This window comes from Deltaproteobacteria bacterium, assembly GCA_016180845.1.
Taxonomy (GTDB): Bacteria; UBA10199; UBA10199; order JACPAL01; family JACPAL01; genus JACPAK01.
In genome coordinates, this window is sequence record JACPAK010000003.1 from 57672 (window position 1) to 114550 (window position 56879).

General features: G+C 50.4%; 60 protein-coding genes and 1 pseudogene (2 of these 61 cut by a window edge). 15 read left to right on the forward strand and 46 right to left on the reverse strand.

Annotated elements, in window-relative coordinates:
- The 18 genes from sctR to HYT76_06110 all read right to left on the reverse strand — a co-directional run.
- Window positions 1–519 carry the 5' portion of a type III secretion system export apparatus subunit SctR gene (sctR, locus tag HYT76_06025; GenBank protein MBI2083109.1) on the reverse strand. 264 nt of this gene lie to the left of the window's left edge, so 519 of the gene's 783 nt are visible here — the first part of the coding sequence; it begins with the start codon at window positions 517–519; its stop codon lies off the left edge, out of view.
- Window positions 503–805: a flagellar biosynthetic protein FliO gene (gene fliO, locus HYT76_06030; protein ID MBI2083110.1), complete on the reverse strand. Its 303-nt coding sequence runs from the start codon at window positions 803–805 to the stop codon at window positions 503–505. The genes sctR and fliO overlap by 17 nt, the downstream gene beginning before the upstream one ends.
- A 3-nt stretch (window positions 806–808) precedes the next feature.
- On the reverse strand, window positions 809–1189 hold the full coding sequence (locus HYT76_06035) for a FliM/FliN family flagellar motor switch protein (protein MBI2083111.1): 381 nt from the start codon (window positions 1187–1189) through the stop codon (window positions 809–811).
- Entirely contained in the window at window positions 1189–2097 is a 909-nt protein-coding gene (locus HYT76_06040; protein MBI2083112.1) for a flagellar motor switch protein FliM, read from the reverse strand. The genes HYT76_06035 and HYT76_06040 overlap by 1 nt, the downstream gene beginning before the upstream one ends.
- A gap of 1 nt (window position 2098) precedes the next feature.
- Window positions 2099–3016 carry a flagellar hook-length control protein FliK gene (locus HYT76_06045; GenBank protein MBI2083113.1) on the reverse strand — a complete coding sequence of 306 codons (918 nt, stop codon included), beginning with the start codon at window positions 3014–3016 and terminating at the stop codon, window positions 2099–2101.
- A 5-nt stretch (window positions 3017–3021) separates the two neighbouring features.
- Window positions 3022–3600: a hypothetical protein gene (locus HYT76_06050; protein MBI2083114.1), complete on the reverse strand. Its 579-nt coding sequence runs from the start codon at window positions 3598–3600 to the stop codon at window positions 3022–3024.
- Window positions 3597–4919, reverse strand: coding sequence for a flagellar protein export ATPase FliI (fliI, locus tag HYT76_06055; protein MBI2083115.1), 1323 nt, complete (start codon window positions 4917–4919; stop codon window positions 3597–3599). Before fliI ends, HYT76_06050 begins: the two co-directional genes overlap by 4 nt.
- 1 nt (window position 4920) lies before the next feature.
- Window positions 4921–5568, reverse strand: coding sequence for a hypothetical protein (locus tag HYT76_06060; protein ID MBI2083116.1), 648 nt, complete (start codon window positions 5566–5568; stop codon window positions 4921–4923).
- Entirely contained in the window at window positions 5568–6566 is a 999-nt protein-coding gene (locus HYT76_06065) for a hypothetical protein (protein ID MBI2083117.1), read from the reverse strand. Before HYT76_06065 ends, HYT76_06060 begins: the two co-directional genes overlap by 1 nt.
- Before the next feature lie 12 nt (window positions 6567–6578).
- Window positions 6579–7037 (reverse strand): hypothetical protein, encoded by a 459-nt coding sequence (locus tag HYT76_06070; protein MBI2083118.1) that lies wholly within the window; start codon window positions 7035–7037, stop codon window positions 6579–6581.
- Window positions 7037–7834: a sigma-70 family RNA polymerase sigma factor gene (locus HYT76_06075; GenBank protein MBI2083119.1), complete on the reverse strand. Its 798-nt coding sequence runs from the start codon at window positions 7832–7834 to the stop codon at window positions 7037–7039. Before HYT76_06075 ends, HYT76_06070 begins: the two co-directional genes overlap by 1 nt.
- Window positions 7835–7996: 162 nt before the next feature.
- Window positions 7997–8281, reverse strand: coding sequence for a hypothetical protein (locus tag HYT76_06080; protein ID MBI2083120.1), 285 nt, complete (start codon window positions 8279–8281; stop codon window positions 7997–7999).
- Window position 8282: 1 nt separating this feature from the next.
- Window positions 8283–8681 carry a hypothetical protein gene (locus HYT76_06085; protein MBI2083121.1) on the reverse strand — a complete coding sequence of 133 codons (399 nt, stop codon included), beginning with the start codon at window positions 8679–8681 and terminating at the stop codon, window positions 8283–8285.
- Window positions 8682–8747: 66 nt separating this feature from the next.
- Complete coding sequence (locus tag HYT76_06090; GenBank protein ID MBI2083122.1) at window positions 8748–9698, reverse strand: hypothetical protein; 951 nt, start codon at window positions 9696–9698, stop codon at window positions 8748–8750.
- Window positions 9691–10092: a hypothetical protein gene (locus HYT76_06095; protein ID MBI2083123.1), complete on the reverse strand. Its 402-nt coding sequence runs from the start codon at window positions 10090–10092 to the stop codon at window positions 9691–9693. Before HYT76_06095 ends, HYT76_06090 begins: the two co-directional genes overlap by 8 nt.
- A gap of 36 nt (window positions 10093–10128) precedes the next feature.
- Window positions 10129–10671 carry a hypothetical protein gene (locus HYT76_06100; GenBank protein ID MBI2083124.1) on the reverse strand — a complete coding sequence of 181 codons (543 nt, stop codon included), beginning with the start codon at window positions 10669–10671 and terminating at the stop codon, window positions 10129–10131.
- Between the two features lie 85 nt (window positions 10672–10756).
- Complete coding sequence (locus HYT76_06105) at window positions 10757–11044, reverse strand: hypothetical protein (protein ID MBI2083125.1); 288 nt, start codon at window positions 11042–11044, stop codon at window positions 10757–10759.
- A 54-nt stretch (window positions 11045–11098) separates the two neighbouring features.
- The gene (locus HYT76_06110) at window positions 11099–13099 is read right to left on the reverse strand and encodes a PEGA domain-containing protein (protein ID MBI2083126.1); all 2001 of its coding nucleotides are present in this window, start codon (window positions 13097–13099) and stop codon (window positions 11099–11101) included.
- Window positions 13100–13184: 85 nt separating this feature from the next.
- Between HYT76_06110 and HYT76_06115 the strand changes: the two genes are divergently transcribed.
- The 4 genes from HYT76_06115 (at window position 13185) to HYT76_06130 (ending at window position 19169) form a co-directional block, all read left to right on the forward strand.
- The gene (locus tag HYT76_06115; protein ID MBI2083127.1) at window positions 13185–14237 is read left to right on the forward strand and encodes a hypothetical protein; all 1053 of its coding nucleotides are present in this window, start codon (window positions 13185–13187) and stop codon (window positions 14235–14237) included.
- Window positions 14237–15433: a tetratricopeptide repeat protein gene (locus HYT76_06120; GenBank protein MBI2083128.1), complete on the forward strand. Its 1197-nt coding sequence runs from the start codon at window positions 14237–14239 to the stop codon at window positions 15431–15433. The genes HYT76_06115 and HYT76_06120 overlap by 1 nt, the downstream gene beginning before the upstream one ends.
- Before the next feature lie 6 nt (window positions 15434–15439).
- A complete protein-coding gene (locus HYT76_06125; GenBank protein MBI2083129.1) occupies window positions 15440–16360 on the forward strand; it encodes an FHA domain-containing protein in 921 nt (306 codons plus the stop codon).
- Window positions 16361–16454: 94 nt separating this feature from the next.
- Window positions 16455–19169 carry a hypothetical protein gene (locus HYT76_06130; GenBank protein MBI2083130.1) on the forward strand — a complete coding sequence of 905 codons (2715 nt, stop codon included), beginning with the start codon at window positions 16455–16457 and terminating at the stop codon, window positions 19167–19169.
- Window positions 19170–19219: 50 nt separating this feature from the next.
- Here HYT76_06130 and HYT76_06135 read toward each other — a convergent pair whose 3' ends face one another.
- The 5 genes from HYT76_06135 to secA all read right to left on the reverse strand — a co-directional run bounded on the left by HYT76_06135 (window position 19220) and on the right by secA (window position 26058).
- Window positions 19220–19504, reverse strand: a complete 285-nt coding sequence (locus tag HYT76_06135) for a helix-turn-helix transcriptional regulator (protein MBI2083131.1) — start codon at window positions 19502–19504, stop codon at window positions 19220–19222.
- Between the two features lie 16 nt (window positions 19505–19520).
- Window positions 19521–19838 carry a type II toxin-antitoxin system RelE/ParE family toxin gene (locus tag HYT76_06140; protein MBI2083132.1) on the reverse strand — a complete coding sequence of 106 codons (318 nt, stop codon included), beginning with the start codon at window positions 19836–19838 and terminating at the stop codon, window positions 19521–19523.
- A 179-nt stretch (window positions 19839–20017) separates the two neighbouring features.
- The gene (gene sctV / locus HYT76_06145) at window positions 20018–22153 is read right to left on the reverse strand and encodes a type III secretion system export apparatus subunit SctV (GenBank protein ID MBI2083133.1); all 2136 of its coding nucleotides are present in this window, start codon (window positions 22151–22153) and stop codon (window positions 20018–20020) included.
- Window positions 22154–22160: 7 nt separating this feature from the next.
- Entirely contained in the window at window positions 22161–23360 is a 1200-nt protein-coding gene (gene argJ, locus HYT76_06150) for a bifunctional glutamate N-acetyltransferase/amino-acid acetyltransferase ArgJ (GenBank protein ID MBI2083134.1), read from the reverse strand.
- A complete protein-coding gene (gene secA / locus HYT76_06155; GenBank protein MBI2083135.1) occupies window positions 23350–26058 on the reverse strand; it encodes a preprotein translocase subunit SecA in 2709 nt (902 codons plus the stop codon). The genes argJ and secA overlap by 11 nt, the downstream gene beginning before the upstream one ends.
- Window positions 26059–26175: 117 nt before the next feature.
- Here secA and HYT76_06160 point away from each other — a divergent pair, with 117 nt between their 5' ends.
- Both HYT76_06160 and HYT76_06165 read left to right on the forward strand, forming a co-directional pair.
- The gene (locus tag HYT76_06160) at window positions 26176–26445 is read left to right on the forward strand and encodes a hypothetical protein (protein ID MBI2083136.1); all 270 of its coding nucleotides are present in this window, start codon (window positions 26176–26178) and stop codon (window positions 26443–26445) included.
- 3 nt (window positions 26446–26448) lie between these two features.
- Window positions 26449–27318, forward strand: a complete 870-nt coding sequence (locus tag HYT76_06165) for a DUF692 domain-containing protein (GenBank protein MBI2083137.1) — start codon at window positions 26449–26451, stop codon at window positions 27316–27318.
- A 695-nt stretch (window positions 27319–28013) separates the two neighbouring features.
- Here HYT76_06165 and HYT76_06170 read toward each other — a convergent pair.
- The 3 genes from HYT76_06170 to HYT76_06180 form a co-directional block, all read right to left on the reverse strand.
- Window positions 28014–28931 carry a M23 family metallopeptidase gene (locus HYT76_06170; protein ID MBI2083138.1) on the reverse strand — a complete coding sequence of 306 codons (918 nt, stop codon included), beginning with the start codon at window positions 28929–28931 and terminating at the stop codon, window positions 28014–28016.
- Window positions 28932–28994: 63 nt separating this feature from the next.
- A complete protein-coding gene (locus HYT76_06175) occupies window positions 28995–29759 on the reverse strand; it encodes a Stp1/IreP family PP2C-type Ser/Thr phosphatase (protein MBI2083139.1) in 765 nt (254 codons plus the stop codon).
- Window positions 29756–31174 (reverse strand): TldD/PmbA family protein, encoded by a 1419-nt coding sequence (locus tag HYT76_06180; protein ID MBI2083140.1) that lies wholly within the window; start codon window positions 31172–31174, stop codon window positions 29756–29758. Before HYT76_06180 ends, HYT76_06175 begins: the two co-directional genes overlap by 4 nt.
- A 107-nt stretch (window positions 31175–31281) precedes the next feature.
- On the opposite strand from HYT76_06180, the gene HYT76_06185 reads away from it, so the two are divergent.
- Both HYT76_06185 and HYT76_06190 read left to right on the forward strand, forming a co-directional pair.
- Complete coding sequence (locus tag HYT76_06185; GenBank protein ID MBI2083141.1) at window positions 31282–32595, forward strand: replication-associated recombination protein A; 1314 nt, start codon at window positions 31282–31284, stop codon at window positions 32593–32595.
- A complete protein-coding gene (locus tag HYT76_06190) occupies window positions 32592–33074 on the forward strand; it encodes an acyl-CoA thioesterase (GenBank protein MBI2083142.1) in 483 nt (160 codons plus the stop codon). The genes HYT76_06185 and HYT76_06190 overlap by 4 nt, the downstream gene beginning before the upstream one ends.
- Here the strand turns inward: HYT76_06190 and HYT76_06195 are convergent.
- From HYT76_06195 to HYT76_06270, 16 genes and pseudogenes are all read right to left on the reverse strand, one after another.
- Window positions 33040–33543, reverse strand: coding sequence for a hypothetical protein (locus tag HYT76_06195; protein MBI2083143.1), 504 nt, complete (start codon window positions 33541–33543; stop codon window positions 33040–33042). The genes HYT76_06190 and HYT76_06195 overlap by 35 nt on opposite strands.
- Complete coding sequence (locus tag HYT76_06200) at window positions 33534–34031, reverse strand: hypothetical protein (protein MBI2083144.1); 498 nt, start codon at window positions 34029–34031, stop codon at window positions 33534–33536. Before HYT76_06200 ends, HYT76_06195 begins: the two co-directional genes overlap by 10 nt.
- A gap of 72 nt (window positions 34032–34103) precedes the next feature.
- Window positions 34104–34601 carry a hypothetical protein gene (locus HYT76_06205; protein ID MBI2083145.1) on the reverse strand — a complete coding sequence of 166 codons (498 nt, stop codon included), beginning with the start codon at window positions 34599–34601 and terminating at the stop codon, window positions 34104–34106.
- Between the two features lie 70 nt (window positions 34602–34671).
- Window positions 34672–35262, reverse strand: a complete 591-nt coding sequence (locus tag HYT76_06210; GenBank protein MBI2083146.1) for a hypothetical protein — start codon at window positions 35260–35262, stop codon at window positions 34672–34674.
- 63 nt (window positions 35263–35325) lie between these two features.
- Entirely contained in the window at window positions 35326–37620 is a 2295-nt protein-coding gene (gene bamA, locus HYT76_06215; protein MBI2083147.1) for an outer membrane protein assembly factor BamA, read from the reverse strand.
- On the reverse strand, window positions 37617–38294 hold the full coding sequence (locus HYT76_06220) for an ABC transporter ATP-binding protein (GenBank protein ID MBI2083148.1): 678 nt from the start codon (window positions 38292–38294) through the stop codon (window positions 37617–37619). The genes bamA and HYT76_06220 overlap by 4 nt, the downstream gene beginning before the upstream one ends.
- Complete coding sequence (locus HYT76_06225; GenBank protein ID MBI2083149.1) at window positions 38291–39481, reverse strand: ABC transporter permease; 1191 nt, start codon at window positions 39479–39481, stop codon at window positions 38291–38293. The genes HYT76_06220 and HYT76_06225 overlap by 4 nt, the downstream gene beginning before the upstream one ends.
- The gene (locus HYT76_06230; GenBank protein ID MBI2083150.1) at window positions 39474–40679 is read right to left on the reverse strand and encodes an FtsX-like permease family protein; all 1206 of its coding nucleotides are present in this window, start codon (window positions 40677–40679) and stop codon (window positions 39474–39476) included. The genes HYT76_06225 and HYT76_06230 overlap by 8 nt, the downstream gene beginning before the upstream one ends.
- Window positions 40680–40688: 9 nt before the next feature.
- Window positions 40689–42050: a lysine--tRNA ligase gene (locus HYT76_06235; protein ID MBI2083151.1), complete on the reverse strand. Its 1362-nt coding sequence runs from the start codon at window positions 42048–42050 to the stop codon at window positions 40689–40691.
- A 59-nt stretch (window positions 42051–42109) separates the two neighbouring features.
- Window positions 42110–43141 (reverse strand): annotated as a pseudogene (gene prfB, locus HYT76_06240) (peptide chain release factor 2).
- An 80-nt stretch (window positions 43142–43221) separates the two neighbouring features.
- Entirely contained in the window at window positions 43222–44043 is an 822-nt protein-coding gene (locus HYT76_06245) for a hypothetical protein (GenBank protein ID MBI2083152.1), read from the reverse strand.
- 22 nt (window positions 44044–44065) lie between these two features.
- Complete coding sequence (gene lnt, locus HYT76_06250; protein MBI2083153.1) at window positions 44066–45607, reverse strand: apolipoprotein N-acyltransferase; 1542 nt, start codon at window positions 45605–45607, stop codon at window positions 44066–44068.
- A complete protein-coding gene (gene ybeY / locus HYT76_06255) occupies window positions 45607–46014 on the reverse strand; it encodes an rRNA maturation RNase YbeY (GenBank protein MBI2083154.1) in 408 nt (135 codons plus the stop codon). Before ybeY ends, lnt begins: the two co-directional genes overlap by 1 nt.
- The gene (locus tag HYT76_06260; GenBank protein MBI2083155.1) at window positions 45914–48061 is read right to left on the reverse strand and encodes an HDIG domain-containing protein; all 2148 of its coding nucleotides are present in this window, start codon (window positions 48059–48061) and stop codon (window positions 45914–45916) included. Before HYT76_06260 ends, ybeY begins: the two co-directional genes overlap by 101 nt.
- A complete protein-coding gene (locus HYT76_06265) occupies window positions 48024–49013 on the reverse strand; it encodes a PhoH family protein (protein MBI2083156.1) in 990 nt (329 codons plus the stop codon). Before HYT76_06265 ends, HYT76_06260 begins: the two co-directional genes overlap by 38 nt.
- A complete protein-coding gene (locus tag HYT76_06270; GenBank protein MBI2083157.1) occupies window positions 49010–49426 on the reverse strand; it encodes a YjbQ family protein in 417 nt (138 codons plus the stop codon). Before HYT76_06270 ends, HYT76_06265 begins: the two co-directional genes overlap by 4 nt.
- Before the next feature lie 86 nt (window positions 49427–49512).
- Between HYT76_06270 and HYT76_06275 the strand changes: the two genes are divergently transcribed.
- The 7 genes from HYT76_06275 to HYT76_06305 all read left to right on the forward strand — a co-directional run bounded on the left by HYT76_06275 (window position 49513) and on the right by HYT76_06305 (window position 54248).
- Window positions 49513–49821 (forward strand): (2Fe-2S) ferredoxin domain-containing protein, encoded by a 309-nt coding sequence (locus HYT76_06275; protein ID MBI2083158.1) that lies wholly within the window; start codon window positions 49513–49515, stop codon window positions 49819–49821.
- On the forward strand, window positions 49818–50390 hold the full coding sequence (locus HYT76_06280) for a ribonuclease H-like domain-containing protein (GenBank protein ID MBI2083159.1): 573 nt from the start codon (window positions 49818–49820) through the stop codon (window positions 50388–50390). Before HYT76_06275 ends, HYT76_06280 begins: the two co-directional genes overlap by 4 nt.
- Window positions 50391–50438: 48 nt before the next feature.
- Window positions 50439–51050, forward strand: coding sequence for an RlmE family RNA methyltransferase (locus tag HYT76_06285; GenBank protein ID MBI2083160.1), 612 nt, complete (start codon window positions 50439–50441; stop codon window positions 51048–51050).
- 209 nt (window positions 51051–51259) lie between these two features.
- Entirely contained in the window at window positions 51260–51859 is a 600-nt protein-coding gene (locus tag HYT76_06290; GenBank protein ID MBI2083161.1) for a hypothetical protein, read from the forward strand.
- Complete coding sequence (locus tag HYT76_06295; protein ID MBI2083162.1) at window positions 51856–52524, forward strand: hypothetical protein; 669 nt, start codon at window positions 51856–51858, stop codon at window positions 52522–52524. The genes HYT76_06290 and HYT76_06295 overlap by 4 nt, the downstream gene beginning before the upstream one ends.
- On the forward strand, window positions 52521–53510 hold the full coding sequence (locus HYT76_06300; protein ID MBI2083163.1) for a phosphotransferase: 990 nt from the start codon (window positions 52521–52523) through the stop codon (window positions 53508–53510). Before HYT76_06295 ends, HYT76_06300 begins: the two co-directional genes overlap by 4 nt.
- 12 nt (window positions 53511–53522) lie before the next feature.
- Window positions 53523–54248, forward strand: a complete 726-nt coding sequence (locus HYT76_06305) for a nucleotidyltransferase family protein (GenBank protein ID MBI2083164.1) — start codon at window positions 53523–53525, stop codon at window positions 54246–54248.
- Here the strand turns inward: HYT76_06305 and HYT76_06310 are convergent.
- From HYT76_06310 to HYT76_06325, 4 genes are all read right to left on the reverse strand, one after another.
- A complete protein-coding gene (locus tag HYT76_06310; protein ID MBI2083165.1) occupies window positions 54211–55374 on the reverse strand; it encodes an anhydro-N-acetylmuramic acid kinase in 1164 nt (387 codons plus the stop codon). The genes HYT76_06305 and HYT76_06310 overlap by 38 nt on opposite strands.
- A gap of 41 nt (window positions 55375–55415) precedes the next feature.
- Window positions 55416–55763, reverse strand: coding sequence for a hypothetical protein (locus HYT76_06315; GenBank protein ID MBI2083166.1), 348 nt, complete (start codon window positions 55761–55763; stop codon window positions 55416–55418).
- Window positions 55764–55885: 122 nt separating this feature from the next.
- The gene (locus tag HYT76_06320) at window positions 55886–56812 is read right to left on the reverse strand and encodes a hypothetical protein (GenBank protein MBI2083167.1); all 927 of its coding nucleotides are present in this window, start codon (window positions 56810–56812) and stop codon (window positions 55886–55888) included.
- Window positions 56800–56879, reverse strand: the end of a protein-coding gene (locus HYT76_06325; protein MBI2083168.1) for a 3-keto-5-aminohexanoate cleavage protein. The gene runs 739 nt beyond the window's last position; the window shows 80 of its 819 coding nt (coding positions 740–819); its start codon lies beyond the right edge, outside the window; the stop codon is at window positions 56800–56802. The genes HYT76_06320 and HYT76_06325 overlap by 13 nt, the downstream gene beginning before the upstream one ends.

The window sequence follows — 56879 nt, forward strand, 5'->3', positions numbered from 1 at the left end:
CTCCGGTTTCCTCATCCTCTTCGCCAGATTATAAAAAAGCTCCTTTTCCTTTGCATGGGCATGCTTGATCAGAAAGGCACGGACCGGTTCGCGCGCCTCCTGAATCCCTTTCACGAGCAGACTCACCGTCACATCGGAGAGGACCGGCTTCGCACTTCCACTCTGGATCGTCCCGCCGGCCACCTTATAAACATCAATCCCGACCGGGACCATAATGTAGATGCTCAAGATCAAGGCAAGGCCGGTGATGATCGTATTCGGCGGGATCTGCTGGGTTCCGAGGGCATTCCGAATCAAGGCGAGGACGACGGCGATCTTCACAAATGATGTCGTCATCATGACGACAAAGGGAACCACGGAGATCCCGACAAGAACAAGCAGAAGGACCAGAGGTCGGGCGATCGCCTGTTCGGTGGACCCACCCAAAAAGGGTGGCGGATTGGTCGCTTGGGCAAAGGCAACGTCGTGGGAAAGCAGCGTGAAGAACAAGAGGGAGGCGATTTTAAATCCCGTTTTCAATTTTTCCCCCCTCTTCTGCCGTCAACTCCTGAATCAGACTTAATGACCCCTCACCAGTCCCCAAAACGAGATAGCGCTCCGCAATTTTTACCAAATAGAGACTCTTTCGCGGCTCCAGGGCGAATCGATCAACAATCCGAACCCAACCATCCTTTGGTCGTCGTCCCCATCGTGCACCGGTACGCGGAAGGACATACCGGATCAAAACAATCGCCAGGGCAAGGACCAGGATCAGTCCCGCAATCATCTTGATAAAGAGCCAGGCGAAGTCTGGTGTACCTTCCATATTTTATTTTATGATTTTCAAAACCCGAACCCCCAATTTTCCGTCAATCTCCACAAGTTCCCCCTTCGCCACCACACGTCCATGTGCAACAAGATCGACCGCCTCATTCGGAACCTTATTCAACTCCACCACCTCTCCAGCCTTGAGCCCCATCAGATCCTTCATCGTCACCCCTTTGCGTCCAAGCACAACAACGATCTGAACAGGGACATCCGAGGCGAGCGACAATGCCTCCTCGCCAAAACTAATCTCCTCCGGCGGATTGGCGGGAGGCTCTTCCTCAGGGACGATCGGCGGGAGGTCTTCATGCAAGTCGGTCGCCTCGTCCTCCGGCAAATCACCCAAGGCATCCAGTTCCGAGAGATAAGGATCTTTTTCCTTCATCAGTTTAGCCTCACATGTAACGTTTCATTGGAATCAATCACTTCACAAGGGTAAGCAGCCTCTTGACCCAATCCAATACGAAGCGTCAACTGCCCCTGAACCTTCCCCTCATGATACTCCGCCGAGGTTTGGTCAAACAGGACGACATCTCCGACATTCAGAGATTCCAGCTCTCGCGCCCTCACAGTGGTTCGTCCGACCTCGGCCCAAAGATCGGTTTTGACAAAACCATAATTCTGAAGCCGTCCTTCCTCATACCGATGATCGGCCTCCGCCATCTCCTTCACCGGTTCTGAAAAGGCCCTCTGGACAAAAGGGGCCGGAAAGATAAAACGACAATAACCAGACCGATCCCCCACCGTGACATTGATCATCAGAATCAGAGAAGATGCCTCCGGTTTCACAAGAGAGGCAAGCTCTTCACTGGAGGAGCGAATTTCATAGAGCCGAAAATGGCTCTTTGCGGATCGATCACACCTTTCATAAAACCGGGCCAAAATTTTGAGGAGCAAATAAGAAAAGACCCCTTGCTCGATTTCGGTTAAGGCACGCAGGAAGGGAGGGACCTCCCCTCCTCCCCCCAGCAACCGATCAATCATCGCAAAGGCCAATTGGGAATCGATCTCAACAAACGCACGTTCCTCCATCGGAGGCAGACCCAAAACCAGAAAAACCCCTTGGGGGGGGAGTTTTTCGAGATACGAACCAGTTGCTTGCGTCGTGATCGTATCGAATTGAAACGAAACATCGGTCCCTAATTCAGTAGTCAAAAGCTCCTGAAGGGAGGGCTGGATTTCATCCCGAAGCAGGGCGGGAGACAAATAGCGGTAGAACGAAGAGGCTAATCCCGTCTCCTCATCTGTCAAATGGGGAAGATTCCCAAAATCAAAGGATTTGATGCTAACCACGCTAAATCATTATAACATTGATCCGCCGAACATCAATTCCTTTTTCGGCAAGAGTCCTTTCGAGATCGGAGCGATGGGCCAGGAAGAGCTCCCGAACCTCTTCGGACGAGGTGAGGAAATTGACCTCCGCCTTGGAATCCTTGACAGAAACCCGGAGACGGAGACCTTTGAAGACCTTTTCGTGCAGAGAGACATCCATCTCCTTCTCCCCATTGGTCTTGGTGAGAATACGAACATACTGAACAATCTGATCCAAAAGTTCCTTCGTAAAAACAGTTGGCGTCTGGGTCTTCTTCGAAAAAATCTCCTGCGTCTTCTTCATGTGGGCCACAAATCCGCTCTGTCCCAGTTCCTGAATCTTCCCTTTCTGAAGGTTTTTGAGATCAGGAGATATCACAAATGATTTAAATTTATTCCCCTGCCAATGGTTGGTCGAGCCATCCTTGCTGCCCCCTTTTCCTTGGCCGTCCCGTTGACGGTCCGAGAGAGGCGACTTCGCGATGACCTTTTGTTCGGCAACCTTCCCCTTCGGCTTTTCACCTTCCCCCTGCGCGTTCTTCGATTTGCGACTGTCAGATTCCCGATCGGCCGAGCGGGTCTTCTTTTCATAATCTTCTCGAAAAGAACGCGGCTGCTGCCTCTCTGAAGACCGGTCTTCATAGGCGATCTGCTCGACCGGTCGATCGTTCGCCTCTTTCACATCCCCCGATGAACTCGCCGAAGTCCCGGTCCCTGTATCCAAAGGACGGCTGTCTTTCATATCCTCCATGATCTTCTGAAAAGGGGCCTTCGTGTTTGTTGAAGAGGTCGAACCTCGTTGCGGCACGAGGAGTCGCCCACCCCGATTCAGGCTTTCCGGCTGAATCCGGGATCTGCTTCGATAACCATCATCAACTTTTGTATATCCGTCGTCTGACATAAATATTAAACCCCAGTTAATTCGCTCGGACCGGCAAAGCCGGATCCTCGCTTTATTCGATGGAGCATACCGCTGCTCCCTCGATCTCCCATCTGTATCCTCCCCTGATGGATGATATTCCCCAACTCATCCATCTCATCTTCTTCTTTCCGTGAAAGGAAGAGTTGAAGCTTTTTCCTCCACAATTCTTTATGTTTCTGCATCACCTTGAGCTCCCTCGCCGCATCGATATATTCGCGTCGGGCACGCTTCACCTGGGTTTCACAATCCAGGATCACCTGCTTCTGTTGCTCAATCTGCTGATCTTTCTGCTTTTCCTCCTCTTCGAGGCGTTTTAAAAAATTGATCCCGAAATTACTCTCCTTCACCTTCGCCTGACCGGTGCAAACATGCTCATGAAGATGCCGCCGAATCTCTTTTCTCTTCCGGATAATTTCCTGCTTCTCCTCTTCAAGCTTCTTAAGCCTCTTCTTCTCTTCCTCCAGACGGGCCATCGCCTTTGCGAGAAGGATCTCGGCCTTTTTCTTGGCCCGCTCCTTGATCTCGAGGAGCGGCTGCAATCGATATTTCAGAGAAATCTTCATGATCCAAAAATCTCCTTCAATTGAGTGATCGTCTCTTCGAAGCCAACAGATTCATCGATCCCCTGTTTCAAAAAGGCATTGACCTCTTCGATCTTTTCGAGCGCATAGTCGACACGGGGATCGGTTCCTGCCTCATAAGCCCCGATCAGAATCAAATCCCGCTCCTTCTCATAGGCCGCCACCACCTCACGAAGCTTGCGGCTCGACTCGCGATGTTCGGGAGTCACAATATTATCCATGACGCGGCTGATGCTTTCTGAAATATCGATCGCCGGATAATGGGAACGGGCCGCCAAATCACGCGACAGAATAATATGCCCATCCAGGATCGCGCGTGTCTCATCGGCCACCGGTTCATTCATGTCATCCCCGGAGACGAGGACCGTGTAAAAGGCGGTGATAGAACCTTTGTCCGAGTTACCGGTCCTTTCGAGAAGCCTCGGAAGCGTCGAAAAAACAGAAGGGGTAAAACCCTGTCTAGCGGGAGGCTCTCCGACCGCCAGTCCAATCTCACGAAGGGCCCGCGCAAAACGGGTGACGGAATCCATCATTAAACAGACTTTTTTGCCTTGATCCCGGAAATATTCGGCGATCGCTGTCGTGACATAGGCCGCCTTCGCTCGAACGAGGGACGGCTGATCCGATGTCGCGACAATCACAACAGACCGTTTCAACCCCTCCTCACGTAAATCCTGTTCAATAAAATCACGGACCTCACGTCCTCGCTCACCCACAAGACCAATCACGTTCACATCGGCATCTGAATTTCTGGCGACCATTCCCATGAGGGTGCTTTTCCCAACACCGGCCGCGGCAAAGATTCCGATTCGTTGCCCTTCACCGACCGTCAACAATCCATCGATCGACTTGACACCCACAGAGATCGGTTCGGTCACCCGCTTCCTTTTCAGGGGATCGGGGGGTTCCTGATGCACCGGATAACTCTCTCCACAGACAAGCGCCCCCTTCTCATCGGTATCAATAGGATCTCCAAGCCCATCGAGGATACGTCCCAAAAGTTCCGGTCCCACCTTCACTTTCAAACAGTCTCCTGTCGGAACCACCTCGCTCCCCGGTGAAATCCCGTCCAACCCGCCCAAAGGCATTAAAAGAACCTCATGTCCTTGAAAACCGACCACCTCAGCCCGAAGCGGCTCTCGCCCATCCGACGGGTGAATGAAACAGAGCTCACCAACTTTCACATTGGGAACCACCGCACGCGCCACAAGACCGATCAGCTCGGTCACACGCCCTTTCATCTGGACCGTCGAGGTTTCAGAAATATTTTTTCGATACTTTGTCAGATTCAAAACAGACATCCTACTCTCCTTCCGAAAGGCCTAACGCCTTTCGAATCGCAGCCCATTGGGTCTCCAACCGGGCATCCACTGTCCCCAACTCCGTTTCCACCAAACATCCACCAGAAACGATCGACGAGTCCTCTTGAATTTTTAGAACCCTGGAAGAATCCGCGAGAGAGGCGAGATTTTTCTCCAACTGCTTTTTATCAGCCGGATGGACTCTCACCACCACACGGTCTCCGACCGCCTTATCCAGGGCATCCCGTACGATATCAATAATCGCCCCCTTTTCGAGTTCACGGACAACAATTTTCTTCGCGATCTCCATCACCATCTGGATCAGCTCAGTCTCCTGACCTGCCAAAATCCTCTCACGTTCCACTTCTGCCTGAACAATCCGCTCCGTTAACCCGGAAAATCCCTCCTGTCGTCCTTCCTCGAATCCACGAATTTTTTCCAGCTTCTTCTCCTCAATCGCCTCGATCAAAGCTCTCTCGGCCCGCTTTCGGATAATTTCGGCCTCTTCCCGGGCCCTCTGAATAATATTTCGGGCCTCTTCCCTCGCCTGGATCAATTCACCGGGAATGATCGCCCCTAAAGAGGAGAGATCGACCAGATCCGGCTCAAAAACGTGGAGATTCCTATTCCCTTTAATAATATTCGACATCAGAGACCCTCCCCGCGAAACAGATCGGTTGTCTCGACCTCTTTTTCATCTTTCCACTGGGGATGAACGCGCCCCTGTTTGGCCAAGGTTGCCAGACGACTCAAGATCTGCCTCTGGGCCTTCTCATCTCCCTTTTCCTTCTTCACCTTCTTCTCATGAAGAATTCTCTTCAGGCGATACCCCTCGGCCAAAGGAAGCTTCAGGTAACACCCCTCGACCCAAAAGAGCTGGGTCGAATCAATCGCCTTCGCCAATACGGAGAAGCCGATATCAACAAAAAAACTCTCTGAGGGGATCTGCCCCAACTCAAGGGAGAGAAGATGCTTCTGGGACTCACGTCTCGCCTGATCGGAAACGGACTTCATCGCCGACAATCGCTCTTTAATTTCCTGCGCATCCTGCAAAGGACATCGTGCCAAAAAGGCCCGAACGATCCGCGAATCGAGCCCCTGAAACGCCTTGCAGATCTCCTCCATCCCGACATCTTTTAAAAGGGCTCTCAGTCCTTCTCCTTTTAATGTTGCCAAGTGCTCAAAAGAAAAATTTTGACCACTTTGGAAATAAGGACTTTTTCCAAAACGTTTTTCGATCAGATGGCGCACCACCCCTAAAACTTCCGGTGAAATCTTCACCATCGTTTTGGGAAGACGACGTCTTTCAATGCTCGTTAATCGTTCCAAAATTTTTTCGGACTTTTCTGCTGTTAAAAATTGGATCAGCAGGCTGAAAAGTCGCGGGGATTCGTTTCGAAAACGTTCCACAAACCAGTCAGGATGAATCTCTTCAAAGGCAAAATGCCGAGCCAGTCGGCTCAAATTCAAGACACGTTCCTTCAGCGATCGAAGATCCTCCCCCTGAAGATGACGGTTTGCCATCCGACCCAGACGCTTTTCCTCCTCCGGCGCTGCAAAAGAAAAAAGCTGCTTCCCCTTTTCTCCTTCGGCACCCACACAGAGGGCCACAAGCATCTCCTGTCGTATTTGATCCTTCTCCATCATCGTCTTACCTCATTAAATCTGAATATTCAGGAGCGAGTTTCTCGCCCGATCCGCACTGGAGACAATCTGACCTGTCAAATCAACTTCCTGAACAATCTGATAAACCCCCGCCTGAATCGCCAAAAGTTCCTGCGGTGAAAACGACCCCCCGCTCGTGACCATCTCGATCATCTGATCCATCTGAAGCGCGCTGCGGTTGACTTCATTTAAGAGATGGAGGGGATCAGTCCTCTGTCCTTCGAGTCCAACCTGTGAAGGGTCCAGTGAGATTTGATCCGCAGACATGACCTTCATCGAAGGCGATTTGTTCTCAAGACCAAGCGCCTGCTCAATCATCTTCGTATCATCGGTCTGGCTCAGCTGGCCTTCCAGAATCTTGTTAAAATCAGAATTGGCCGCCCCTCCGGCAGGCCCCCCTGACTCTTTTGGAAGCGCTAGCTCACCCATCAATTTGCCAATCGCCGGGTCCATTAAACCTCCTTCGCTTTCACAATCTCATCGAAACGGTTCCCTCGCGTCTTGGAATGAATCTTCTTGAAAAGAACCTCCAGCGCCCTTGCATGCAACCTTGAGGTCCATGACTTCGAAAGCCCCAGCATCGCTCCGGCCTCCTCGAGCGTTTTGTTTTGAAAATAATAAAGCTTGATCAGTTTTCGTTCCTTATCCGGCAGGGACTCGATCGCTTCCTTCATCGACTGTTTGATCTGCTGGAATTCTGCGGATTGCTCGATGTTCTTGCTTTTATGATCAACCAGTTCGGGGGAATCTTCCGCCGCATCCAGAGAGATCACGTAAATCGAGGCAAGAGAGTTCACCGTATCATAGAGCTCGGCCATCTCATCCTCGACCAGACGCGCAGCAGCCCCCTGACGTTCGGACATGTACTGGAGGTATTCGTTACTCGCCTGTTCAAACTTGATCTTTGCGTAGAGGGCCCGTGGGATCCATCCTGTTTTTCTTAAGCCGTCGTAAATAGCCCCTTTGATACGGTAGTAAGAGAAGGTCTTAAAATCGACATTCATTGTGGGATCAAACTTTTCCGCTGCCTCAATAAGCCCAAGCCGTGCGTTACACATGACATCATCAAAATCGACCGCTGACGAAAGGGTTTGCATGACCCGACCGGCGATCGAAGTCGCATAGGGGAGATACTGCTCAACAATTTTGTTTCTCTTCTGGATTTCCTTTTGTTCCTTCGAGGTCAGATCTGACGGTTTTGTGACCACTCTGTTCGTCTTCGCCCTACGAGAAAGAAGTTTCAGGACCATAGAGTTCTCCTTCACAAAGAGTAAGCTTGCAGGACCTGTGCCAAACGGATGTTCCGGTCTTATAGAAAATCTCTTATTTTTTCAAATGGTTATATGAGGGCTTTGGCGTGAGCCAGAAAAAGGCTCTAATTTTGGGGGGTTCTGTCTCCAGAGTTGAGGTGACTAGCCGTTTCTGACGAGATTACGTAACCTCTCCAACATCGGATCGGGACAATCCCCCATCACCTCACAGAGGAGATCATCCAAGGCCTGCCGAATCTCAGCAGTTTTATAAATATCCAGATTATGGGTATTGCGAGAGACCCCCTGACGAATCGCCTGAAGGGTCGCTGCCGAAGAAGAAGGATCAACCGTAGAGGCTGCCTCCGCTGGACGAGCCGCCTTCTTCGGATCCAACGAAACCACATTGCCGGTATTCACACCGTCTGTCCGGTTTTTGATTATCATTTTATCTCACCTGTCCTATCATATCATTTGTCGCCGCCTGACGATTCACCATCACATCCATCGGATCACCTACCGCCGGAGAACCTACCGCCCCCATCGATGGCCCCCCAGCAGGGGTCGTCACGCCAGGGAAATAAATCGACGGCATCTCTTTCGAGTTCGGCTCAGCGCTCTTCATGCCATCCCGATAACCACCATATTGCCCAAGCCCATAGGCGGTAGCCCCCACCAACGCGGCTGGGGGAAAGAAAAAAGAAGAGGCAAAACCAACAGGAGCGGCCAAGGCCCCAAAAGAACGCAGGAAACGGCCAAATTTCGACCCCCTGCGAGGGGACTCCGGGGGCTCACTGATCCTCGCCTCAAACTTGATTCGATTCGCGTCTACCTTGTTAAAATTCATATAAAACCTCTAACACTTATATTATCGGGCACAGGTAGGGGTTAAGTTGCTCCACCTGGAGAGATTTTACCCACCCCTACGTCCAACATCAAACGTCCCCTCAGTCCCTCCCCCTTCTCCACCACCGAGGAGTTGTTGTTCGCCACCACCGACAGGAACCCCCTCAATTGGGGTCCCTGTCTGAAATCGAACACGGAGTCTGTTAAATCGAACCACCATAATCAGAAGGACCGCTGAGACCACCATAAGGAGGAGCAAGAGTCCGATAAAAAATAGCTTGAGACGACCGATCGACCCCTCTTCCACCTTCATCCCGGCCAACTCGACAAAGTCAGCCCCCTCTTCCACAGGAGACGGGACAGAAACTGCTGGCGGAACACCTGTTGAAGGGGGGAGAAGGGTCGATGTTGAAGAAGGCGCAATAGTGGTCCCTCCTGTTCTCGAGATAATCACCGCAACATCATTGGGATTGAGCTTCGGCACAGAATTAGCGACAAACCTCTGAACCTTTCCCTCAGTGAGAGAAAGATCATCACCCGATCGTGATCGAATCACCACAGAGGCGGTTGGCCTCTTTTCAGCAGATTCAAACTCTGCAAACTCATCCTCATCGGGAACATTTAAAACCACATCGGCATCGACCACGCCCGGTATCTTCTCAAGAGAGTTGATAATCTCACCCTTTAACGCCAGCAGAAACCTCGCCTTTTGCTCATCAGGGGTCGGGATCAACCCCTTCTCCTTATAAACCCCGGAGAGTCCAAGCTCTTTTCTTTTCGGAAAACTATTGGCGATCAAGATCCTGCGAGCATCGGGGAGATCCAATTTCGGAACAACAACGACCCAGGAAACCTCTTGGCCGGAGACCTCTTTTCGTTTCTCAGCCTCAATCGTGTTCTGGTGCAGCAGATTGATGATCTCATCAGCCTCGATCTCTGTGAGGTCGTGATGCAGATCCGCCTTCTGACAGCCAGCCATCAGTGCAAGCACCAAAAGAACAAGAAAATATTTACGCATGGGATTCTTTTGTCGGCGGAACGAAGCCATTTTTGACCGCCTCCATTAAGGAACGTGCAAACTCACCTGCCGTCCCGGAAGGATCGAGAAGAGAGGCCTTTTCCAATTCTTTAATCCCTTCGGATTTTTTGCCTTTAAACAGAAGCGCCTCCCCCAAATAAGCGCGTGCAAAGGAGCTGTCCCCTTTTAGCGCCAACGCCTTTTTATAAAAGGCGACTGCCCGTTCAAATTGTTTGGTGGCAAAAAAAACAGTCCCTAAAGCTACGAGCGGAATCTCACTCGCCGGAGACAAAACAGAAATCCCCTCAAACACTTCGCGCGCCTCATCGAAGCGTCCCATTCCCATGTAGACGTACCCTGCCTCCATGAGAAGGACCAAGTCCTGGCGTTCCATAGGGACCACGTGTTATCCCCCTTATTATCCCCTCGGTTACATTCCTCTCATGTTCTGGATCAGATTGTGAAGCGTCCGATCTCGACTCTGGAGCATGTTGGAAACCATCGTAAACTGACGGCTCTGCTGTTGTACCTGCGCCTGAAGAACCAACATATTGAGAGAGTCTGAATGCATTTTATTAAGAATATAATCCTTTTCTAAAAAATCTTGACTCGCGTTTTCAAATGGAACGGCACCGGCCCCTGCTGCCGCTGTGGATGCGGGCGCGGTCCCTCCCGTATAAGCGGGAGTCGCCGCTCCGGCGTCAAAGGGATTGGTTGTCGCAACACCTAAAGCAGCCCCTGCTCCGAGGCTCCCCATGTAGGGAGAGTTATATGGAGCGCTTGCCCCCGAAAGACCGGTCATCGCTGCCTGAGTCACAGCGGCGTGTCGGGTATCCCCTCCACCCTGAACCGTCCCCTCGGCACCTGCCGGGGCCATCGCCCCCATAAAAACAGAAAAATCCTGCGCCCCTGACGCTGTCTTTACCGTCTTTCCTGATGTCCGAAACGCATTTGGGTCAATTGCCGTTACCATAATTTCTCCTATTAACCTCGGCCTTTGTTCATTACCCTTTCACTAAGATTATCGGACCAACCACCCTGCTGAGTTTCGTCCCACCTCACTTTTTATCCTGGGGCGCTGAATTCCCATTTTTTTCCATTATCTCATATTTCTTCTTTAATAGCTCCCTCAAAAGGTCCATGACCCTTTCGATCGCCTTCATCCCCTTGCGGGCATCGGAGGCCTTCTTTAACCCCTTCATTTTACTCATTTTTTCTAATGCCTGGAAGGTGGCCATGAAATTCTTATTCACGCGGTTAAAATCCTCGGTTTCCAACAGCTTGGTGATTTCTGGGTATCGGGCTTCAGGAATGGGAGGTTTTGGATCCGCTTTTAGCTTGGGCATCTTTTTGATTTCTATCAGAAAATTGAGAATTGGACAAACAAAATAAATAACTCCTTACTCTGCCTGTTGCAGCTTCACCACCACGGGGCGAAACTCAGCGATACCCAGACTTAACTTCACCTCAGTGGGGAGAAAGCCCCCCTTCTTCACCTCCACCCTATAGCTCCCAACGCTAAGGTCATGAAGGATGAGAGGAGTCACCTGGGGAATCTCTTTCCCATTCACAAAGACGATCGCCCCCACAGGATCTGAAGTCACATAAATGACAGATTTGAGCGGTGAGATCTGTTGAAACAAGGTCCCGGCATCGGAACGTAGCACAGGATCCTCAGCCGAGATCAGGACATCGATCAAGAGCTGCAACGCCTTTACCGGATTGGCCTGATGATGGGCGGCACTCGCAAGACCAAGACGACCATGAAGTTTTAATCCAGGATGCTCCATCGCTCGATTGAAATAGCTCTCCGCCTCCAGATAAGACTTCTGCCAGAGATAACAAACACCAATAAGGTAAGAGATCTCGGCCGACTCCCGTGGTGAGGGGCTCTTTTTATAAGTCTCGATCAGAAGCGATTGCGCCTCGGCATGGCGGTTATTGCGAATCAATTCAGAGGCTCGATTAATCATCTCTCCTGCCTCAGAGGTTTTCATATTAATCTCAGCGACAAATGGGGTATTGATCTCCATCTTCATCATTTGAGAATAATCAAAAAATCCTTCTTTGCGGAGCAGAAGACGATGCTCTCCCAAAGGAAAAGTCCCTGAATAGGGGGTTGTCCCGACTTCTTTGTCATCCACAAGAACCTGAGCCCCCGAAGGAACTGAAGCGATCTGGACAGGGAAAAATTTGAGGTCTTCTTCCCGAATCTCGACCGTGTAGTTCGTTTGATCTGCCTTCAGGGAAAATTCCCTTCGATAAATCACTTCATCGACAAACGTCTGCGATCCCTCGAGCTGTCGGCTTTCACGAAGCTCCAGGATGAAACGCCCATACGGGATGTAGATCGGTTTTCCAAAAATGATTTCTGCAAACTTGATCGGTTTTGCCCGATAGGGGTCAGTCTCAAAATACCCCTCGAGGTAAAGCTGCGCATTCCGAGGGAGATAGTAGACCTTGAAGAGACCGACCTTCGGTCGAAAGGCGACAGGGATCACCTCAACACCTGGCGTCAACTGGAGTTTAATCTTCTCCTCGACCACCTGGTCCAGTTCAGGGAGCTGAAACAGCGCCCTGATTTCATATTCACGCCCCTCTTCTAATTTTGTTGAAACACGGACAGGGGTCTCGCCAACTTCTTCGGAACCAAAAAAGACCTTGGCGGGGATCGGTTCTGAAGAAAATTCCAAAAAAACCGGCCGATGCTGGGAGGCAACCGTCTTCGGGACCTCCTCTTCGGTAGGAGAGAGGACCTCTCCAACATCGTCAACCAATTCCTCTTGTGCCGGAGGCCTCTTCTTCCTTTCACCTGACGATTTTTTCGGTTTCAGGAGTTGATAGACCTCAAAACCAACAACGACCAGAAAAATCGCCAACACGCCAAAAAGAAGGGGGCGGAGAAACCGTCGGAACCCCCTGGATTTCGGAACCTCATCAGCCAAAGGCGCTTCCTCTCCCTGAGACTCAAAATCCTGCCTCGCCTCGGGCTCAGGAGGAGCCGCTTCTTTCTCAGGAGATGGAGGGGCTTCCTCCTCAGCGACCGGCGACTCCGGTTTCGTCAAATAACGTAACAGGTAAGAACCAACCCTGATCTGTGTGTTATGGGCAAGCGGATAAGATTCATCCGGGTTTAAGAGCTGTCCGCCTATTTTGGTTCCATTGCGACTCCCCTGATCGGCAACTGTCGCCTCATTCCCCTTGATTTCAATCATGACATGACGACGGGAGACACTGGTGTCATCGAGAACAATGTCGTTCTCCGACAACCGGCCTAGATAATTTTTTCCATTTCGAAGCGGATATTTTCCCCCACCAGAAGTTGGTCCCGAAATAATTTCAAGACAGGGGTACTGTTCCTGGGAGAGGTTCGCTTCTGTATGTTCTTCTTCTGTTGCCATCTCCGGTAGAACCTATATAGATCTCCGGCATAAAAGCGCAAGGAAATCCCTTGGGGTTACCCCGCGCGTGTGATAGAAAGTCTGCATGAAAAAAAACATCCTTCTTCTTTTATCACTCCTCTACCCCCTCTCGCTGGGGGCCTCTCCTTGTTGGAAAGCGAGTTTTGATTGGAATGAAAAAAAAGAGGCTCGAGAGCACCGATTGGCCCTTCTTCCTTTTGAAAATGAATCGGCCCTCCGAAACGACGAATGGCTTCAAAACCTCTTCCCCTCTGTTCTCTATGATTATCTGAACTTGAGCCGGAAGACCGAGCCTGTTTTTCTGCATGCGGCACCGGAATCAGCACTTTTCAATCCAACCGAGGCGCTGAAGGTCGCCCGCGAGGCAAAGGCCGACTTTTTGATCCTCGGTCAGTTCTCCCGAACAGGACCAATCCTTCAGGTCACAACGCGTCTTCTTCAGGTCTCTGACGGAACAGAGGCGGGTCGCTTCAATGGAAAAGTTGAATTTCCGGGCACCCGCACGATGAATGATTTTTTGGTCGAGATCGCTGATCAGGCCTCACGGAAATTCAAGGCGATCGGTCTTTCCACAAAAAAACTGACCCCTTACCGCAACGAAACCATTTCTTCAGAGGCCCTTCGGTTCTACGTCCTCGGCTCACTCGCGCTTCACCGAGGGACAAAAGGCTCTGTCCTCGAGGCGATTCGCCGCTTCGAGGAATCGGTCCGTCAGGATTATAACTACGTCCCGGCCTACCTGGGACTTTCGCTAGCACTTGCGCGACAAGGTTTTATTGAAACGACGGAGGGGTATCCCTCCTGGAGACCTTATGTTCGTGCCCGCCGTGAATTGGAAAAGGGAAGACTCCTGCACAGGCCAAAAGCGGAACAAAAGGAAAAAGAAGTCGAACCCTACCTTGAGGCTGAGACCTATTATAAACTTGCCGAGAGTTATGCGAAGGAAGGAAAGACGGACAGGGCGATCAAGGAACTGAAGAAGCTTGTCAAAATACTCCCCGGCGATTTCGCCAGTCGGGAACGGCTTGTCGATCTGCTGAAACAAACAGGACAAACCGCAAAAATTCAGGAGCAGGAAGAAGCGGTTAACCAGTTAACCCGTTGCGAGGGGGAATGATGAAAAAAACAATCCTAATCGTTTGTGCCCTTATCTTCTTATTGCCTTCATGTGCCTTGGCTAAAAAGAAAAGATATATCCCGCTCGATCTGGCGGTTTATCACAACAACGAAGGGGTCAAGTACCTCGCCAAAAACGATTTTGAGAAGGCACTTTGGGAATTCAAGACAGCGGCAGAACTCGATTCAAAATATGCAGAACCACACAGCAATCTCGGAATTGTTTACAAGTATCGTAATCAATACGACAAGGCGATAGAGGAATTTCGAATTGCGATCGAGATCGATCCGAAATGGGCAACCCCCTATAACCATATGGGGGCGGTTCTCATGTCACTTGGAAAACCGGATGCCGCTGTTGTTCAATTCAAGAAAGCGACCCGAAAGGACAAAAAATTTGCCGATGCCTATTACAATCTGGGGCTTGCCTATCTCGACCTCGCTGAAAAAGGGACACATTCGAGCCGGAATACACGTCGTGCGATTCGGGCGCTTCAAAAATCGACTCAAATCGATCCGCGGCTTTACAACGCCCATATTGATCTTGCCGATACCTACCGCGGAATTGCCGATTGGGAGAAGGCGATCCTGCGATACCGGCTTGCGATCGAAACCAAACCGGACGACCCCACCCCCTGGCAAAAGTTGGGCGATCTCTATTTGGAGAAGGGAGACCCTGACAAGGCAGAGGAATGTTTCGTGAATGCGCGTCGTCTCGCCCCACAATCTTCCGAATCCCTGCTGGCCCTCGGGGAGAGTTATATCCGCCAACAGAGATATGGAGATGCCTTGGTAACGTTCAGGCAGATTTTGGTCTTCGACCCAAAAAATGCGAAGGCTCACTTCGATATGGGATACGCCTACGGTCTCCAGGGGAATCATGAAGATGCGATTGAGTCGTATAAGAGGGCTATTGAGATCGATCCAGATTTTACGAAGGCCTATTACAATCTCGGCACCACCTATCTGGCGACAGAGAATTTTTCAGAGGCGGAACAGTTCTTCAAAGAGGCGATCCGGATCGATCCTCGTCACGGACCGAGTCTTTATGACCTTGGCCATCTCTACGATCAGACAGGGAATAAAAAAGAAGCGGCACGTTATTTCTGTCAGTTTGTGAAGGCGGCGGGGAAGGAGTTCCCGGACGAGGCGAGACTTGCAAAGGGAAAAATCAAACAGCTCGGGGGCTGTCCCTAGTGAATCATGCAGATTAGACCCCTCATTACCGTCAAAGATCGAAGCGGTGGACAAAAAGGCCGTTACAAGATGGACCAGGATCATATCCTGATCGGCAGAGACAGGTCCTGTTTCGTTCTGCTGGAGAGTCGTACCGTCTCACGAAGACATGCCGAGATCCTTCGAGACGGAGACCAGTTTTTTCTGAAAGATCTGAAAAGCGGAAATCGAACCCTTTTGAATGAGGTCCCTCTCGAGCCCGAGGAAAAAACACTCCTCCATAATGGAGATCTGATCCGGGTTGGTCAGTACGACCTTCGCTTCGCCCTCCCTTCTTCGACAGAAGACGATATTTACGAAAAGACAGACAGCGACATTATTGAAATCAAGATGGTCAAGAAGCTCCTCAAGGCACTCGATCGGGAAAATGCCCCGTCCCTCGAGGTAGTGGAAGGACCCGGAGCCGGCAAACGTTTCATCCTGGAAGGGAAAAGTCAGGAGATCATTGTCGGTCGCGATCCTTCGTGTGAATTTCGAATCGATTCCGATGTCATCTCCCGAAAACATGCACGACTGATCCGAAAATGGGATGCCGTCCAAATCGAAGACCTCGGAAGTCGAAATGGGATCTACGTCGGAAAAAAAAGGATCCGACGGACGGTCCTCCGCGATGGCGACCGCGTGCATTTGGGAACTATCGTTTTGATGTTTCGAAATCCGCAGGAGGTGGCGGTCGAGCTGAGTCCTCCTGAAATCCCTGCTAAAGAAGAAAAAAAAGAAAAACCGAAAGAGGAAAAACGTCCGAAACCTGAAGCGACTCCCGAAACACCGGTCGAAATGCCAATCAAAAAAAGGGGTTGGGCCATCTCCGCCTCAGAAATCCTGATTGCGCTGATTGGCCTTGTCATTCTGTCTATCGCGATCTGGGGGATTTTCAAGATTCTCTAATTGTAACATACTGAATTAATTAATCTTTTTAGGTTAATATTTGGGGGGGCCAGAGGCAACTGCAGGGGGCTCTCCTGCCGATAATAATCACATTATGGGTCTCGTACTCGAACGAGCCGCTACGATTGTGCCTCTTCCTGAAGGAAAAAGGGAGGAGTTGCGTCAACAGACGGCAGAAGGGGCGCTCTCGGGCCAGATAGCTGAAAAGGTGATTGCGGGGGATTTCCCATTCCTTGAAAATTACGGCCTCAGTGAAATAGTCGATAATTTCTCCTGCGAAAACCCGTACCAGGCGGGGGGCAACATCCTCTACCTCGGATATCTGCAGGCTCAGAAATCAGGAAAACAAGATCTCTACCTCACCCAGTTAAAAGAGAACAAAAACAATTGGTACTCCCTCTTGCTCTCTTTCATGCTGCAGATCAATCAAGAAGAGCAGGCCGCAGAGATCCTCTCGAACTACGGCCGTCCCGAGTGGACGGACGGCTCGCTCCGGGACTTCTGGAACAAACTGACCTACAAGATTCAAGCGGCCTGTGATTTTAAAAACATTTTTCAGCCGACCCGTTTTCAATGCACCCCCCTCTTTCATTATGACTCGCAACGGATGCCGCGATTCACGGCACTCGTTGTAGTGGACGATAAACTGGACCCGGCAACCTATAAACCACTTGGAGAACTCAGGACCTACATCGAAGAGCGGTCTCACGACCTTAGACTTCAAATAATTCGCCAGAGTGATATCAAGCAGAACCCACGTTTCAAGGATCTTAATTTGGGTCTCGGGAACGAACCGAAGTTATTTCTTTTGGATCAGTCCTCTGTTATTCTGGATGATCGTCGAAGACATCTTGAAGAACTCAGATGGGCTTATCGGGAGAAAAAACCATACCTCGATCCAAAAAAAATCGGTGAACTCCAGCTCCAATCCCCCTCAGACCCAAAGGCGGCAGAGGCGTTTCGTCTGGTAACCTCCGTTAATACAGAAAAACTGGGGCAGCACGGCCTGGAGCATTTTGTCTTCACTAATTACGCAACCCCGATCGAGAACCCTTTTGAGCTCGGTGGCAACATGCTTTACCTCGGCTATCTCTACGCCAAATCGATCATCGGTCGGCAAGACGACTATATCAATCACCTCATGGCCCAGGAGAACCGCTGGGACACCCTCTTGCTCGCTTACCTGATCCAGATTGGGAAACGAGAGGAGGCGAAAGAGCTCCTCTGGCACTACGGAAAACCAGAAGAGCTCGATTCCAATACCTCTGACCTTTGGAAGGAGATAGAGAAAAAACGTGAAGGCTCCTGTAAAGGGGAGGGACCGACGAAGGTGACTCTCTTTCAGTGCTCCCCGCTCTTTAATCCGCCACTTTCGAAAAACTGGGAAGGGCTTGGAGAAAAATACCAAATCGAGGTGATCGTCGGGGATTCCTACAATCCGGCGGAGCTCCGCGAGGTTGCCGATTACGTCAAACAGCACTCAGGGCATATCGGCCTCAAGGTCTATTCTTACAGCCAGGTCCGACATCTCGCTGAGCAGCGGTCGATCGATCCGACAAAACTCCCGGCCTGGAGACTCAAGGCGTACGGGCATTCTTTTGCGAGTAGAGTCGGACTCCCCACTCAGAAACAGATCGAACCCCTTTACGAGGGAATGCAAAACGATAACGCCCCCTTCTCATGGAATGAGACAAGGGTTGGTGAGATGAAAATCAAGTGGCGCCCCTTTGCCGACCCACCAGCAATACAAAAATTTGTGGATCGTCTCCAAAATCGGTGGGAGAACAAACAGGTTGGCAAGAATTTTCTGAAACTCGCTGGAAATCTTGAATTCTATCTTGTCCCACAAGACCCCTCCTATAAGACAGCGAAACAACCATTCTTCGATGTGATACAAAAAGAGACCGGGGTTCTATTCGCAAAGATACTCGCGTTGAAGACTCCCAACGGTTTTTATGACCCGCTCCATCACCGGGCCTACTACACCTATGCGCCGAGATTCGCAGGGATTAATGTGGAAATGTTCATTCATGAAACAACACATGCGATCCTTTGGGGAAAACTAAACTGGGGTGCCTCCTCACTCCCCTGGCTCCGGAAATATTTTGACAGAAAGAAGGCGATGGAGCCGATCGATACCAGTGAAGAGACAGACAAAAATGAAAAATACCCCGCCTGGCCAAGTCCCTACTCATCGACAAACGCCGAAGAATTTCTAACAGAATGCTTTACAAAATACCTCATGGGAGGCGAGTCCGCGAAGGATCTGAAGAAAACAGACCCGTTGATTTACGAGGTTGCCAACCGGTTCTTCAATGCCGAAGAGCCGTCGGCCAGTCACTTAAGCGATGTCGAGGGCCTCGCGAGAGAGCTCAAGATCGAGCTCCCTCAGGTCGCCAATGTCGGTTGGCAAGGAGCCGTTGGGATCGACAACCGAGGGGGAGGGGTGCGACTCAGTTTTAGCAATGGCATCGGCGCCGAACTCCTCCCCGGCTTGAGGGGCCGCGTCGACTTGGGGGCAGGGGTTCATCTGGATGATGGTTCTTTAGAACTGACATTAACTCCTGAGCTGGGCTACCAATTCACTGACAATCTTATGTTGGCGGCAGGTTATTCCTTTGGTCCACAAAAGTCTCCTGAAAATGGGGGGCTTCGACTCTCAGGGGAGGTCCACACAGGGGTAAAGGCCGATATCCCCTTCCCCTACATCCGGAGTGAATTGATGATTGGGGTTTCCGCTTCACCCGAATCCGATAAACCACTCGCTGAAACAATCCGACCTTTTATTGGATTTCAAAAGAGATTCTAAGCCGCCTCGACAATGCACCAGTATTTCTTGCATCTTACCTATAGCGAGAACTATTTAAATCGAATCTCGACCTTACGTCCTACAACTGAGGCAAATTTTATCAGGGTATCGATCCCCATATTTGCCTCGGGATCGCTGATAATTCTTTCCACCTGAGATTTACTCGTTCCCATCCGACTGGCAATATTTCGAATAGAAAGATGCGATTGCCCCAAAGCTCGACGTAATCTGTCTGCCAGATTGAGTCTCGACTTTTCTTTCCTAAAAGAGGCCTCAAACTTCGGATCTTTAAGGTCTTGTTTGAGGTCTTTGTGAAAATCTCCTCCGGTTCTCATCTTTTTTCTCCTTCCTTCAAGAACGCATACGGGAAAATGCCGTCTCAATCTCTCTGATCGGTGTCTTATCGGACTTCTTTCTAAACGCATGCAAGAGAACAATTATTCCTTGATCATAACAATAAAAGATCCGATGACTCCCTGGTCTCAGTTCATAGAGGCCGGAATATCCTGAAATCTTCCTGGCATGTGGTTCGTTTAAAACGACCCGTTCCGAGAGATAATCAACCAATGCCTTAACCTTTGCCCGCTCCTTCTCCGGAAGCGCCTCTATGTAATTCTTCACTGGCCAATCACCACGAGACGTTTCATAATAAGTAATCTTTAAGCTCATAAAGTGTACCCTTAAATAGGGACATTGTCAAGGGGTAGAGCCTCGACTTCAGGAATAGATAAGCAAGAAAGGGGCCAAACCAAAAGGTGAGACAGGAGAGTCAATGAGATTAAAATTGGTTCGATTTTCGAATGGCACCGTCCGGAAATCGGACGATGCCGTCCTAAACAAGTGCTTGGTTACGCCGCCTCGGCGGCAGGTTGGAGGGTAATCCGGGCAATCGGCTGGATTCTGAGACTTTCGGCCAACTCCTGATACGAAAGAACGGCAAGCTGCGGAAATTCGAGTTCGATAATCTTCCGAAAATATCTTCGAACCTCCGAGATCGTGAGAATCACGGGTGGGCGGGCACCCGGCGGAAGCGGATGACTCGCAATCTCCTTCCCGACCGCCTCAACCAACTCCTGCGTCACCTCCGGCTCGAGGGCAAGATAATTCCCCTTATCCGTCTTTCGGATCGCCCCACGAATCATCTCTTCGATATCGGGGTCAAGCAGATAAACGGCGAGTGTTCCGGTCTGACCCGCATACTTGTGCGTGACATATCGCTTGAGCCCTGCTCGAATATGTTCGGTCAACGCCACAGGATCCCTTTCCACCTCCCCCCACTGGGCGAGGGTCGAAAAAATATTTTTTAGATCACGAATCGAGACATCCTCTTGAACGAGGCGCTGAAAGATTTCGGAAAGCTGAAGAATTGTAATCACCTTCGGGATCAGCTCTTTCACAAGAGCAGGGTGGGTCTTCTCGAGTTCATTGAGCATCGTCTGAACCTCCTGAACCCCGAGAAACTCGTGCGCATGCTTTCGGAGCAGATGCGAGAGATGAAGGATCATATATTCGGCAATATCCCACATCCGAAACCCGGCCTGCGTCGCCACTTCCTTATACTCGGAAGAGATCCAGGTCACGACGGAGTTATCGATTGGATGCAGGGTCTCCTTGCCTGTGATGTTAAAAAGCTGGAGTTGCTCAAGTGATTCCCCCACCAAAATGCACCCCTTCTCGATCTTTCCCTTTGCCACAGGGATCTCATTCACATTGATCACATAGCTCTCCGGATGCATATCGACCGTCTGACCACGGACTTGAATCCCTGGAAAATTAACACCGAGTTCGTAATAAAGCCCATGGCGCAAGAGCGGGATCAGTTCATTGATAAACCGCCCCCCATCCTGACTGTCATCCACAAAAGGAATAATATCGGATCCGACCTCCAGAGAGATCGGTGCCGGCATGACAAAAGGGAGCTGGTCCCCCTGTTTCGCTACCGCCTTCTTCACCACTTCCTCTTTGGGCGTCTCCAGGATCTGTTGGGCCGCCTGCTGACGCCCCCTCATAAGCAGAACGACAAGCGTTCCCAAAAAGGCCGACATCCCGAAAAAGGGGAGTTTTGGAAGACCTGGAACAGCCGCCAGGATAGCAAAGAGCAAGGCAGCAATCCCGATCGCCTTTGGATGGGCCGTCACCTGCTGCACGATGTCCCGCCCGAGATTCGATTCTTTCGTCTCCGAGGCAACACGGGTCACGACCACACCGGCAGAGACAGAGATGATCAGGGCTGGGATCTGAGCGACCAATCCATCACCGATCGTGAGCAGGGAATAGATCCGGATCGAATCGGTGAAGGTGAGATCCCTCTGCACAACACCAATAATGAATCCGGCAATGATATTAATGATCGTAATGACAATCGCGGCAATCGCATCCCCTTTCACAAACTTCATCGCCCCATCCATCGCTCCGTAAAGCTGAGATTCCCTCTGGAGGGTCGATCGTCTTTCCATCGCCTGTTCCATATTGATGATCCCGGCGCGGAGATCGGCATCGATCGACATCTGTTTTCCCGGCATCGCATCCAACGTAAAGCGCGCACCAACCTCAGAGACACGTTCGGCACCTTTCGCGATAACAATAAAATTAATCAGGGTAATGATGATAAAGAGAATCCCGCCAACGATATAGTTTCCAGCGACGACAAAACTGCCAAAGGCGCTGATCACCTCGCCGGCATGCCCCTGAGAAAGAATCAGTCGCGTCGCAGCGATATTGAGCGCCAGCCGATAGAGGGTCGTCATGAGGAGGATCGTCGGGAACGAAGCGATCTTCAAGGCATCTGCAATATAGAGGGACGCCAGCAAGATAATCACGGCGGTCGCAAGATTGCTCGAAATCAGGATATCGATGAGCCAGGTCGGCAGGGGAATAATAATCATCCCGAGGACCGCAATAACGATCGCCGCGAGGATCAGATCACTATATTTAGCGATGAGCTGATTGATGTTGGCAAAGTTAACCTTTTGAGGCTGAGGCATCGTTTTTTTAAGTCCGGTAATGCGAGTTTAATTTTACATAATCTTCAGTCAAATCACTAGCCCAAATCCAAAAGCTTCCTTTTCCCCTCCGGAGATCGATCGTCACATGGAATTGTCCCCTCTCCATCACCTTCGCTGCTCGGAATTCGAGGTGACTCCCCGTAGACACCCCTCTCCTCATGACACAGACCTCATTATAATAGATATCGGCCGTTTCAGGGGTTAGAGTTGCTCCCGACCGCCCCGCTGCCGCCAAAATCCTCCCCCAATTCGGGTCCTCTCCATAAAAGGAGGTCTTGACCAATGGCGAATTCCCCACCGCATAGCAAACTTTTCTTGCCTCTTCTTCATTTCTGGCACCCCTGACCTCAATCCTCACACACTTCGTCGCCCCCTCCCCGTCCTCTACTATCTTCAGGGCAAGCTCCTCCATCACCTCTCGAAGCTTTTTCTGAAAGAGAAATGCCGCCCTGGAACCTGGAGAAATCTTCTTATTTTGTGCAACTCCATTCGCGAGCAAGAGAACTGTATCGTTCGTCGATGTATCCCCATCAACCGTGATCCGATTGAAGGTCTGATCAACAGATTCCTGAAAAATTTTATTGAGCAACCGTCTTTCAATCGACAGATCGGTCACGAAAAAGGCAAGCATCGTTGCCAAATGAGGTTCAATCATCCCGGCCCCCTTCGCAAAACCGGCAATACGAAATTTCTTTCCGCCAATTTTTCCGGATGCAAAAGCGACCTTTGGCCCTTTGTCTGTCGTGAGGATCGCACGCGCCGCCGCCATCATTTTTCTTTTATCGAGGGAGCGAACCGCCTTCGGAATTCCACGAACCAATCGATCGATCGGGAGTGGGACGCCAATCTTCCCTGTCGAGCAGACAAGAACCTGTCTCGAGGGAACTTTCAGGGTTCGCGCCGTAATTGCAACCATCCTCTCCGTATCACGAAGCCCCCTCTTCCCCGTACAGGCATTGGCATTGCCGCTGTTGATGATGACTGCCGAACAGCGACCCGATCGGATATTTCTTTTGGAAACGAGAATCGGCGCCGCCTGGATACGGTTTGTCGTGAAGGCTCCGACAACCGTGGCAGCAGGATAAGACCGGATCAAGGCAAGATCGGAGAGATGACTCTCCTTAATACCGGCCGAAATGCCAGCAAATTGAAAACCGGGAATTGTAAAAGTCCTTTTATGCCCCATGACACTTTTTGTATTTTTTGCCGCTCCCGCAGGGACAGGGGTCGTTCCGACCTACTTTTTCTGAATGAGCGGGAGCGGTATTGGGGGCCGGTCTGCTCGCCTTTTGAAACTGGGCATTCGGGGCCACAGCCGGCCCTCTTCCCAGACTCATCCCTCGAACCTCACGCGGCATCACCTGAATCTCCCGGGCCTGACGTTCCTCGGCGATCTGAACATGAAAGAGTTTCTCCAGGACATCCTCCCGCAAGGATTCAATCATCCCATGGAAGAGGACAAAGCCTTCTCTTTTGTATTCCAGAAGCGGATCCTTCTGCCCATATCCCCGGAGACCGATCCCTTCCCTCAAATGATCCATCGACAAGAGGTGATCCTTCCACAACGTGTCGAGGGTCGACAGGAGGATCATCTTTTCCGCTTGCCGCATAATCGCTTCTCCGAAGCGCCCTTCCCTCTCAAAATAAAGTTTTTCGAGGCGATCGTAGAGCCCCCTTCCGATCGTCTCCTGTCTCCATTCGGGAAGACCAAAAGAGGACCATTCGATTCGCTCATCAAAAAGTTTTCTGACCCTCTCTTCCATCGGCCCGAGGTCGAGATCCTCCTGACGCATCGGCTTTTCTGGAATTCCCTCGACAAGGGCCGTCACCTCCTGATCGATCATATCGAGGATCTTCCCCTTCGTCTTTTCCCCCTCAAGAATCTCGCGGCGAAGCCCATAGACCGTCTTCCTCTGCTGATTCAGCACATCATCATACTCGAGAAGATGTTTCCGGAGGTCAAAGTTATGGGCCTCGACCCTCTTTTGCGCATTCTCAATCGCCCTCGTAATCCAGGGATGCGTGATTTCTTCATTCTCCTCCATTCCAAGCTTTCCCATAATCCCGGAAATCCGATCAGATCCGAAAATCCGCAAGAGATCATCTTCGAGCGAGAGGTAAAATTGAGAGGAGCCTGGATCTCCTTGACGTCCGGAACGTCCGCGGAGCTGATTGTCGATCCGACGCGATTCGTGTCGTTCGGTCCCCAGGATGTGAAGCCCCCCCGCCTCAAGAACCTTTTTTCTTTCCTCCTCCTGAAGTCCTCGACATTCTTCCAAAACCCGTCTGTAACCCTCGGGATCCTTTTCCCGATCGACCTTTGTTTTGGCCAAAAATTCCGGGTTACCTCCGAGGACGATATCCGTCCCCCGCCCCGCCATATTGGTCGAAATGGTCACCTGACCAACCCGCCCAGCCTGAGCGACAATTTCCGCCTCACGCTCGTGATTCTTCGCATTCAAGACATGATGAGGAATCCCCTGTCTTTTGAGAAAACCGGCCAGCATCTCTGACTTTTCAATCGAGATCGTCCCCACCAGAACCGGCTGACCCTTCTGGTGCCGTTCTTTGATATCTTCAACCACCTGATTAAACTTTTCGGGCACGGTTTTGTAAATAACATCGGAGTGATCCTTCCGAATCATCGGAAGGTGAGGGGGGATCACGACAACTTCCAGGTTATAAATTTTTGCGAATTCAGGGGCCTCGGTATCGGCTGTCCCGGTCATCCCGGCAAGCTTGTGATACATCCGAAAAAAGTTCTGGAAGGTAATCGTCGCAAGGGTCTGGTTCTCATTTTCGATCGTCACTTTTTCCTTCGCCTCAACCGCCTGATGGAGACCATCCGACCAGCGTCGGCCCGGCATCAGACGACCGGTGAATTCATCGACGATGAGTACCTTTTCATCTTTGACCACGTAATCGACATCTCTCTTGAAAAGGGCATGGGCCCTCAGGGCCTGATTCACATGATGGAGAATTTCAATATTGCCAGGCTCGTAGAGGTTGTTGATCCCGAGGATCTTCTCGACCTTCGCCACCCCTTCTTCGGTCAAGACGGTCGTTTTGCTTTTTTCATCAATTGTATAATCACCGGTCGACTGCTTCTTGCCGCTCTTTTTGTCTTCGATGACCTCTCCCTTGTTGAGTCGAGGAATCACCGAATCGATCCGATAATATTTGTCTGTCGACTCTTCAGAGGGCCCTGAGATAATGAGAGGCGTCCGCGCCTCGTCGATTAAAATAGAATCAACTTCGTCGACGATCGAGTAATGAAGTTCCCGCTGGACGTAAGAGTCGAGAGAATACTTCATATTGTCCCGGAGATAATCGAAACCAAACTCGTTGTTGGTGCCATACGTGACATCCGCCTTGTAGGCCCATTTTCGCTCTGTATCGGTAAGGCCATGGATAATCACGCCAACATTTAAACCCAAAAATTTATAGATCGTTCCCATCCATTCGGCATCGCGACGCGCAAGATAGTCATTCACGGTGATAACATGGACACCGCGCCCTTCGAGGGCGTTGAGATAAACGGGAAGTGTCGCCACAAGGGTCTTCCCCTCTCCCGTCTTCATTTCGGCAATCCTTCCCTCATGAAGGAAGATCCCTCCAATCATCTGGACATCGAAATGCCGCATCCCCAATGTGCGGACAGAGGTCTCACGGACAACCGCAAATGCCTCAGGTAATAACTGCGTCAACGACTCACCACGCGATATCCGTTCACGAAACTCGGCGGTCTTCGCCTGAAGTTGACTGTCTGAGAGGGCCTTTATGGAGGGCTCCAGGGAGCGAATTTTCTCGACGATCGGTTGGATCCGCTTCAATTCACGTTCATTCCTTGTCGGAATGATTTTGCGCAAGAAACCAAGAGCCATGGCACGCAATAGTGCGATATTTATTAATTATTTGCAAGAAAAGGGTTGATGAAATTTCTTGATTTAAAAAAGGAAAAACGTACACTCGCCATGCACTTATGGGGAGGGGGTGATAACATGAACAAGAAACTCAAGGGAGCGATTCTCGCCACAGCCGTGGCAGGTTTTTTCTTTGCGGCAGGAACAGTGAACGCTGCCGAAGAAAAGAAGGAAGAGGCCAAGGTGAAATGCTCCGGTATCAATGCGTGTGGCGGCAAAGGCGCTTGTGGAGGTGCCGAGCATGACTGCGCCGGAAAAAACAGCTGCAAAGGCAAAGGTTGGGTCAAGGTTGGCAGTGAGAAAGAATGTACGGACAAGGGAGGAAAGGTCGTCGCTGATAAGAAATAACTCATGCCCTTTCCCTTTTTAGGTTACGGGATCGGCCTCCGGACGAAGCATTACGGATATATCTTGAGCCAGTCGCCACAGGTCGACTGGTTTGAAATTATTTCCGAAAACTACATGGTTCCCGGAGGCCGACCCCTTTGGGTTCTCGACCAGATTCGAGAAAGATACCCGCTTGTCATGCATGGGGTTTCTCTCTCAATCGGTTCCTCAGATCCACTCAACAAAGGGTATCTCAAGTCGTTAAAGAACTTGGCCCAACGGATTCATCCTGCCTGGATCTCTGATCACCTCTGCTGGACAGGGGTTGATGGCCACAATGCCCACGACCTCCTCCCGCTCCCCTATACGGAAGAGGCAGCAAAACACCTGATCAAACGCGTCAGAGAGGTCCAAGATTATCTCGAACGTCCGATTCTTCTGGAAAATGTCTCGAGTTATATGACCTTTAGCTCGTCAACGTTAACCGAATGGGATTTTTTGAAACTTGTCGCAGAGGAATCTGACTGTTTTATTCTGCTGGATATTAACAATATCTATGTCAGCTCGATCAATCATTCTTTCGACCCTCTGGAGTATATCCAGGCGATTCCCCGCGAACGGGTGATTCAGTTCCATCTGGCAGGACACAGCAACAAAGGCTCCTACCTCCTGGATACTCATGACCACTCGGTAAAACCTTCTGTCTGGAGCCTTTATCGCAAGGCGCTCGATCGATTCGGCAAGGTATCGACATTGATTGAATGGGACGAGCGAATTCCCGCTTTTTCCAAACTCCTTTCACTCGCCGATAAGGCTCGAAACATCACAGATCAAATTTATGCCCGATCTTCGAAGCACACAACGCCTCCTCTGGAGGCTTATTTCGGCACCTGAAGGGGTAGCGAAGGCGGTCCGTCGTTACCGAACCTCTTCGTTTCCGATTCTGGGAAACCGCCGCCTGAGCAAGATCAAACGTCTCGATATTTATGCGAACATGTATTTCTTCAGGATCCTCGATTGTCTGAAAGAGGATTTTCCAGCCGTTTTAAAAATAATTGGGAAGGATCGGTTTCACAATCTTGCAACAGATTATCTCTTAAAGTATCCACCGAGACACTGGTCCCTTCGCTATGCAGGAGACCGTCTGCCATCATTTATCAAGCAACACCCGATCCGGAAAAAACATCCTTTTCTCGAAGAACTTGCCGAAATGGAATGGCTGCTGACCCAAGCCTTCGATGCACGAGACGATCCACCGCTGCGGAAAGAAGAACTGGAGTCTCTTGAACCTTCACAATGGGGGAAACTCTCCTTAACGCTCCACCCCTCGGTTCATCTGAAAACTTTTCGTTGGACGGTCGATCAAAAAAAGGTCTTCCAAAAGACAATCCATCTTCTGGTCTGGCGACAGGGATTTAAGGTTTATTACAAACGAATCGATAAATTTGAATGGAAAGTTATTCGAAGTCTCAAGCGCGGAGCCCGATTAGCCAAGGTTTGTGAAATGGCCACAACACTTTATGGGGAGAAAGAAGCGTCCCTGAAAGTTGCCGGCTTGCTCCATAAGTGGATCGGAAATGAGATTCTCGTCACTGGAGAATGTATTGCATCGGATCGATCGGCACGCCATCGACGTGAATTTCATAATGAAGGTGTGGACCGGTCGAGTGGCCGCTCGTTCCTACCTGGGCAATCTTCATCCCTCTCTTGATAATATCACCCGACTTCACATGGATCTGTGAGGTGTGACCATAGTAAGACTCAATCCCATACCCGTGGTCGACAATGACCGTCCTCCCCAGCCCCCCTCGATAACCGGCAAATTTCACAATCCCTGCTGAGGGGGCCATGACATTTGATCCCCACTGGGCAGCGATATCCAGACCACCATGAAATTCACGGCGACCGGAAAGAGGTGAACGACGGAATCCAAATTCGCTGGTGACCCAACCTTTGACCGGCCAGATAGAGGGACGAGAGGCATGATACAAAAGCTTATCTTCTTGGATCTTCACCAACTCCTGCAGTCTCATATCAATCGAAGAAGCACGGACATGGGCAAGATCCATCTTCTCACCCAACTCATCCCATTTCAAAGCTTGTGTCTCTCGCTCCGCATCAAATCCTGATTTTCTCACAGGTCCCAGACCTTTGCGAAGCTCTGGCCTCTCGACACCGACAAGCCCTGCCAGTTTGTTGGCATACCCCTCTGTGGCATGAACCGTTTCTTCGAGAGCCTTGAGATCCTGCAGGACCTGGGAACGCTCCTGGACCGACGCGAGGTTCTCCTGACGTTCTGTTTCAAAATCGTGATAGAGAGATCGGTAGTAAAGAAAACCGGCCAGATTAAAAAAACTGAAGGCGACGACTACCAGGATGCCGGCAATAAGCACTCTGAGTTGAGTCACGGAGAGCCGTATCCGCCGAACCTTGTTGTGATCCTCCGGGATTAAAAACACATTGTAATGATCGGCTTTTCTAAAAGGTAAGTTGCTTTTTATCTGCATTGTTAAAATTTTAATGAAATTCAAAGGGGGTAGGCAGTAAGTAGCCTGCCCTCTTGTGCCCTGTCAAGCCTTTACGGAGACGAAAATAACAGTCACATTATCATCGCCCCCTTTTTGGTTAGCGAGCTGGATAAGGTTCTCGCAAATTGACTTGGAATCCCGGGAACGATTTTTGGTGACCACTTTAACAATCTCTTTATTGGAAACGAGATTGGTGAGCCCATCAGAACAGAGAAGAAAATTGTCGTTCTCTTCAAGATCCCTGACGACCAGATCCACCTCCACATCATCCTGAAAACCAACAGAACGCGTAATGATGTTTTTTAATTTATGGTTCTTCACCTCAGATTCGGTGATAAAACCAGCGGCCAGCTGCTCCGTCACGAGGGAGTGATCGATAGTCAGTTGTTGAATCTCCGGAGGGCGAATCAGATAGGCGCGACTGTCGCCGACATTGGCGATATATCCCTTATCATCGTGAATGCGAATCGCCACCGTCGTTGTCCCCATCCCACGAAGGGTCTGTACACGATTCGCCTCTCGATAGATCCTCTTAGAGGCAAGACTGATAGAATATTTGAGCTCATCGCCTGCAGTCAGCTGACCTTTCACAGGGAGATCTTGTAACACCCCAGGATCTTGTCGAAACCGCCTCAAGACCTCTTCCACCGTCTTGACCGCCATCTGGCTCGCATACTCCCCTCCCAGATGTCCTCCCATCCCATCAGCAACCATGAAGATTCCCAGCTCCTCATCAATCAAGAAGCTGTCTTCGTTCTTGTCACGCTTCCTCCCGACATCACTCAAACCATAAAATGAGAGCTTCACGTTTGAACCCCTCCCAGATCCATTTCAGACACTAGAAGAGAAGGAGAACCATAGGCATTGTAAAAGCGCAAATCGTTCCCCACCCGTATCACTTTTCGGAAAAGCTGATGAAGATTCCCAGAAACAGCAACCCCCCGTACCGGTCTTCGTTTATCCCCTTCAACCCAAAAACCGGCGGCCCCGAGGGAAAAATCTCCGGTAACGGTATCCACGGTATGGACACCAATTACGTCTACAATCCAAAAACCTTTTTTCATCTCACGAAGGAGATCATCCCTCGATCCTGATCCTGGCTCCAAATAGAAATTTGTCACCCCGACCCGTGGCAATTCTTTATAAACAGGGCGGGCCCCATTGCCGGTTCGATGCATCTTAAGTCGAACGGCCGATGTTCGATCGTGGAGATAACCCAAAACCTTTCCCTCTCGAACCAATTCTGTCTTCTGAGTTGCCACCCCTTCTCCATCAAAAGGAGACGAGGCATAACCGCACGATCTTCGACCATCATCAATCAAACAAATTTCTTTGGAGTAAAAAGAGTCCCCGAGATGATCTTTCAGGATCGATTTCCCCTTCATGACCTGATCCCCCAAAAAAGAAGAGGCCCAAACACTCAAGAAAGAGGCGGCAACATGAGGATCCAGGAAAACAGGGGTCTTGCAACTTGAAATCGGTTTCGCCCCCAGCAGGGAGACCGCCCTCTCCGCGGCCCTTTCCCCTGTGTCAGCAGGATCAAGTTCCTTAAAATATGGTGAAAACTGGCTCTCCCACGCCATCTCTTGTTGCCCCTTTTCCTCTGCCATCGCCATCAGAGACAGTTCGCACAGGGTACGAGAGTAACCTTCATCAAAACCGTTTGAGTTTTTAATCCTTATTGTCTCTTCTTCTTCCTCGTACCGCACACTGCGCAGCCGGGTGATACGTCGGTCAAATCGTCTCGCCTTCTGCTCCAGCTGGATAGCGAGATGCGCCTTCTCATCAAAAGAGCGCCGAGCAAGACCTTCGTCCTTTTCAATCTTCATGGAGGGAACCGATCCCTTCTTCGGCAGATCGATCACGACTCCTTCTTCAACAAGACCGAGGGTATTATAGGCGAGCTGGGCGACCCTTTCAAGAAAAGGCTGCGACTCTTCGGAGGTCGATGCAAAACCGATTTTACCACCGGCGAAAAGCTGGACTGCAATCCCATGAGAAACCGCCTTTTCACTGAACTCAACCTGTTCTTCTTTTGATTCAATAGTCATCTGGCGAGACTCACGACGATAAATTTCATAACCATCGATCTTGAGACCGCTAATTTTTTTCTCTAAGAAATCAACAGGATCCATCGTTTCGTTGGGGGGCGACTTCGTCGACTTCCCCCCCAAGCCCCCACAAGAATTCGCTCGCGCGGAGTGAATCCGACGCTCGCTCATAACAAAGAAAGTTCATGTATTTGGAGTAGCATTGAGCTTGGAGTAGCATTGAGAAAATAAAAAGTCTATGGAAAGTCAGGTGTCATTGTTCTAATGTTACCCCCCTCATGCAGGAACTTTTTGAATTTTCGAAGACGAGCCTCACAAAAAATAAGGGGATCTCCCCTCCCCTTGCCGATCGGATGCGCCCTCAAACTTTAACAGAGATCTTGGGGCAGGAACATCTCTTGGGTGAAGACAAACCGCTACGACGCCAAATCGAGACCGATCAGATCCCCTCTCTGATCCTTTGGGGACCCCCTGGTTCCGGCAAAACAACGCTGGCACGTGTCGTTGCTGAAAAAACCAGGTCCAATTTTCACGCCCTCTCCGCCGTCCTCTCGGGTACAAAGGAACTCCGTGAGATCATCGAGATCGCCAAAAGACATCAACGCCTCGATGCGACACGAACGATCCTCTTTATTGACGAGATCCATCGATGGAATAAGGCCCAGCAGGATGCCCTCCTCTCTCATGTGGAAGATGGAACTGTGACGCTCATCGGCGCCACAACAGAAAACCCCTCTTTCGAGGTAATCGGGCCCCTCCTCTCTCGAACGAAGGTCTATGTTTTAAATCCACTCGCCGAGAATCAATTGGCGGAGGTGGTCCGAAGGGCCTTGCAGGACAAGGAAAGAGGGTTGGGAAAACTCGATCTGACGATCGAAGAGAAGGCGCTCCAGTATATCTGTGAAACATCGGATGGAGATGCGAGACGGGCGTTGAATACGCTGGAGATTGCCTCGGGACTGGCATCAGAAACAAAAATCTCGCTGATAATTGTTGAACAAGCTCTCCAAAAAAAATCACTTCTCTACGACAAGGCGGGCGAGGAGCACTACAACCTGATATCGGCCTTTATCAAATCGATGCGCGGCTCCGACCCCAATGCGGCGGTCTACTATCTTGCAAGGATGTTGGAGGCGGGTGAGGAGCCGTTGTTTTTGGCGCGCCGCATGGTGATCTTCGCCTCGGAAGATGTCGGCAATGCCGATCCGCAGGCGATCCAGGTCGCGATCGCAGCACAGCAGGCGTTTGATTTTGTCGGGATGCCTGAGGGATGGATTCCACTCGCCCAGGCAGCGACCTACCTCGCCTCCGCCCCAAAGAGCAACGCTAGTTACCTTTCGTACCTAAAGGCGAAGGAGGATGTCGAAAAAGAAGGGGCCCTCCCGACGCCCAAACATATCCGCAATGCCCCAACAAAGTTGATGAAGGAGTTGGGATATGGGAAGGACTATCAATACCCGCACGATTTTGAGGGGCATTATGTCAAAGAGGAGTATCTTCCTGAAAAGTTGAGGGGAAAGAGATATTATGAGCCGACGGAGAATGGGTATGAGGGGGAGATCAAAACAAGATTAGAGAAATTGAAAAAATGAACCCAAAACCTGTCAAAGAATCCCAGATCGAAGTGACCCACATCGTACAACCTGCCCATATCAATTCGATGGGCTCAATCTTCGGTGGTCAGGTGATGGCCTGGATCGACTTGGCGGCGGCGATCTGTGCCCAGAGGCATTCGCGGAAGGTCTGTGTGACCGCGTCGATCGATGCGCTTCATTTCCTGGCGCCGGTTCGCGCTGGTTATATTGTCATCTTGAAGGCCTCGGTGAACTATACCCACAAGACCTCGATGGAGATCGGTGTAAAAATCGAATCAGAAGATCCGCTGACTGGCGAGAGAAAGCATACCGCTTCGGCCTATCTGACTTTTGTTGCCATTAATCAAAAAGGCGGGCCAATTGAAATCCCCCAAGTCTTGCCGGAAACAGACGACGAAAAGCGGCGGTTTCATGAGGCAGAATCAAGAAGGAAGGAGAGGCTCAAGAAACGCGAGGAACGGAAACAGCACCGGTAAGTAACGTTGGAGCCTCATCCATCATCCCAGAAACACCAAATACCAGTATCGAAAGACCTGTTTCGATACCAACCAACACAAGCGCGTGGAGGGTCGTCTTCGTTCCCCCCTGCCGAACCATTTTTAACGTCACATTCCCTGCAACAACCTGGGCTTCATATCGCTCCCCAAGACAGGCCACAACGATTCTGGCGGCACGATTGACACGCAGTTGTACTGACTCCAGAACATTTCGCCGCTGGACACGAGATGGCTGACCTCTGAGCCTGTGCTGTACCCGATGCTGATAAGCGGCTGCCAGCGCTTCCTCCGCATTGGCTTCAATAGAGAAAATTGCCTGCCCGCAACCCGATCTGACAAGGGCCCTTAAATGATCGCGCAATGTATTGGGAGCAACCCCTCTTAATCGATAAACATACTCCGCATCCATCTCAAAAACATTGACGCTGCTTGTCGCTGCTACCCGCATCTTATAACCCCGCTCTCCGGCTCAAGACTGATCTGGCCCCTGCGCAACGTCACCGTTCCCAAAACAAACGCGATCGATGCGAGGGCCGAAAAAATCACTCGCGCCTGGACAGTCACCCCCCACCCGCCCCCCTTTAACATCTCCGGGCGCAGCTCAGCAGTGGCAACCTGTACCCGGTGCGAATGACCCAACAGGGTTGCCAACCTTCGAGCGACATGGTTCACCCTCATGACGAGAACTTGCAAAACCCCTGCGTGATCAACACGACTCGGGTCACTCAAGGTGCGTTGGGCCGCCAGTAAATAATCATCCGCCCTCCCCTCAATAACCAGAACCGCCGGAGAAGAGCCACCCCTCAAAAGTCTCGTCGCATCAAGGCGCAGACTCCTCGCGCCCCCTCCCACTTCATCTCCGTTAAGACGTTGAAAAACAGCCTCTACCTCCATTAAACCAACATGGTCGGCACGGGCAACTCCATCAGCAGACATAAAAGACCCTCCTTTTTGAATGAATCAAAGTGGCCTTTGTATCGAATATTCCGAGGAAAGGGTGCTTGTTTTTTATCCGAAGGCGGTTTGAGCCCCTCTTGTCACCGGATCAGGCCGGTCAACGACCCCTGTAAGAAACAGCGCCAGACTTGTCACTGCACCCACCGCACTGACAAGGATCCCGACGCGGAGTCTCGACCCGGGAGGTTGTTTGGCAATAACCTCAATCGGATCATCAAATAAAAATTGACCCGAGAAACCCTTCGGCAAAAGGGTTAACAAACGATGGGCCATCTGTCCCATCTTAAGGAAAGCTTGCCAAAGACCCTCTGGTCTCAAAGGATGAGAGAGGGAGGCCCGTCTGGCCAGCTCTTCCAACGGCATTTCAATCGTGAAAAGAACCGTTCCGCCAGAGCCGCGAATCATTCGACGGAGTGCGCGCTGAACCTCATCGGGATCTCTTCTGAGAGAGCGCAACAACCAATCGACGCGCAATGAAACACCGGGAACTTCCACAGGGCGGGAAGCAGGACAGAAATGAGGTCTTTCTCTAGCAACGCGTAGTGCCATAACGTTGTCTGGTATGAGCTTCGAATGAGATCAGCAGGAGTTGCGTGAAAAATTGCAAAATTGTGGATTTTTATGAACGAGCAGAGGCCTCGGTAAGACGACGAAACCCAAAGATGCCGAATAAAACAGAGGCGCTTAAAACACAGAGCCAGCAGGCGAGCTGACCCCCTCCTATTGGGCGTGGTGAACGAGCTGGTTTAAATATATCGGCTGTCCACCGAAGTTGTGGATTGTCAGGTGCCTCTAAATTTGCGGCCCGAAGGACGCCGCCTACCATCTGTTCAACAACCGACTCCCCAGGCAACCTTGAGAGAGGAACAACCCCGGGCACCTCACCAACAAGCTCAACTCCTTGATAGGCCATTTTTCTCAGAGCGACATAGTCATGACCCTCTCCGAAAATAACTGACGCCACACATCTCCCGGGCAAATCTGGATGTGGTCTTCGAAGAAATTCAACCTCAAGCGAGGTCTCGCCCCTACAGATTCCACTCCAGATTTTTAGCTTGCTTCCGCGTTCCCCTCCAAACTCGTCCAGATCCAATAGCCAGGTGACTTCATCTGTCGGAGAGGCCGGTGGCAAGGGAGGCGCTGTCACGTCGCTCCAACCAAGTTTGTGAAAAAGTGACTGAACCAGCTCAGACGGTGAAATTGTCGACATAGCCCCACCCCCTAGTTTTCAATCGGTTCCTCGACAAAAGATCAAGACAGTTGCGTAAAAACGTTAAAAAAACGACCCGATGGCGAAGTTGAAGACGACCGGATCGTCCCCCGCCTGCTTCTTGATCGGAATCCCCCATTCGAAACGGAGCGGCCCAACCGGTGAATTCCAGCGAAAACCGAAGCCATAATTATAGCGGAGCGTTGTCAGCGAAATATTCTGCTCCTCGGAGTAGGCCTGACCGGAATCCATAAAGGTCACCGCCTTGAATCCTGCGGGGATATAAAGAGGGAGCTCGAGCTCGAGGTTCAACTGAAGCATCTTGTTCCCTCCGAAGATAAACTGACTGTCCCCTCCCTCGGGTGTGGAAGGGATCTGAACCGACGGCCCGATGGAACGAAGGGTATAGCCACGAAGTGAATTAATTCCTCCCATAAAAAATCTCTCAAAAAGCGGGACAGGGTTATCGTCGAGACTCGAGATATTACCGATCGTCACATTGAGTTTACCCACCACATAATCCTTCCAGATCGGTTGATAATAACGGAAATTCTCGGTCACCCGCGCAAATCGGTTATCCCCCCCGAGTCCGGCAAACTCACCGGCAACATTCTGAAACATCCCTGACGAGGGGAAGAGGCGATTGTTTCGGGTATCCCGCTGCAAGGAGACCGTAGCACTGGAAGAAAGACCGGAGAGGTTCTGGTTGAATTTTGCCGGAACGGTTGTTCGAAAATCTCCGAGGCTGACATCTTCAATCTGATACATGAAACGAAAAGAGGAATAGTCGAAAATCCGGTGTCCCAATGTGAGGGATCCCCCGAAAGATCGTCGGTCAAAATCACTGAAGACATTTTCAGTCCGAAATCCGGAAACCCCCAGGATCCAGTTTGTATCCAGAAAGTAGGGATCCTCCGCGGACAAGATAAAGAGCTTTCTCTTCGAAGAAAGCTCCATGGAAAGCTGGCCACTAACCCCGTAACCAAAGAAATTATTTTTGGCGATCGCCGCGTTAAAGATAAAATTCTCAGCGGAAGAAAATCCGGCGCCGATCGTAAACGTCCCCGTCGGCTTTTCCTTCACGGTAATATTCAGGACAATCTGATCATCCGAAGAACCTCGGGGGGTGGCAAAATTGACCTCTTCAAAAAAACCGAGCGCCTCGATCCGACGCCTCGACTCGCGAAGACGGGTTTCATTGTAAAGCGTATTCTCCTTCACAAGGAGCTCGCGACGGACCACCTTGTCACGCGTGATGTTGTTGCCGGAGATATTGATCTTCTCGATCGTGACCTTTTTCCCCTTTTCAATCAAAAAGGTAATATCGGCGGTCCGGCTCTCATCGTCTGCCTCGATATGGGGATTAATCAGGGCGAAGGCATACCCCTGATCTCCGTAGAGGGCGGAAAAACGCTGGAGATCCTCTTCGAGCTTTTCCCGAGAGTAAAGTTGGTTCGGTTTCGTCTTGAGACCGCTGATCAGCTCCTGCCGCGTCGTCAGGAGATCCCCCTGAATATCGACGGTACGGATCGTATACGGAACCCCTTCGGTAACATGGAAGGTCAAATCGAGCCATTTTCGATCTTTTGAGAGATAAACCTGCGGCGCCGTCACCCTCACCTTGAGGTAGCCGTGATTCTGATAATGATAAATCAGAAAGGCGATATCCCTTTGGATCAATTCCTCCTTGTATTTACCGCTCGAAGTCAGCCACGACCACCGGGACTTCTGTTTGCTCTTCAAAAGTTTTCGAAGGTTTTTATCGGAAAAGGCCTTGTTCCCAATAAACCGTACACGGCGGAGCCGGATCGGCTCATTTTCATTGATATGAAAAATCAGCTCCTGCCCGCCCGACTCCGGATCCGGCTTGTATTCGGTCGAAATTTTAACCAATTGGTATCCCTCTTCTTCGTAGTGCGTCCGGATCTTGCGAACAGAGGCCGCCAACTTCCCTGCATCGATAGAGGTATACGACTTGAGATCGATGAGTTCTCGAAGCTTGTCTTCTTTTGCCTTTTTGTTCCCCTTAAAAACGATCTTCGTAATATTCGTCTTCTCGACAACCCGATAGATGAGAACAATCCCTCCTTCACGACGGATTTGCTCCACCTGGATCTCGTCAAAAACCCCCATTTTGAAGAGAGCGGCGATATCTTCTCGAATCCTGGAACGGGAAAAAAACTGACCCGTACGGGATCGAATCGTCGCGAGGATCGCTTCTCTCTCCGCCCCTTGGTTCCCCACCACCTGGATCCCGACAATCTTCTCACCACCACCCGATTCACTCTGAGCCAAAAGGTTGAAAGGGGAAAGCAGGCTCGCCAAAACAAAAAAATGAAGAAATAAAATGGACCTCAAGAAAGTCGCCCGTCACTCAAGAGATGTTTTGATTGAAAACAGTTCATCATCCGTTCATTGTGGGTCACAACGACAAGCGCCATCCCTTCTCTCCGATGAAGCTCCAGAAGGGATTCGACGAGTCGATCCCCACTATCACGATCCAGATTCCCTGTCGGCTCATCGGCAAAAAGAAGCGAAGGCCTTCCCGCAATCGCACGCGCTACAGCAACACGCTGCTGCTCTCCCCCTGACAATTCAGAGGGACGATGCCGCAACCGGGACTCAAGACCGAGCTCCGCAAGAACCCCCTTCGCCCGATCCTGGATGGCACGCCGGGATTCTCCACGAACAAGGAGCGGGAGCATCACGTTCTCGAGGGCATTCAACTCCGGCAGCAGATGGTGAAACTGAAAGACAAACCCGATCTCCCGATTCCGAAGTTCGGAGAGAGCCTGATCCGCCTTCTGGTAAAGGTCAGATCCTTGAAAAAAGACCGAACCACCTGTCGGAGGATCCAGAGAGGCCAAGACATGGAGCAACGTACTCTTACCTGCCCCCGACGCCCCCGTAATGACCATTTGAGCCCCTCTGGCAACAACAACATCAACCCCTTTAAGCACGGGCGTTTCAACCTCTCCCTGCCAGTAGGATTTCTTGATTCCTTTTGCCTCGATTAAAATTTCTGAATTCATTTCTCCACCAATGCCCTTAGGATCGGGAGCCGATTCAGCCCGTGAAGCGTCAACAAGCATCCCAATCCAACAAGCCCCAAACCAACACCCGCGACGAGGATGATATTGATCCCACTCAAGACCACAGGAACTCGGCTCACAAAATAAACCTCGGGCTCGAGTAAAATCATCTCTGACCGCTTCAGGAAAAACAGAAGACCAGATCCCAACGCAAAACCGATAAAAAGACCCGCGCAACCTATCAAAAGACCATTGAAAAGGAAGATTTTTCTTATCCGGGACCAGGGGAGCCCGACAGCTCGGAGCACCGCAATCTGCGGCCTTTTTTCCAGAATCATCATGATCAGAGAGGAGAGGAGATTGAAGGAGGCGACCGCTGTCAAGACAACCATCAGGATAAAGAAAACGACCTTTTCTGTTTCGAGGGCGCGGAAAAGATTTTCATTAATCTCCCTCCAGGTCATGACAAAAAAAGGAAATTCAGGATCCCCTTTCAAAAAGTCGGCCCAATAAAAGGCACGATCTGGATCCTGAAGCCAAAACTCGATTCCGGTCACCCCTGTACCGAGCTGAAAGAGTTTCTGGGCCTCCTCCAAAGGAATAAAGGCAAACGACGAATCGTAATCATACATCCCCGACTCAAAAGTCCCCTGAACCTGAAAGCGGTGGATCAGTTCCTTTCGGGAAGAACGTGGAAAAAGAAAACGGACTTCTCGAATCCCCTCCCCCAGTTGTTCGGCCAATTTTTTCCCCAAAAAGATTCCGCTCAACTTGCCATCCAACGAAGCCTGACGAACGATCTCGAGATGTGAAAAGAGATTAATTTTCTCAAAATCAACCCCCTTCAGGACAACGCCACGCAACTCCTGGCCAGCGATCATCATCCCCTCCCGATAAATAAAGGGATGCCAGCCAACGATCTCCTTCTTCATCTCCTCGGGGATCACTTTGATCACCGCATGAATGTCTTCAATCTCGCCACCTGACGTGAGGACAAGATGTGAATTAAATTTTAAAATTGATTCCTTATAGACTTTTTGAAAACCACTGATGACCGACAAGGAAACCAGCAGCGAGGCAACCCCCAAGCCAACAGCCAGTATCGCCACCAACGTCGCTACCGATAGAAACCGGTTTTCACGTTTGGGAAACAAAAACCGAACGGCGAGCCAAACAACACTATTCATAGCGGATCACCTCGATGGGAGACCCTTTGACCGCCTGCGATGCAGGATACAACGCAGCTACAATCGACAGAAAAGGGGCCAATGCCATGACAAAAAGGATCGAGCCCCAGTCAAGAATCACCGGGAGATAATCGACATAATAGGTGGTGGGGAGACGAAAAGGGTATCGAATCAATAAAATGACCGCCGTGATCCCGAAAAAACCTCCAATCAAATCTCCCAAAAGACCGAGGCTTGCCGCCTTCAGCAGAAAAATCCTTCGCACACGATTCGCTGATAGCCCCAAGGTCCTCAAAACCGCCATGTCCTGGATTTTTTCCATCACGGTGAGTGAGATCAAACCAAAAACAGTGCAGGAGGCGATAAAAAGAAGAATCACCAGAAGGAACAACATCCCGTACCGTTCGAGCTTCAGTGCTGCGAAAAGTTTTGGGTTCTGATCCCTCCAGGTGGTCAAGGAGGTGTCTTGAATTTCCTCTATTCGGGATGTCTTGAGCCTGTCCCGAATGGAATCAACAAAATCGATCGAGACAGGCCAGATTTCAAGACCGGTCCGAGCATGATCTCCCAAAAGATTCAGCGCATCTTCATAGGTCATCAAGACATACTTGTTGTCATATTCATAAAAGCCGGACCAAAACCGTCCCATGACGGTAAATGTCCGGGAAGTCGGCAAAAGCTCCCCTGTGGGACCGACCTCTCCCAAGGGAAAAACCAGTCGCACCGACTCATCGAGGTCAGGATCGATCCCCCACGAGAGCGCCAGTTCACGACCGACCAGAATTTCTTTAGGGTTGAGTGGCTCAGTGGTTTCAAGATGTCCGCGCCGACCGACAGAGGGAAGCCCTCTGATCCCCTTGACTTTGACCCCCGCAGCCCCCCCCATCTCTGTCTGAAGCACCGCCTCCCCTTCAACAAACAATTTAACATCCTGAATCCGGCGATCGAGACCACGGATCTCCTCTTCAAGCCTCTTCCAATCGAGATCAATCTTTCCTGTCAGAATGAGGGGCGCCTTAAAACCAACGATCCGCTCCTGAAAGTCCTTCTCGAACCCCTGCATCACAGCGATCACAAAAATAAGGGCAAAGACACTGATCGCCATGCCGGCAAGACTGATCCAGGTGAGGATCGAGACGAAAAGCGGTTTATGATGAGTGGAGAGGTAACGGCGGGCGAGGAATGTTTCTAGAGACATAGGATGTCATTAGTCAGGCTTTTTACCAATGGGTCGCAACAGCGGAAAAAGGATCACATCGCGAATCGAGGGCTGGTCGGTCAGAAGCATCACGAGACGGTCGATGCCGATCCCCTCCCCGGCGGCCGGTGGCATTCCATGTTCGAGCGCGACGATATAATCCTCATCATACGGCATCGCCTCTTCATCCCCTCGCCGCTTCGCCTCCACCTGATTCCGGAAGCGCTCTGCCTGGTCGATCGGATCGTTGAGCTCGGAGAAGGCGTTCGCCACCTCCATCCCGGCGATGTAGAGTTCAAACCGATCAACCGTCTCCGGATTTTTGTCGTTTTTCCGCGCCAACGGAGACTCGGCAAGTGGAAAGTCGGTCACAAAGGTCGGCTGGATTAAATTTTGCTCCCCCTTCTTCATCATCTCGGCATGGGTCATCCGCACAAATGGCCTTTGAAACGAAAGTTCCTTCCCCTGATAAGGACAAGAGGGTTTCCCAAAAAGGGCCGTGGAGAGGCAGACAAAAAGCTCTTCGGTGAGCTGGATCAAGTCTTCATAAGTGGCATACGCCTGATAAAACTCGAGCATCGTGAATTCCGGGTTATGTTGCGTCGAGATCCCCTCATTTCGAAAATTACGATTGATCTCGAAGACCCGTTCAAAACCACCGACCACGAGCCTTTTCAGAAAAAGCTCCGGTGCGATCCGCATATAAAGATCGAGATCGAGGGTGTTGTGGTGCGTGACAAACGGCCGCGCCGCTGCGCCCCCATGCAACGTCTGCATCATCGGCGTCTCCACCTCCACAAACTCGCGCGAGGTCAGGAATTCGCGGATCATCTGGATGATCCGACTCCGCTTCAGAAAAACCTCTTTGACCGCTTCGTTCGCGATCAGGTCGAGGTACCGTTGGCGGTAACGAACCTCGACATCCTGTAACCCATGCCACTTTTCCGGGAGCGGTCGCAACGCCTTTGAAGCGAGCCGCAACTCTTCCACACGAAGGGTCAGTTCATTCGTCTTGGTCCGGAAAAGTTTCCCACGGACAAAAACAAAGTCCCCGAGGTCGAGCATCTGATAGAGCCCGAACATCTCCGGCGTCAGCCCCTTCTGATCGACAAAAATCTGGATCTGGCCGGTCCGATCCCTGAGGTTCAGAAAGGCCGACTTTCCAAAGGCGCGGATCGCCATGACTCGCCCCGCAATCGCAAACTTTTCCTCCAATTTTTCCAACTCTTCTCCACTCAAGCGGGAATGACGGACCACCACATCACACGCCGTATGCGTCACCTTGAATTGGTTGGGATACGGGGAGACCCCCTTCTCCTTCAGGGATCGAAGGCGATTCAGGCGGTTCTGGTATTCCTCTTCAAGTGACATTTGGTGCCGAAAAATCCTGTTTTTCCAGGGTTAAGTCAAGAAAAGAACTAGAGAACAATTTAGCCCTGAAGAAGATAACTCTTAATAAACGGATCGATCTCGCCGTCCAAAACCGAATCGGCATTCCCGATCTCATAGTCCGTCCGATGATCTTTCACGAGACGGTACGGGTGCAGGACATACGAGCGGATCTGGGAACCGAAGTTGATCGCCGCCTTCCCCGCCTCGATCTTGTCCCGTTCCTTCTGTTTCTTTTCCATCTCCAGTTCATAAAGCTTCGCCTTCAAGACCTTCATCGCAGTCGCGCGGTTTCGATGCTGAGAACGTTCATTCTGACAGGCAACAACAATTCCTGTAGGAAGATGAGTGAGTCGAACCGCGGAGTCGGTCTTGTTGACCTTCTGCCCCCCTGCCCCACTCGAACGAAAGGTATCGACCCGGAGATCGGCATCCTTCACCTCAATATCGATCTCCGCCTCCACATCGGGCAGGACAAACACAGAGGCGAACGACGTATGCCGTCTCTTGTTCGCATCGAACGGGGAGATCCGAACCAATCGATGCACGCCGATCTCCGCCTTCAGATAGCCATAGACATACGCCCCCTCGACCGTCATCGTCACAGAACGAAACCCAGCCTGGTCACCGGGAGTGAAGTCGAGCACTTCATTTTTGTACCCATGTTTGTCGGCCCACATCCGATACATCCGCAGAAGCATCTCGGCCCAATCACACGATTCCGTACCGCCAGCGCCGGCGTTGATCGAAAGGATCGCGTTCTTCGGATCATGCTCGCCGGAGAGCATCTGGCGGAATTCGATATCGGCAAGATCTTTTTCTAATTTTGCGAGCTTTGTCTGAGCCTCTGTCGATAATTCCGGATCATCGGATTCCATCAGGAGATCGATCGTCGCCTGCAGATCGGAGACTTGGGACTCGATCACCCGCCAATTCTGAATCTCTTCTTTGAGACGGGTCGCCTCTTGGGAGATCTGTCCAGCGAGACGGGCATCGTTCCAAAAGTTTGGATCGTGGGTTTTTTCTTCTAATTCCTGGAGACGCTTTTCTCTGGTAGGGAGGTCAAAGCCGCCTCCGGAGTGGCTCGAGTTTTAGCTGGATCTGCGACAGCGCTTCTTTGAGTTCACGGCCCATGGGATTCTCCCTATCAAAGTTAAACGCTCGTTGACAAACTATTTATAACTCCCGTCATAAGAAGCGTTCCCAGCCCCATCGCCATCACCGTCACCACCCCCGGCAGGCTCTTCGATTTGAGGGCTGTCTCCGTCCACCCAACCGGGTTTCCAAATCGTGCCTTCGTAGCGAATGTGAGGCCGCTGATCGTCCTCTGCAGGAGCCGCATTGCACGAACCCGCCCTCGTGAAGGGAGGCGACCGATATTCGGAAGCGTTACAGTCGCCTCAGTCACTGTCGGCCCCCCCATCCCAAGAAATCGATCCAAAACATCACCAGAAAGATGGAGAAGGTTCTCTTCCATTCTGTAATTTAAATGTCCGATCCGGCGTCCCCGAGCGACAAGATAGGCATGCTTTGGAGTGGAGAGATCGACATAAATTCTGAGCGGTGGTTTTCGAAACCGCGTCCTTGTGATCATGACCTCCTGGAGATCAAGTCTTCCCTCCGTAGCCCCGTAGGTCAGGCGAACATCGAAGTTTCGCCGATCACCGGCAACCGTCTCGAGAAAACCCCTCTTATGAACCCAAATCTCCTCCCCTACCGCTCGCGGCACAAAAACCCCTGCCAAAAATCGAGAACGACCGACCTCTCGACCGCCAAGCAGATATAAATCCTCCCCCGTCTCGGCAATGGTGAAAGTGGTGGCGTTATACGGTCTCTCTGAAAAAGGATGTTCGGAGACGATTCGTCCTCGATGTGACTCGCCAGGATCGTATTTTAATGGAACACCCGCAAATCGGGAAAAAATGGTGATCAGTCGGCTCGCTGCAGAAGGGACCGTCTCGCTTCGGTTTGACACTGAATTTCCCCCGCGAACAAACTTACCTCATCCGCAATTTTGTCAAGACAAAAAAGACCGTCGCCAGCAGGCAAATGTACACAAACCAATCCCCATAGCGGCCATAAACCGTCGCTGGCCCACCAAGACGAATCGGTGCCGAAAGAACCGTCTGTTCGAAGAGCGGGGCACGAGCGACCTCCTTCCCAAGCGGATCGAAGATCGCGGTCACACCGGTGTTCGTGGCACGCGCAAGATACCGACGATTTTCAATCGCACGCAAGCGCGAGAACTCGACATGTTGAAGGACCGCGGACGATTTTTCGTACCAGGCATCGTTGGTCAGATTGACCAAAAGATCGGCCCCCTCCCGAACAAAGCGTCTTGAAATTTCCGGAAAGAGATCTTCATAACAGATCGTTGTCCCGATCTTCATCCCTGAGACCTCGAGGAGATTAAACCCATCCCCTGGGGTAAAGTCGGCAAGCCCCGGAACCAGCTTCTGGATAAAAAAGAAAAACCCTGAGAGCGGGACATACTCCCCCATCGGGACAAGGTGATTTTTGTGATACATCGCCTCCAGATACCCCCCCGGTCGGATCACCATCGCACTATTATAGAGGTGAAATTCCCATCCCGGAGGAGGAGGCCATTCATCAGGAACAACCCCCGAATAACTGACTATCCCCATCAGCAAGGGGGTTTTCAAAACATCGATCAGATTAAACCGTGAAACATCGTGCGACATCACGGCCGGGTAAGAGGCCTCCGGCCAGATGATAAGATCTGGCTGATATTCCTTCTCAGCCTTTTGAGAAAGTTCGAGATGGCCCTGAATCAACTCCTCAATATTATCGGGCAACCATTTCTGGCTCTGGGGGACATTCCCCTGGACAAGAGACAATTTCTTCTCGGGGAGTGATGTCATCCCATGGCGAATCTGATTTGAGCGAAATTTTCCATAAAGGAGAGTCCCGCAAATCAATAAAGTAAAAAAAATCGCGAGGAGATAAGGGGGTTTTTCTTTTTTCTTCAGAAAAACAAAAACCTCTCCGATAAGGATATTCGATATCAAAATCAGAAAAGTCACCCCATAAGGTCCGGCCAGATCGGCAATCTGAAGGAGACTTAACCTTTCTCCCTGGCTATAAGCGAGGCTTGACCAGGAAAAACCGCCAAAAGGAAAATAATTCCTGAGCCAGTCTTGAAAAAGCCAAGAGAGGGAAAATGCCCAAGCAAGGGGCAATCCCTTCCCTTTCAGGAAAATCGCAAGGGCCATCGCCCCGCCAAGATAAAAAGATGAAATACCCACCAGCAGAAAAAGGGCGAGCAGGCTAAAGAAGACCGAAATCCCGCCATGGATATGAAGCGCGATGAAGATCCAATAAAGTGAAATCCCATAGAGGGGAAAACCGCACAAAAACCCTTTCCACAAACCCGCTCCAGGTTTTTCTTCCGAAGCGAGAGTGACATAAAGCGGGGCCAAACCGATCCAGGCGAGTTCACCCAGATGAAGGGGAAAATTGCCAAACAGGGCTGGTAGTGAAAGGCTCAGTAAAATTCCGGAAAGAATCGCTGCCCGCATCAGGCCCCCTTGACCTTTTTCAGTAGTTTTTCCGTCTCCGCCCACATCTCTTTTTGATCCTTTTTCTTCTTATCCTTATAACCGATCAAATGGAGAAGACCATGAATCAGGAGAATCTTGATTTCGTGAAAAAAAGGATGGCCAAGTTCTCTGGCCTGACGCTTTGCGGTGTCGAGTGAGATCAAAAGTTCTGCAAAGGGGGGATATGAAAAGGCGATCACATCCGTCGGCCAATCATGCCCGAGATATTTCCGATTGTAGATCCGAATTTTCCGATCGCTCAAAAAAACAACGTTCAATTCCTCCCTATTCAGGCCTGAAACGCGTGCCAGTTTTTGAAGGAGGCTTTGGACCCTCTGAGAGGGAATCTTCCTTGAGGGGTGATGGTTGAGTATATTTATCAACATGGGAAGGAACGACGCTTAAATTGCTCGAAACAGCCCGAGGGAGTTCAGGATATTCAATCCGTTGATGATAAATACCAACCAGAATACGGACAAAAACCTTCCCGATCACCTCAAGATCTTTCAAGGTCAACTCGCACTCGTCCAACTGACCGTCAACAAAATTTTTGTTGATCATGTTGCGAACGACCTCTTCGAGACGGGTTGTTGTTCGATCTTTCAAGGCGCGGGTTGAGGCCTCGACCGTATCGGCCAGGAGAATAACACCCGCCTCCGGGGTCTGCGGCTTCGGCCCGGGATATCGATAGTGTCGCTCATCGACCGTTTGCATCTCCGGATTTTCTGTCTGCTTCGCCTTGGAATAAAAATAGGTGATCAACTTTGTCCCCTGATGCTGGGGGATGATATCGATAATCCGTTTGGGCAGATTATACTTCTTCGCCAATTCCATCCCCTCTTTGACATGAGACGTGATAATCAGCGCACTCATTGAGGGAGAAAGCGTGGAATGCCGATCCTCCCCACTTCGCTGGTTCTCGATAAAGTAAGGGGGCTTGGCCAGTTTCCCAATATCATGGAAGTAAGAGGCGACACGGGCAAAGAGTCCATCCGCTCCAATCGCCTCACAGGCCGCCTCGGCCAACGTTCCAACCATATGACTGTGGTGATAGGTTCCGGGGGCATGAACAATCATCTCTCGAAGAAGTGGGTGATTCAAACTTCCAAACTCGAGGAGCTTGATCGGCGTTATATAGTTAAAAAGCGATTCTGCGATCGGCAGGAGGATCAATGTTGTTATCGAACTGGCAATCCCTCCGCAAAGCGCAAAGGCGAGAAAAACAGGAAGATTGTCTGTAGGGAAAATCCCTCCCCCCAAGGAAGTCGTATTGGCAAGATTCAGCATAAAAAGGATGCCGACATTCAAAAGGCCGACTTGAAAACCGACCCTCATGAGTTGAGCGCGGCTCTTCACCTGATGCCCTAACCAGACAGCCGCAATTCCACCGGTCAAAAAATAGAGCGCATAAATGATACTGTTTTCCAGAAGCAGGCTGGCCAACGCCGCTATCCCAAAATTAAAAAGAAGTGCCGCCTCCGCCGAAAGCGCCAGTCGGACAATCATCGGTCCTGCGACTATCGGGAGAAGAACATAAAAAGCAGAAATCGGCGCCTCAAAAGGCAGAAGCTCCCGAATGCCTCCGGCAAAATAGAGAAAAATCCTCTCCACCATCAGAAGCAGGAGGATTAAAACACCTTGAAAAACAAAATCAGACCGGGTTGGCTTAAAACGCTTCGGAAAAATGCGCGCTGTCAAAATAAGCAGGCCAATATACAAAAAAGTAAAACCAAATGTTCCGACCCAACGGACTTTGATTTGAGTCTTCCCCTTTTCAGACTGAATTCCACCGATCACCTTCACATGCCAGGGTTCGATCCGATCTCCCTTCCGGACAATCGATTCTCCCCTCTGCACCTTGATGACAACATCACGAATCTCCTGAAGGACCTTTTCCTTTCGGATTTCGGTTTCTTTCTGATTCAAAACCAAATTTGGACGAATTTCCTTTAGGGAGGGGTATCTCTTTTTCGCCTCCTCAAGTGTGAAAACCTCCCGCCATTCCTTGAAGAAAGTCGGCTCGGTTGTCGGTTGAGAAAAAGGATTGATCAGGACACCACTCTCCAACCACGAAGCAACGACACTCTTATCAGCAACAATTTTGAGGGCGAGTTTTGTATTCCGCCCAAAGGGAATCGCTCGATCATCCCAGTCAAAAACAGGGAGAATTCCTCTTAGTTTTTCCTGGCGAAGTTTTTCAGTCGCCTCTTCATCAATAATTTCATAATCACGGTCAGCACGAATATCACGAGAAGCGATCGCCCCCGCCCTGATGCCTGACGGATACCGCCCCCAAGAAAAATTCATCGCAAGAGAGGCGAGCGCCGCGAAAATAGCCAAGAGACAGATATTCACCCACAATTGTCTCTTCTGAAGAAAATCCCCCAAAAATCCTTTATTTTTGGAGACCCATTCCATTCTTATTCTTATCATAAGCCCTCACAATCTCCGACACGAGCGGGTGTCGAACAACGTCCCGATCATCAAAATACTGAAAACCGATCCCCCGAATTCCTTGTAAAATTTGCTCGGCCTCGATCAACCCTGAACGGGCCCCATGAGGAAGATCGACCTGGGTCACATCACCCGTGACGACAGCCTTGCTATTAAACCCAAGCCTCGTCAGAAACATCTTCATCTGCTCCGTCGTGCAGTTTTGGGCCTCATCCAGAACAATAAAAGAGTCATTGAGTGTCCTCCCTCGCATATAAGCGAGGGGAGCGACCTCGATCACCCCCGTCTCAACAAGCTTCATGACCCTCTCATACTCCATCATTTCGCAGAGGGCATCATAGAGTGGCCTCAAATAGGGACTGATCTTTTGATAAATATCCCCAGGAAGAAATCCGAGCTTCTCCCCAGCCTCGACCGCCGGCCTTGAAAGAATAATCCGGGCAACCTCCTTCCTCGTAAGGGACATGACCGCCATTGTCACCGCGAGGTACGTCTTCCCTGTCCCGGCCGGCCCTATCCCGAAGACCAAATCGTTCTTCTGGATCACCTCCATGTAGGCCCGTTGGTTGATCCCCTTCGGGACAATAACCTTATTGCGAAACGGGACAAAGATACTGTTTTCGAGAAGGTCTTGAAGACGGGCATTTTCGTTCTTCGAAAAGACCTGAATCGCCCGTTCCACATCGGCACCATGGACCGGAAATCCCTTTTTGGCCATTCCATAAAGTTCGGTCAAAAGCCTCTCGACCAGAGTGACCTCCCCATGATCCCCCTGGACGCTGACATCGGAACCACGGACATTGATATGGACACCCAGTCTCTTCTCGATTGTCCTTAAATTTTGATCCTGAATCCCGAAGAGATTCCTGGCTAAGCCGTTGTCATCGAAACGAAGCCGCACCACATCCCCTTTCTGTGAAACCCGCTTCATCTCCTCGCTCCCTTCCCTGGAGCCCCTGCCTGCTCCTTCGGCTCTGAAAAGATCTGTATGACAACCTCCCGCCTTCGACCTGATGCCTCAAAATCAACAAGGTACAGATCCTGCCAAGGCTCAAAGATCATCTTTCCATTTTCAATCGGGACAGAAAGCGCCGGCGGGAGGAGATACTTAAATCCTGCAGATAAAGACTGGGAAAAATCCTTCTTGACCTGCTCCCGTATCTGCTGGACCGCCTTCCCATCCGTTGTCAGCAGGGCCACCCCCCCTCCCGGCAAACGGCAGGCGACGGTCACCAACCCATTCTCAATCTTTGCCTCGCGAACAAACCCCCTGACATCATGTCCGATATTGATGACATCCACCTCACGACTCGTCCCAACATAAAAACTCTTTAAAGAAAGCATAGGAAACTTCAAAAAATGCTACTCCTTTCAATAGGTTGAGTCAAGGTCGTTGACGGAAAGAGGTGGTTAATGGAAACATGTGCCGGATGAAAACACAAAAACCAGCCTTCAAGAAATACATCTTTGTGTGTGAAAACGTTCGGGAAAACGGCGAAATCTGCTGTGGTCCCCACGCCATGGGGGATGGGTATGTCAAAAAACTTAAAGATTACGTCAAAAAAAATGGCCTAAGTGGGGTCATTCGGGTCTCGCGCAGTGGCTGTCTGGATATCTGTGCCCAAGGGCCCAATATCGTTGTCTATCCTGAAGGGCGCTGGTATTCCCAAATTAAAGAAGAAGATCTTGATAAGATTATCGAAAAGGAAATAAAACCGGAGATCGGTAACGTGAAATGAACCAGATTGTCCTCGATCTTGAGACGCAAAAAAGCTTCGATGACGTGGGAGGGAGGGAGAACCTTGGCGCCCTCGGAGTCTCTCTGGCCGGAATCTTTCGCTATGATCAGGACCAATATGAAAGCTACCTTGAATCCGAGTTAGGTCGTCTCGAACCGCTTCTGTCCCAAGCACCGCGGGTCATCGGTTTTAACATCAAGCGATTCGACTTCCCTGTCCTACAACCCTACTTTAAAAACCTGAAACTTGCCGATCTGCCAGCACTTGACCTCCTGGAAGAGGTCGAAAAAGCGGTTGGTCATCGGATCAGTCTTCAAAGCCTCGCCGAGGCAACCTTGGGTGAAGGCAAAAGCGGTCATGGTTTGGAGGCGATTGAGTTCTTTAAACGGGGGGAATGGGAGCGCCTCAAGAAATACTGTCTGGATGACGTTCGTCTGACGAAGGATCTCTATGAGTTTGGGAAGAAGTTTGGGAGACTCTATTACTTTTCAAAGGATAAAACCTCAAAAATAGAGATCCCAGTCTCCTGGAAAGACCCAGACCCCCCAAAAAATCTCTCTTTGTTCTGACTAATCAACCTCTTGAAATTGCAATCGTTTTTTCCTATAAGCAGCGTCATGGCGAAGCATAGCTATCAACGCAAGGATTTTTATTATCAAAAGGCAAAAAAGTTGGGTCTCAAATCGAGGGCCTATTTTAAACTGGAAGACCTGAACAAAAAATTCCGACTCCTTAAACCTGGAATCCATGTTGTCGATCTCGGTTGTGCCCCGGGAGGTTGGCTGCAGTTTATTGCCCAGGAAATTGGCCCACAGGGGGCGATCGTTGGAGTCGATATAGAGAAGATGAATTCTGCCCTCCCCAAAAATGCCACCTTTATCCAGGGAGATATCCAAAATGAATCGACCGCTAATCAACTTTTGGCCGGTCTCGGTCGACGCGTCGATCTGCTTGTCTCTGATTTGGCCCCCCACCTCTCCGGGATCAAATTCCAGGATCAATACCGCTCTTACGAACTGGCCAAGCAGGCCTTTAAACTCTGCCATTTTGTCTTAAGAGAACAGGGGGATTTCGTTGCCAAGATCTTCCCTGGGGAAGAGCTTGAACAATTTAAAACAGAACTCAAAAAGGCCTTTCTCAACGTCCAGCTCTTCATCCCCCCATCGACCCGAAAGAGCTCCTCAGAGGTCTATATCGTCGCTAAAGGGTTCAGGAACAATCAAAAATAATAAGGCCGTCCCGGAAGGGACGGCCTTAAATGGAGAAAGGAGATGGGGGATTTAGAGGGTGGAAGCTTTCTCCTTTCTCCTACCTCCACCCCAAGCTTTTAAAGATCAAAGATCGATGTCTGATTAGGGTATCGTCTTCCCCCTCCAAAAGTTGCTTAAAAAAAAGTCCTTCACCGTTTTTTTTAAAACACGTATAATAGGAACCAATGATGAGGGAGAAGATCACGTCACTTACCCCCATCGAGTTCTTTCGGGAACGGGTTCAGGAAGCCCTAGGGCACCAAAACCTCAAACCGCCTCAGGGGGTTGAGTTTTACTTGGTAAGACTGTTGGGGGATTACGTCAAGGCAGAAGAGCTCTACGCCAAAACAACAGACGGTTTTCATCAGCAAGCGCTCGCCCTTCTCCTCAGCGAGGCACTCGATGTCGAACCGATTCGAAGGATTCCACTTCTGAAACGGATTGGGGATCTCTCCTTATTTACTGTTGGATTTTTTCCCGACTCCCTAAAACGCCAGCTCGTCAATGTTGACTACTATGTTCAGATGGGAGAATCGGCCTACGATCATCTCTCCCATATCTTAAGTCGAGAACCGGCCTTCGAAGAGATTTACACAGAACTTGCCAAGCGTTTTGTCTCCTATGTCGATGTCCTTTCTGAAGTCAGTGAAAAAAGTGAAATTTTAAATAACAGCGATCTTCTTCGAATCTACGAAATGTGGCTTAAAACCGGAAGTGAGCGTGCCAAACAACGCCTCTCCGAAGAAGGGATTCTGGCAATTTCTGGTGTCCCCACAAAACCTCAATGAACACACTGAATAAAATACAAAAAAAATTCGAGGAAATTTATCGTCTCCCTCAACTCGACTCGGTACAAGACTATCTCATTAATGAAAAAACAGTTCGATTAAACCATCCTCATTTTCGGCGCCCTCTCGAAGAAACCCTTTTGGTCATCGAAAAACCTTCTGAAATTCAAATCGGCCTTTATATCGCCGAAGAGATTCTTCAACGGCTAGAAGTCACCTCCCCTTTTGAGGAACTTGGACCTCATAATCTCGATGATTTTTGTACAGCGGTAGAAGGGGTAAGCCATTTCCTCTTTGTCTTAACCCGATGGAGTCAGGAGAGATCCGTCTCTTCGCTGGAGCTCGAACTTCAGGCAGAGGTCGATAAATTTGTCCTCTGCTTGTTCGTCCTCGAGAAACAACAAAAAAATCCTGCCCGTCATCGGCTCACTGCTTCACTCTTCGAAAACTACCATCTCGTCCCCTCCATGAATCTTGAGGACAGAAATCGTTATGATCTCGCCAACAAACTCGCGTGGCAGTATTGCCATATTCTGGCAAAAACCTTACATCCGCTCGACCGTCCCGAGCTCGTTCAAGAAATCCGTCGCTTTCACCGGAAGGGTCTTCAAGACAAAATCCATATATTGACATCGAGGCGTCGCCGTTCCAGTTTGCCCACATGAAAATGGTCAAATTGCATGGGGATGCCTCTTACAGGACCTATTTCCGTGAAATCGATGATAAGGGACAGACACGAATTATCATGCAACTCCCGGAGGGAAAATCCTCCGCCTCAGAAGAAATCACTAATTTAAATTCGACTCCCCAGGAACCCCCCTTTTTAAACATCGCCCGTTATCTCCGAAATCACCGAATCCCCGTCCCCGAGGTCCTGGGATATGACCCGGTCAAAAGACAAATTTTTCTGGAAGACTTGGGAGATGATACAGTAGAAAAACGAGTTCGCGAACTTTCCTTGGAGAAGAAAGCAGGACTTTACCGAAACGCAATCGACCTTCTCATTGATTTTCAGGCCTTGACGCAAACTCCAGACAAAGAATGTATCGCCTTTCAGCGATCATTTGATCAAACCCTCTACCAATGGGAGTTTGATCACTTCGTGGAATATGGGATTGAATCACGATCGGGGGTAAAGGTTGTCGCTCAAGATCGGCAAGGGATCACCGTCAAAACAAGAGAGATCAGTCGAGTCCTATCTGACCTCCCTTATGTCCTGACCCATCGAGACTTTCAAAGCCGGAATTTGATGCTCCAGGGGGAAACGCTCCGATTGATTGACTTTCAAGACGCCCTTTTGGCCCCCCCTCAATATGATCTTGTCGCCCTCTTGCGGGATTCGTATATAGAGCTTGAATGGTCGCTCGTGGAGGATTTGATCAATTACTATCTGGATCGAATCCAGGGAAAAATCGAGGCAACGCAAGATCGAGGGCAATTTAAAAAAATGTTTGATTGGCTAACAATTCAAAGAAAACTGAAGGACGCGGGGCGTTTTGTTTATATTGATCGCGTCAAAAAAAACCCTTCCTTCTTGAAGCATATTCCGACAAGTCTCGCCTATGTCCGGCAGGCGCTGGAAAGGCAGCCGGAATTGAGTCCACTTTTTAATGTTCTGAGGAAATATGTCCCAGAGTTTCAAGCAATCTAACCTATGAAGGCGATGATCCTTTCAGCTGGTCTTGGAACGAGGTTAAGACCGTTAACCCTTTCGACACCCAAGGCGCTTCTTGTAGTCGCCCAGTCACCGATGATCCTCTATAGCCTCAAACTATTGAAGGCCAGCGGCCTCAATGAGGTCGTGATTAATCTTTATCACCTGGGCGAATTGGTTGAGAAGGAATTGGGTAACGGTTCACAATTCGGGATGAAGATTCGTTATTCGTGGGAAAAGGAAATTTTGGGAACCGGGGGTGGCATCAAAAAGGCCGCTGAGTTTTTTCGCGGAGAACCTCTCATCGTTATCAACAGTGACGTCCTGATCGATCTGCCACTCAAGAAAGTCATTCAACATCATCAGAGGAAAAAGGGAATCGCCACAATGGTCGTTCGGACACGCGATGAAAATTCCGAGTTTAGCCCGCTGGAAATCGGACGCGGGGGAAGAATCCTCTCGATTGGCACAGCAAAGTCAGAGGAAGGATCCGGCACGAAGACGATGATGTATACCGGTGTGCAGGTGATTGAGCCAAAGCTTTTGGCCTACCTCCCAGACCGAGGCCCCTCTTGTATCGTCCGTCAGGGGTATCTCCCTGCGCTTGCTGCTGGAGAAAAGGTCTACAGCTATCCTTACGAAGGGTACTGGAATGACCTCGGCACGATGGATCGCTACCGTCAGGCCGAAAACGATCTCAGTACGAGACGTGTGAAACTTTCTTTCCTGGAATGATCTTTCCTAAAACAACAGGACGACTAGCCCCAGTCACGGAGGGGATGTTGGTCGGCTCCCCTTTTAAAGCCTTGAAACCGAGCACCGCGAAAAGGACCGCCTCGGCGGCATCCGAAGGGATCTTCACCCCATGCTCCTCGTAGGTTGATGTTTTAACCCCACGAAGCTCCATCCGAATCATCCGCATCAGGGTTTTATTATGAACCCCACCCCCACAAAAAATAATCTCGTCTGGAATCGCTCTCGGAAAAATAAAACGACGATAGTTTTCAGCGATCGACGCAGCGGTGAAGGCGGTCGCGGTGGCGATCAAATCTTCATCGCGCAGTCTCAACGCTCGGCCCCTCATCAAAAAATCTTTAACAAAAATTTTTCCGAACTCCTCACGACCAGCACTCTTCGGTGGCCTCTTTCGAATGAAGGGGTGTCTCAACAAGTTTTGTAAAAGTTTCAGGGAAACGAAACCGCGGCTCGCGATTCGCCCATCCTGATCATAGTGCCTCTTCCCTTTGGAAAGAATCTCGACAATCCCATCGATGACCATATTCCCGGGGCCTGTATCAAAACCCAAGACCTTTTCAATTCGACCCCTTTTGGGAAGGAAGGTGAGATTGCTGATCCCTCCAATGTTGTTCACCACTCGATTTCTTTTTGGATCAGAGAACAAGAGATAGTGAAGATACGGGGCGAGTGGCGCCCCCTCCCCTCCAGCAGCAATGTCGCGGGGGCGAAAATCGGCGACTGTCGTGACCCCTGTTCTTTCAGCGATAATCGACGGCTCGCCGATCTGTAAAGTCCCTCTTTCCCCAAAATGCCCAATCGTCTGACCATGTGAGCCGATGAAATCAATCTTCCGAAGAGTGAGATGGGCCTTTCGACAAATCTTCTTTACCGCATCAGCAAAGAGCCCACCGATTTCAAAATTGAGGAGACAAATCTCTTCGGTCGACCCCCCTTTTGGAGTCGAGACCTCCAGGATTCTTTTTCGAATTGGTTTGGAATAGGGATAGGTGGCAAAGGATCGGAGTTTAATTCGAACTTTTCCTCTGCTTTCAGAAATATCGACAAGCGCGGCATCAATCCCATCAGCCGATGTGCCTGAGATAAGGCCGATACCGAGTGACATGCTGGGGGCGTATCATGATAAAAATCAGCTTTCAATGAAAGTTACTGGCAGGCGTCGCCGATACCGTCTTTGTTTTCATCTTCCTGTTCGGGATTGAAGAATTTCGGGCAATTGTCGATCGGGAGATCGGGTCGATTCGGTAACGCCTCATCGACAACCCCATCGGCATCCTTATCAAGCTCCGGGGGAAAGGCGCTCAAGACCTCAGGCCCTGAATCTTTGATGACCTCGGGATCGGTCAACGGCGGTGGCTGCTTGGGACCATGATGAGGACCCCCCTCCTGGGCCTCTTGAAGTTGCCGATCTTCGTCGCTCAATGGTTCACTGGGTGTCTGAACAGTCGAAGGGTTTGGCGGTTCGCCTTGGTCCTCTTCGCAACCAGAGGACAAAAATCCCCCAGTCGTTATCACAATGATAAAAATTATCATTTTGAGAGGGAACATGAACCTATTAATCATTATAATGAACTTTGATACCATCCTATCTACTAATAAAGCAAATCGTGTGCCAGTTACCTAACAATAATTTTGAGTTGAGGCCCCATCTCAAGTACAAACCGATCCGTCGGGGGATGCATATCGCCGTCAATCGTAAAACCGACCGGTTTTTCCAGCTGAACCAGCATCCGATCAGCCGGCTCTTCAATCAGATTGGGACAACCGGAGGAACGACCCAAAAACATAAGCGGCACATAAGGAAGAACGTTACGTGGAGGGAGGGAAAAACCAACCGCATGAAACTTGCGAGGCTCATGGGCATGATAAAAAACCCGGAATCCGAGCCCCAAAAACTCAATCGAACCGGCATAAATCGCTGAATAATTCTTAAACGCCCACTTCTTGCCATTCACCTGAACCTCGGCATCCATCCTCTCAAACATCTGGCAGGCAAACGGACCATTGATCAAGGCAGAACCGATCGATCTTGCCAATGTCCAGCCAGCCTGCAAGGGGGATGGCTGCCCCTTCGCATAATAGGCCCGCATAAAATTATAGATAACGCCACACCCCCAGATGAAACCGTACTTTCCATTAATCCGCATGATATGAATGGTCGTCTCTTCAAAAGGCTCGTCTTCATGATATTTATAAAGGAGATTGGTCAGAACCTTTTCGGGTGTCCCATAGATATGGCAGGCCGAGGCGATCGTATTGAGGGTTCCTCCCCTTAAAAAAGTGACCTTGGGAAGAGGTTGATCCCCATAGACTTCGATAAAGGTCGAGAGGGTCACATGATTCGTCCCATCCCCCCCCGAAATCGCGAGGATATCGATATTCTTCTGCTTAAACTCCTGGGCCACCCGACGGATGTCGTAGTGGTCGTTGGTCTCGGCGCAGGCGCCGCGCTCACCGACAATAAACCCCATCCGTTTAAGCCTTTGAGGATATTTTCGATAACGCTTTGAATGAGGATTGAGAACAACGCCTATGCCAGGCATAAAATCTTTCTCGCCTCTTCAATCGAGGCGACTTCTCTGTGATAACGATCAGCGAGTTCGACCACCC

What these genes read in the sequence shown, in the direction of transcription:
- HYT76_06110 (MBI2083126.1), bottom strand. Translation starts at nt 13,099, where the DNA reads ATGGCAACAGAAGAAGAACATACAGAAGCGAACCTCTCCCAGGAACAG.
- HYT76_06180 (MBI2083140.1), bottom strand. Translation starts at nt 31,174, where the DNA reads ATGAGCGAGCGTCGGATTCACTCCGCGCGAGCGAATTCTTGTGGGGGC.
- lnt (MBI2083153.1), bottom strand. Translation starts at nt 45,607, where the DNA reads ATGCGGGCAGCGATTCTTTCCGGAATTTTACTGAGCCTTTCACTACCA.
- HYT76_06080 (MBI2083120.1), bottom strand. Translation starts at nt 8,281, where the DNA reads ATGATAATCAAAAACCGGACAGACGGTGTGAATACCGGCAATGTGGTT.
- HYT76_06070 (MBI2083118.1), bottom strand. Translation starts at nt 7,037, where the DNA reads ATGGACCCGGCGATTGGCAAATTGATGGGTGAGCTAGCGCTTCCAAAA.
- secA (MBI2083135.1), bottom strand. Translation starts at nt 26,058, where the DNA reads ATGGCTCTTGGTTTCTTGCGCAAAATCATTCCGACAAGGAATGAACGT.
- HYT76_06290 (MBI2083161.1), top strand. Translation starts at nt 51,260, where the DNA reads ATGAGGGAGAAGATCACGTCACTTACCCCCATCGAGTTCTTTCGGGAA.
- HYT76_06125 (MBI2083129.1), top strand. Translation starts at nt 15,440, where the DNA reads ATGCAGATTAGACCCCTCATTACCGTCAAAGATCGAAGCGGTGGACAA.
- HYT76_06120 (MBI2083128.1), top strand. Translation starts at nt 14,237, where the DNA reads ATGAAAAAAACAATCCTAATCGTTTGTGCCCTTATCTTCTTATTGCCT.
- HYT76_06135 (MBI2083131.1), bottom strand. Translation starts at nt 19,504, where the DNA reads ATGAGAACCGGAGGAGATTTTCACAAAGACCTCAAACAAGACCTTAAA.
- HYT76_06265 (MBI2083156.1), bottom strand. Translation starts at nt 49,013, where the DNA reads ATGAAGCGGGTTTCACAGAAAGGGGATGTGGTGCGGCTTCGTTTCGAT.
- HYT76_06170 (MBI2083138.1), bottom strand. Translation starts at nt 28,931, where the DNA reads ATGCAGATAAAAAGCAACTTACCTTTTAGAAAAGCCGATCATTACAAT.
- HYT76_06165 (MBI2083137.1), top strand. Translation starts at nt 26,449, where the DNA reads ATGCCCTTTCCCTTTTTAGGTTACGGGATCGGCCTCCGGACGAAGCAT.
- HYT76_06065 (MBI2083117.1), bottom strand. Translation starts at nt 6,566, where the DNA reads ATGATGGAGAAGGATCAAATACGACAGGAGATGCTTGTGGCCCTCTGT.
- HYT76_06205 (MBI2083145.1), bottom strand. Translation starts at nt 34,601, where the DNA reads ATGGCACTACGCGTTGCTAGAGAAAGACCTCATTTCTGTCCTGCTTCC.
- HYT76_06185 (MBI2083141.1), top strand. Translation starts at nt 31,282, where the DNA reads ATGCAGGAACTTTTTGAATTTTCGAAGACGAGCCTCACAAAAAATAAG.
- HYT76_06050 (MBI2083114.1), bottom strand. Translation starts at nt 3,600, where the DNA reads ATGAAGATTTCTCTGAAATATCGATTGCAGCCGCTCCTCGAGATCAAG.
- HYT76_06280 (MBI2083159.1), top strand. Translation starts at nt 49,818, where the DNA reads ATGAACCAGATTGTCCTCGATCTTGAGACGCAAAAAAGCTTCGATGAC.
- HYT76_06160 (MBI2083136.1), top strand. Translation starts at nt 26,176, where the DNA reads ATGAACAAGAAACTCAAGGGAGCGATTCTCGCCACAGCCGTGGCAGGT.
- HYT76_06060 (MBI2083116.1), bottom strand. Translation starts at nt 5,568, where the DNA reads ATGTCGAATATTATTAAAGGGAATAGGAATCTCCACGTTTTTGAGCCG.
- HYT76_06295 (MBI2083162.1), top strand. Translation starts at nt 51,856, where the DNA reads ATGAACACACTGAATAAAATACAAAAAAAATTCGAGGAAATTTATCGT.
- HYT76_06105 (MBI2083125.1), bottom strand. Translation starts at nt 11,044, where the DNA reads ATGCCCAAGCTAAAAGCGGATCCAAAACCTCCCATTCCTGAAGCCCGA.
- HYT76_06195 (MBI2083143.1), bottom strand. Translation starts at nt 33,543, where the DNA reads ATGCGGGTAGCAGCGACAAGCAGCGTCAATGTTTTTGAGATGGATGCG.
- HYT76_06225 (MBI2083149.1), bottom strand. Translation starts at nt 39,481, where the DNA reads ATGAATAGTGTTGTTTGGCTCGCCGTTCGGTTTTTGTTTCCCAAACGT.
- sctV (MBI2083133.1), bottom strand. Translation starts at nt 22,153, where the DNA reads ATGCCTCAGCCTCAAAAGGTTAACTTTGCCAACATCAATCAGCTCATC.
- HYT76_06140 (MBI2083132.1), bottom strand. Translation starts at nt 19,838, where the DNA reads ATGAGCTTAAAGATTACTTATTATGAAACGTCTCGTGGTGATTGGCCA.
- HYT76_06115 (MBI2083127.1), top strand. Translation starts at nt 13,185, where the DNA reads ATGAAAAAAAACATCCTTCTTCTTTTATCACTCCTCTACCCCCTCTCG.
- ybeY (MBI2083154.1), bottom strand. Translation starts at nt 46,014, where the DNA reads ATGTTGATAAATATACTCAACCATCACCCCTCAAGGAAGATTCCCTCT.
- HYT76_06275 (MBI2083158.1), top strand. Translation starts at nt 49,513, where the DNA reads ATGAAAACACAAAAACCAGCCTTCAAGAAATACATCTTTGTGTGTGAA.
- HYT76_06285 (MBI2083160.1), top strand. Translation starts at nt 50,439, where the DNA reads ATGGCGAAGCATAGCTATCAACGCAAGGATTTTTATTATCAAAAGGCA.
- argJ (MBI2083134.1), bottom strand. Translation starts at nt 23,360, where the DNA reads ATGGGGCATAAAAGGACTTTTACAATTCCCGGTTTTCAATTTGCTGGC.
- HYT76_06235 (MBI2083151.1), bottom strand. Translation starts at nt 42,050, where the DNA reads ATGTCACTTGAAGAGGAATACCAGAACCGCCTGAATCGCCTTCGATCC.
- HYT76_06075 (MBI2083119.1), bottom strand. Translation starts at nt 7,834, where the DNA reads ATGGTCCTGAAACTTCTTTCTCGTAGGGCGAAGACGAACAGAGTGGTC.
- fliI (MBI2083115.1), bottom strand. Translation starts at nt 4,919, where the DNA reads ATGTCTGTTTTGAATCTGACAAAGTATCGAAAAAATATTTCTGAAACC.
- HYT76_06300 (MBI2083163.1), top strand. Translation starts at nt 52,521, where the DNA reads ATGAAAATGGTCAAATTGCATGGGGATGCCTCTTACAGGACCTATTTC.
- HYT76_06200 (MBI2083144.1), bottom strand. Translation starts at nt 34,031, where the DNA reads ATGTCTGCTGATGGAGTTGCCCGTGCCGACCATGTTGGTTTAATGGAG.
- HYT76_06320 (MBI2083167.1), bottom strand. Translation starts at nt 56,812, where the DNA reads ATGCCTGGCATAGGCGTTGTTCTCAATCCTCATTCAAAGCGTTATCGA.
- HYT76_06130 (MBI2083130.1), top strand. Translation starts at nt 16,455, where the DNA reads ATGGGTCTCGTACTCGAACGAGCCGCTACGATTGTGCCTCTTCCTGAA.
- HYT76_06210 (MBI2083146.1), bottom strand. Translation starts at nt 35,262, where the DNA reads ATGTCGACAATTTCACCGTCTGAGCTGGTTCAGTCACTTTTTCACAAA.
- HYT76_06220 (MBI2083148.1), bottom strand. Translation starts at nt 38,294, where the DNA reads ATGAATTCAGAAATTTTAATCGAGGCAAAAGGAATCAAGAAATCCTAC.
- HYT76_06100 (MBI2083124.1), bottom strand. Translation starts at nt 10,671, where the DNA reads ATGGTAACGGCAATTGACCCAAATGCGTTTCGGACATCAGGAAAGACG.
- HYT76_06095 (MBI2083123.1), bottom strand. Translation starts at nt 10,092, where the DNA reads ATGGAACGCCAGGACTTGGTCCTTCTCATGGAGGCAGGGTACGTCTAC.
- fliO (MBI2083110.1), bottom strand. Translation starts at nt 805, where the DNA reads ATGGAAGGTACACCAGACTTCGCCTGGCTCTTTATCAAGATGATTGCG.
- HYT76_06270 (MBI2083157.1), bottom strand. Translation starts at nt 49,426, where the DNA reads ATGCTTTCTTTAAAGAGTTTTTATGTTGGGACGAGTCGTGAGGTGGAT.
- HYT76_06305 (MBI2083164.1), top strand. Translation starts at nt 53,523, where the DNA reads ATGATCCTTTCAGCTGGTCTTGGAACGAGGTTAAGACCGTTAACCCTT.
- HYT76_06035 (MBI2083111.1), bottom strand. Translation starts at nt 1,189, where the DNA reads ATGAAGGAAAAAGATCCTTATCTCTCGGAACTGGATGCCTTGGGTGAT.
- HYT76_06085 (MBI2083121.1), bottom strand. Translation starts at nt 8,681, where the DNA reads ATGAATTTTAACAAGGTAGACGCGAATCGAATCAAGTTTGAGGCGAGG.
- HYT76_06310 (MBI2083165.1), bottom strand. Translation starts at nt 55,374, where the DNA reads ATGTCACTCGGTATCGGCCTTATCTCAGGCACATCGGCTGATGGGATT.
- HYT76_06090 (MBI2083122.1), bottom strand. Translation starts at nt 9,698, where the DNA reads ATGCGTAAATATTTTCTTGTTCTTTTGGTGCTTGCACTGATGGCTGGC.
- HYT76_06190 (MBI2083142.1), top strand. Translation starts at nt 32,592, where the DNA reads ATGAACCCAAAACCTGTCAAAGAATCCCAGATCGAAGTGACCCACATC.
- HYT76_06045 (MBI2083113.1), bottom strand. Translation starts at nt 3,016, where the DNA reads ATGTCAGACGACGGATATACAAAAGTTGATGATGGTTATCGAAGCAGA.
- HYT76_06230 (MBI2083150.1), bottom strand. Translation starts at nt 40,679, where the DNA reads ATGTCTCTAGAAACATTCCTCGCCCGCCGTTACCTCTCCACTCATCAT.
- HYT76_06260 (MBI2083155.1), bottom strand. Translation starts at nt 48,061, where the DNA reads ATGATAAGAATAAGAATGGAATGGGTCTCCAAAAATAAAGGATTTTTG.